77 protein-coding genes and 4 tRNA genes (1 of these 81 running past the window's edge) are annotated in these 53,072 nt (G+C 51.7%); 71 read left to right on the plus strand and 10 right to left on the minus strand.

Features of this window, described 5'->3' with window-relative positions; translation table 11 throughout:
* The first annotated feature begins 19 nt into the window (after positions 1 to 19).
* The 14 genes from IEV46_RS00005 to IEV46_RS00070 all read left to right on the plus strand — a co-directional run bounded on the left by IEV46_RS00005 (position 20) and on the right by IEV46_RS00070 (position 7,419).
* Positions 20 to 529, plus strand: a complete 510-nt coding sequence (locus IEV46_RS00005) for a GspE/PulE family protein (protein ID WP_188428536.1) — start codon at positions 20 to 22, stop codon at positions 527 to 529.
* Positions 522 to 1,568, plus strand: coding sequence for a type II secretion system F family protein (locus tag IEV46_RS00010; RefSeq protein WP_188428537.1), 1,047 nt, complete (start codon positions 522 to 524; stop codon positions 1,566 to 1,568). Before IEV46_RS00005 ends, IEV46_RS00010 begins: the two co-directional genes overlap by 8 nt.
* Positions 1,569 to 1,585: 17 nt before the next feature.
* A complete protein-coding gene (locus IEV46_RS00015) occupies positions 1,586 to 1,927 on the plus strand; it encodes a competence type IV pilus major pilin ComGC (protein WP_188428538.1) in 342 nt (113 codons plus the stop codon).
* Positions 1,928 to 1,958: 31 nt separating this feature from the next.
* Positions 1,959 to 2,369: a hypothetical protein gene (locus tag IEV46_RS00020; RefSeq protein ID WP_188428539.1), complete on the plus strand. Its 411-nt coding sequence runs from the start codon at positions 1,959 to 1,961 to the stop codon at positions 2,367 to 2,369.
* Positions 2,366 to 2,731: a prepilin-type N-terminal cleavage/methylation domain-containing protein gene (locus tag IEV46_RS00025; protein ID WP_188428540.1), complete on the plus strand. Its 366-nt coding sequence runs from the start codon at positions 2,366 to 2,368 to the stop codon at positions 2,729 to 2,731. Before IEV46_RS00020 ends, IEV46_RS00025 begins: the two co-directional genes overlap by 4 nt.
* 26 nt (positions 2,732 to 2,757) lie before the next feature.
* Complete coding sequence (locus IEV46_RS00030; protein ID WP_188428541.1) at positions 2,758 to 3,192, plus strand: hypothetical protein; 435 nt, start codon at positions 2,758 to 2,760, stop codon at positions 3,190 to 3,192.
* Positions 3,189 to 3,563, plus strand: coding sequence for a pilus assembly PilX N-terminal domain-containing protein (locus tag IEV46_RS00035; RefSeq protein WP_188428542.1), 375 nt, complete (start codon positions 3,189 to 3,191; stop codon positions 3,561 to 3,563). The genes IEV46_RS00030 and IEV46_RS00035 overlap by 4 nt, the downstream gene beginning before the upstream one ends.
* 95 nt (positions 3,564 to 3,658) lie before the next feature.
* Positions 3,659 to 4,183, plus strand: a complete 525-nt coding sequence (locus tag IEV46_RS00040) for a shikimate kinase (RefSeq protein WP_188428543.1) — start codon at positions 3,659 to 3,661, stop codon at positions 4,181 to 4,183.
* A 45-nt stretch (positions 4,184 to 4,228) separates the two neighbouring features.
* Positions 4,229 to 4,432: a YqzE family protein gene (locus IEV46_RS00045; RefSeq protein ID WP_229735768.1), complete on the plus strand. Its 204-nt coding sequence runs from the start codon at positions 4,229 to 4,231 to the stop codon at positions 4,430 to 4,432.
* Entirely contained in the window at positions 4,429 to 4,578 is a 150-nt protein-coding gene (locus IEV46_RS00050) for a hypothetical protein (RefSeq protein WP_188428547.1), read from the plus strand. Before IEV46_RS00045 ends, IEV46_RS00050 begins: the two co-directional genes overlap by 4 nt.
* 35 nt (positions 4,579 to 4,613) lie before the next feature.
* Positions 4,614 to 4,880: a YkuS family protein gene (locus tag IEV46_RS00055; protein WP_188428549.1), complete on the plus strand. Its 267-nt coding sequence runs from the start codon at positions 4,614 to 4,616 to the stop codon at positions 4,878 to 4,880.
* A gap of 241 nt (positions 4,881 to 5,121) precedes the next feature.
* A complete protein-coding gene (gene ispG, locus IEV46_RS00060; protein ID WP_188428551.1) occupies positions 5,122 to 6,216 on the plus strand; it encodes a flavodoxin-dependent (E)-4-hydroxy-3-methylbut-2-enyl-diphosphate synthase in 1,095 nt (364 codons plus the stop codon).
* A gap of 133 nt (positions 6,217 to 6,349) precedes the next feature.
* Positions 6,350 to 6,577 (plus strand): DUF378 domain-containing protein, encoded by a 228-nt coding sequence (locus IEV46_RS00065; protein WP_188428553.1) that lies wholly within the window; start codon positions 6,350 to 6,352, stop codon positions 6,575 to 6,577.
* A 122-nt stretch (positions 6,578 to 6,699) separates the two neighbouring features.
* Entirely contained in the window at positions 6,700 to 7,419 is a 720-nt protein-coding gene (locus IEV46_RS00070) for a gamma-glutamyl-gamma-aminobutyrate hydrolase family protein (RefSeq protein ID WP_188428555.1), read from the plus strand.
* A gap of 14 nt (positions 7,420 to 7,433) precedes the next feature.
* Here IEV46_RS00070 and IEV46_RS00075 read toward each other — a convergent pair whose 3' ends face one another.
* Entirely contained in the window at positions 7,434 to 8,450 is a 1,017-nt protein-coding gene (locus IEV46_RS00075) for a cytochrome d ubiquinol oxidase subunit II (RefSeq protein WP_188428557.1), read from the minus strand.
* A gap of 18 nt (positions 8,451 to 8,468) precedes the next feature.
* Complete coding sequence (locus IEV46_RS00080) at positions 8,469 to 9,788, minus strand: cytochrome ubiquinol oxidase subunit I (RefSeq protein WP_188428559.1); 1,320 nt, start codon at positions 9,786 to 9,788, stop codon at positions 8,469 to 8,471.
* Between the two features lie 440 nt (positions 9,789 to 10,228).
* Here IEV46_RS00080 and IEV46_RS00085 point away from each other — a divergent pair, with 440 nt between their 5' ends.
* The 4 genes from IEV46_RS00085 to IEV46_RS00100 all read left to right on the plus strand — a co-directional run bounded on the left by IEV46_RS00085 (position 10,229) and on the right by IEV46_RS00100 (position 14,516).
* Positions 10,229 to 10,495 carry a DUF1294 domain-containing protein gene (locus IEV46_RS00085; protein ID WP_229735842.1) on the plus strand — a complete coding sequence of 89 codons (267 nt, stop codon included), beginning with the start codon at positions 10,229 to 10,231 and terminating at the stop codon, positions 10,493 to 10,495.
* Positions 10,496 to 10,558: 63 nt separating this feature from the next.
* Positions 10,559 to 11,659, plus strand: a complete 1,101-nt coding sequence (locus tag IEV46_RS00090) for a VanW family protein (RefSeq protein WP_229735771.1) — start codon at positions 10,559 to 10,561, stop codon at positions 11,657 to 11,659.
* A gap of 180 nt (positions 11,660 to 11,839) precedes the next feature.
* A complete protein-coding gene (locus IEV46_RS00095; protein ID WP_188428563.1) occupies positions 11,840 to 12,847 on the plus strand; it encodes a resuscitation-promoting factor in 1,008 nt (335 codons plus the stop codon).
* Between the two features lie 166 nt (positions 12,848 to 13,013).
* The gene (locus IEV46_RS00100; protein WP_188428565.1) at positions 13,014 to 14,516 is read left to right on the plus strand and encodes a YecA family protein; all 1,503 of its coding nucleotides are present in this window, start codon (positions 13,014 to 13,016) and stop codon (positions 14,514 to 14,516) included.
* A gap of 175 nt (positions 14,517 to 14,691) precedes the next feature.
* Here the strand turns inward: IEV46_RS00100 and IEV46_RS00105 are convergent, their stop codons facing one another.
* Complete coding sequence (locus IEV46_RS00105; protein WP_188428567.1) at positions 14,692 to 16,059, minus strand: sodium-dependent transporter; 1,368 nt, start codon at positions 16,057 to 16,059, stop codon at positions 14,692 to 14,694.
* 260 nt (positions 16,060 to 16,319) lie between these two features.
* On the opposite strand from IEV46_RS00105, the gene IEV46_RS00110 reads away from it, so the two are divergent.
* Entirely contained in the window at positions 16,320 to 16,538 is a 219-nt protein-coding gene (locus IEV46_RS00110; RefSeq protein ID WP_188428569.1) for a hypothetical protein, read from the plus strand.
* Positions 16,539 to 16,936: 398 nt separating this feature from the next.
* On the opposite strand, the gene IEV46_RS00115 is transcribed toward IEV46_RS00110, so the two are convergent.
* Positions 16,937 to 17,284, minus strand: coding sequence for a hypothetical protein (locus tag IEV46_RS00115; RefSeq protein ID WP_188428571.1), 348 nt, complete (start codon positions 17,282 to 17,284; stop codon positions 16,937 to 16,939).
* A gap of 181 nt (positions 17,285 to 17,465) precedes the next feature.
* Between IEV46_RS00115 and IEV46_RS00120 the strand changes: the two genes are divergently transcribed.
* Positions 17,466 to 18,320, plus strand: coding sequence for a PHP domain-containing protein (locus IEV46_RS00120; protein WP_188429487.1), 855 nt, complete (start codon positions 17,466 to 17,468; stop codon positions 18,318 to 18,320).
* A gap of 23 nt (positions 18,321 to 18,343) precedes the next feature.
* Here the strand turns inward: IEV46_RS00120 and IEV46_RS00125 are convergent, their stop codons facing one another.
* Together IEV46_RS00125 and IEV46_RS00130 are read right to left on the minus strand one after the other, a co-directional pair.
* Entirely contained in the window at positions 18,344 to 18,781 is a 438-nt protein-coding gene (locus IEV46_RS00125) for a GNAT family N-acetyltransferase (RefSeq protein WP_188428573.1), read from the minus strand.
* 29 nt (positions 18,782 to 18,810) lie between these two features.
* Positions 18,811 to 19,320, minus strand: coding sequence for a YjcG family protein (locus IEV46_RS00130; RefSeq protein WP_188428575.1), 510 nt, complete (start codon positions 19,318 to 19,320; stop codon positions 18,811 to 18,813).
* Positions 19,321 to 19,511: 191 nt separating this feature from the next.
* Between IEV46_RS00130 and IEV46_RS00135 the strand changes: the two genes are divergently transcribed.
* The 6 genes from IEV46_RS00135 to IEV46_RS00160 all read left to right on the plus strand — a co-directional run bounded on the left by IEV46_RS00135 (position 19,512) and on the right by IEV46_RS00160 (position 21,065).
* Positions 19,512 to 20,069, plus strand: coding sequence for a phosphatidylglycerophosphatase A family protein (locus IEV46_RS00135; RefSeq protein ID WP_188428577.1), 558 nt, complete (start codon positions 19,512 to 19,514; stop codon positions 20,067 to 20,069).
* 424 nt (positions 20,070 to 20,493) lie between these two features.
* Positions 20,494 to 20,670, plus strand: a complete 177-nt coding sequence (locus tag IEV46_RS00140; protein ID WP_188428579.1) for a hypothetical protein — start codon at positions 20,494 to 20,496, stop codon at positions 20,668 to 20,670.
* A 63-nt stretch (positions 20,671 to 20,733) separates the two neighbouring features.
* Positions 20,734 to 20,809: transfer RNA gene (locus tag IEV46_RS00145), tRNA-Met, on the plus strand.
* Between the two features lie 4 nt (positions 20,810 to 20,813).
* A tRNA-Asp gene (locus IEV46_RS00150) sits at positions 20,814 to 20,890 on the plus strand.
* Between the two features lie 9 nt (positions 20,891 to 20,899).
* Positions 20,900 to 20,975 (plus strand) — tRNA-Ile (locus IEV46_RS00155).
* Between the two features lie 15 nt (positions 20,976 to 20,990).
* Positions 20,991 to 21,065, plus strand: a tRNA-Val gene (locus IEV46_RS00160).
* Between the two features lie 94 nt (positions 21,066 to 21,159).
* On the opposite strand, the gene IEV46_RS00165 is transcribed toward IEV46_RS00160, so the two are convergent.
* From IEV46_RS00165 to IEV46_RS00180, 4 genes are read right to left on the minus strand one after another with little or no spacing between them, the layout of a single operon-like run.
* The gene (locus IEV46_RS00165; protein WP_188428581.1) at positions 21,160 to 22,287 is read right to left on the minus strand and encodes a site-specific integrase; all 1,128 of its coding nucleotides are present in this window, start codon (positions 22,285 to 22,287) and stop codon (positions 21,160 to 21,162) included.
* A 31-nt stretch (positions 22,288 to 22,318) separates the two neighbouring features.
* Positions 22,319 to 22,705 (minus strand): DnaA N-terminal domain-containing protein, encoded by a 387-nt coding sequence (locus tag IEV46_RS00170; RefSeq protein WP_188428583.1) that lies wholly within the window; start codon positions 22,703 to 22,705, stop codon positions 22,319 to 22,321.
* A 26-nt stretch (positions 22,706 to 22,731) separates the two neighbouring features.
* The gene (locus IEV46_RS00175) at positions 22,732 to 23,013 is read right to left on the minus strand and encodes a hypothetical protein (protein WP_188428585.1); all 282 of its coding nucleotides are present in this window, start codon (positions 23,011 to 23,013) and stop codon (positions 22,732 to 22,734) included.
* Between the two features lie 11 nt (positions 23,014 to 23,024).
* Positions 23,025 to 24,065, minus strand: coding sequence for an ImmA/IrrE family metallo-endopeptidase (locus tag IEV46_RS00180; protein ID WP_188428587.1), 1,041 nt, complete (start codon positions 24,063 to 24,065; stop codon positions 23,025 to 23,027).
* 270 nt (positions 24,066 to 24,335) lie between these two features.
* Between IEV46_RS00180 and IEV46_RS00185 the strand changes: the two genes are divergently transcribed.
* The 45 genes from IEV46_RS00185 to IEV46_RS00405 form a co-directional block, all read left to right on the plus strand.
* Entirely contained in the window at positions 24,336 to 24,539 is a 204-nt protein-coding gene (locus IEV46_RS00185; protein WP_188428589.1) for a thioredoxin domain-containing protein, read from the plus strand.
* A gap of 60 nt (positions 24,540 to 24,599) precedes the next feature.
* On the plus strand, positions 24,600 to 25,124 hold the full coding sequence (locus IEV46_RS00190; RefSeq protein ID WP_188428591.1) for a helix-turn-helix domain-containing protein: 525 nt from the start codon (positions 24,600 to 24,602) through the stop codon (positions 25,122 to 25,124).
* A 44-nt stretch (positions 25,125 to 25,168) separates the two neighbouring features.
* The gene (locus tag IEV46_RS00195) at positions 25,169 to 25,402 is read left to right on the plus strand and encodes a hypothetical protein (RefSeq protein ID WP_188428593.1); all 234 of its coding nucleotides are present in this window, start codon (positions 25,169 to 25,171) and stop codon (positions 25,400 to 25,402) included.
* A 5-nt stretch (positions 25,403 to 25,407) separates the two neighbouring features.
* Complete coding sequence (locus IEV46_RS00200; RefSeq protein ID WP_188428595.1) at positions 25,408 to 25,590, plus strand: hypothetical protein; 183 nt, start codon at positions 25,408 to 25,410, stop codon at positions 25,588 to 25,590.
* A 65-nt stretch (positions 25,591 to 25,655) separates the two neighbouring features.
* Positions 25,656 to 25,907 (plus strand): DUF7667 family protein, encoded by a 252-nt coding sequence (locus IEV46_RS00205; protein ID WP_188428597.1) that lies wholly within the window; start codon positions 25,656 to 25,658, stop codon positions 25,905 to 25,907.
* A 22-nt stretch (positions 25,908 to 25,929) separates the two neighbouring features.
* Positions 25,930 to 26,127: a hypothetical protein gene (locus IEV46_RS00210; protein WP_188428599.1), complete on the plus strand. Its 198-nt coding sequence runs from the start codon at positions 25,930 to 25,932 to the stop codon at positions 26,125 to 26,127.
* A gap of 50 nt (positions 26,128 to 26,177) precedes the next feature.
* A complete protein-coding gene (locus tag IEV46_RS00215; RefSeq protein ID WP_188428600.1) occupies positions 26,178 to 26,450 on the plus strand; it encodes a hypothetical protein in 273 nt (90 codons plus the stop codon).
* Complete coding sequence (locus IEV46_RS00220) at positions 26,413 to 26,736, plus strand: host-nuclease inhibitor Gam family protein (protein WP_188428602.1); 324 nt, start codon at positions 26,413 to 26,415, stop codon at positions 26,734 to 26,736. Before IEV46_RS00215 ends, IEV46_RS00220 begins: the two co-directional genes overlap by 38 nt.
* A gap of 59 nt (positions 26,737 to 26,795) precedes the next feature.
* On the plus strand, positions 26,796 to 26,993 hold the full coding sequence (locus tag IEV46_RS00225; RefSeq protein ID WP_188428604.1) for a hypothetical protein: 198 nt from the start codon (positions 26,796 to 26,798) through the stop codon (positions 26,991 to 26,993).
* Positions 26,993 to 27,181 carry a hypothetical protein gene (locus IEV46_RS00230; RefSeq protein ID WP_188428606.1) on the plus strand — a complete coding sequence of 63 codons (189 nt, stop codon included), beginning with the start codon at positions 26,993 to 26,995 and terminating at the stop codon, positions 27,179 to 27,181. Before IEV46_RS00225 ends, IEV46_RS00230 begins: the two co-directional genes overlap by 1 nt.
* The gene (locus tag IEV46_RS00235) at positions 27,178 to 27,549 is read left to right on the plus strand and encodes a hypothetical protein (RefSeq protein ID WP_188428608.1); all 372 of its coding nucleotides are present in this window, start codon (positions 27,178 to 27,180) and stop codon (positions 27,547 to 27,549) included. The genes IEV46_RS00230 and IEV46_RS00235 overlap by 4 nt, the downstream gene beginning before the upstream one ends.
* Positions 27,550 to 27,648: 99 nt before the next feature.
* A complete protein-coding gene (locus tag IEV46_RS00240) occupies positions 27,649 to 28,299 on the plus strand; it encodes an ATP-binding protein (protein WP_188428610.1) in 651 nt (216 codons plus the stop codon).
* On the plus strand, positions 28,296 to 28,799 hold the full coding sequence (locus IEV46_RS00245; protein ID WP_188428612.1) for a DUF669 domain-containing protein: 504 nt from the start codon (positions 28,296 to 28,298) through the stop codon (positions 28,797 to 28,799). The genes IEV46_RS00240 and IEV46_RS00245 overlap by 4 nt, the downstream gene beginning before the upstream one ends.
* A 53-nt stretch (positions 28,800 to 28,852) precedes the next feature.
* Positions 28,853 to 30,463, plus strand: a complete 1,611-nt coding sequence (locus IEV46_RS00250) for a DEAD/DEAH box helicase (protein ID WP_188428614.1) — start codon at positions 28,853 to 28,855, stop codon at positions 30,461 to 30,463.
* A 44-nt stretch (positions 30,464 to 30,507) separates the two neighbouring features.
* Positions 30,508 to 31,653: a bifunctional DNA primase/polymerase gene (locus IEV46_RS00255; protein WP_188428616.1), complete on the plus strand. Its 1,146-nt coding sequence runs from the start codon at positions 30,508 to 30,510 to the stop codon at positions 31,651 to 31,653.
* A 295-nt stretch (positions 31,654 to 31,948) separates the two neighbouring features.
* Positions 31,949 to 32,134 (plus strand): hypothetical protein, encoded by a 186-nt coding sequence (locus IEV46_RS00260; RefSeq protein WP_188428618.1) that lies wholly within the window; start codon positions 31,949 to 31,951, stop codon positions 32,132 to 32,134.
* Positions 32,135 to 32,437: a hypothetical protein gene (locus IEV46_RS00265; protein ID WP_188428620.1), complete on the plus strand. Its 303-nt coding sequence runs from the start codon at positions 32,135 to 32,137 to the stop codon at positions 32,435 to 32,437. It begins immediately after the preceding gene.
* Complete coding sequence (locus IEV46_RS00270; protein WP_188428622.1) at positions 32,437 to 32,655, plus strand: hypothetical protein; 219 nt, start codon at positions 32,437 to 32,439, stop codon at positions 32,653 to 32,655. The genes IEV46_RS00265 and IEV46_RS00270 overlap by 1 nt, the downstream gene beginning before the upstream one ends.
* The gene (locus IEV46_RS00275; RefSeq protein ID WP_188428623.1) at positions 32,652 to 32,876 is read left to right on the plus strand and encodes a hypothetical protein; all 225 of its coding nucleotides are present in this window, start codon (positions 32,652 to 32,654) and stop codon (positions 32,874 to 32,876) included. Before IEV46_RS00270 ends, IEV46_RS00275 begins: the two co-directional genes overlap by 4 nt.
* Before the next feature lie 21 nt (positions 32,877 to 32,897).
* A complete protein-coding gene (locus IEV46_RS00280; RefSeq protein ID WP_188428625.1) occupies positions 32,898 to 33,185 on the plus strand; it encodes a hypothetical protein in 288 nt (95 codons plus the stop codon).
* A 37-nt stretch (positions 33,186 to 33,222) separates the two neighbouring features.
* Complete coding sequence (locus tag IEV46_RS00285) at positions 33,223 to 33,441, plus strand: hypothetical protein (protein WP_188428628.1); 219 nt, start codon at positions 33,223 to 33,225, stop codon at positions 33,439 to 33,441.
* Positions 33,442 to 33,486: 45 nt separating this feature from the next.
* Positions 33,487 to 33,870, plus strand: a complete 384-nt coding sequence (locus tag IEV46_RS00290; RefSeq protein WP_188428629.1) for a sigma-70 RNA polymerase sigma factor region 4 domain-containing protein — start codon at positions 33,487 to 33,489, stop codon at positions 33,868 to 33,870.
* 225 nt (positions 33,871 to 34,095) lie between these two features.
* Entirely contained in the window at positions 34,096 to 34,743 is a 648-nt protein-coding gene (locus IEV46_RS00295) for a Flp family type IVb pilin (RefSeq protein WP_188428632.1), read from the plus strand.
* Positions 34,658 to 35,050, plus strand: coding sequence for an HNH endonuclease (locus IEV46_RS00300; protein ID WP_188428634.1), 393 nt, complete (start codon positions 34,658 to 34,660; stop codon positions 35,048 to 35,050). Before IEV46_RS00295 ends, IEV46_RS00300 begins: the two co-directional genes overlap by 86 nt.
* Positions 35,051 to 35,066: 16 nt before the next feature.
* Positions 35,067 to 35,519: an SMI1/KNR4 family protein gene (locus IEV46_RS00305; protein ID WP_188428636.1), complete on the plus strand. Its 453-nt coding sequence runs from the start codon at positions 35,067 to 35,069 to the stop codon at positions 35,517 to 35,519.
* A 66-nt stretch (positions 35,520 to 35,585) separates the two neighbouring features.
* Positions 35,586 to 36,923 (plus strand): site-specific DNA-methyltransferase, encoded by a 1,338-nt coding sequence (locus IEV46_RS00310; RefSeq protein WP_505712039.1) that lies wholly within the window; start codon positions 35,586 to 35,588, stop codon positions 36,921 to 36,923.
* The gene (locus tag IEV46_RS00315) at positions 36,910 to 37,374 is read left to right on the plus strand and encodes an IS630 transposase-related protein (RefSeq protein WP_229735777.1); all 465 of its coding nucleotides are present in this window, start codon (positions 36,910 to 36,912) and stop codon (positions 37,372 to 37,374) included. The genes IEV46_RS00310 and IEV46_RS00315 overlap by 14 nt, the downstream gene beginning before the upstream one ends.
* A gap of 76 nt (positions 37,375 to 37,450) precedes the next feature.
* Positions 37,451 to 38,764, plus strand: a complete 1,314-nt coding sequence (gene terL / locus IEV46_RS00320) for a phage terminase large subunit (protein ID WP_188428638.1) — start codon at positions 37,451 to 37,453, stop codon at positions 38,762 to 38,764.
* 234 nt (positions 38,765 to 38,998) lie between these two features.
* Positions 38,999 to 40,657 (plus strand): phage portal protein, encoded by a 1,659-nt coding sequence (locus tag IEV46_RS00325; protein WP_188428640.1) that lies wholly within the window; start codon positions 38,999 to 39,001, stop codon positions 40,655 to 40,657.
* The gene (locus IEV46_RS00330; RefSeq protein ID WP_188428642.1) at positions 40,654 to 41,526 is read left to right on the plus strand and encodes a phage head morphogenesis protein; all 873 of its coding nucleotides are present in this window, start codon (positions 40,654 to 40,656) and stop codon (positions 41,524 to 41,526) included. Before IEV46_RS00325 ends, IEV46_RS00330 begins: the two co-directional genes overlap by 4 nt.
* A 13-nt stretch (positions 41,527 to 41,539) precedes the next feature.
* Positions 41,540 to 41,803, plus strand: coding sequence for a hypothetical protein (locus IEV46_RS00335; protein WP_188428643.1), 264 nt, complete (start codon positions 41,540 to 41,542; stop codon positions 41,801 to 41,803).
* A complete protein-coding gene (locus IEV46_RS00340) occupies positions 41,800 to 42,795 on the plus strand; it encodes an XkdF-like putative serine protease domain-containing protein (RefSeq protein ID WP_188428645.1) in 996 nt (331 codons plus the stop codon). Before IEV46_RS00335 ends, IEV46_RS00340 begins: the two co-directional genes overlap by 4 nt.
* A complete protein-coding gene (locus tag IEV46_RS00345; RefSeq protein WP_188428647.1) occupies positions 42,792 to 42,968 on the plus strand; it encodes a hypothetical protein in 177 nt (58 codons plus the stop codon). Before IEV46_RS00340 ends, IEV46_RS00345 begins: the two co-directional genes overlap by 4 nt.
* Before the next feature lie 29 nt (positions 42,969 to 42,997).
* Positions 42,998 to 43,954: a phage major capsid protein gene (locus tag IEV46_RS00350; RefSeq protein ID WP_188428649.1), complete on the plus strand. Its 957-nt coding sequence runs from the start codon at positions 42,998 to 43,000 to the stop codon at positions 43,952 to 43,954.
* Positions 43,955 to 43,982: 28 nt separating this feature from the next.
* Positions 43,983 to 44,210 (plus strand): hypothetical protein, encoded by a 228-nt coding sequence (locus IEV46_RS00355; protein ID WP_188428651.1) that lies wholly within the window; start codon positions 43,983 to 43,985, stop codon positions 44,208 to 44,210.
* 6 nt (positions 44,211 to 44,216) lie between these two features.
* Entirely contained in the window at positions 44,217 to 44,633 is a 417-nt protein-coding gene (locus IEV46_RS00360; protein ID WP_188428653.1) for a hypothetical protein, read from the plus strand.
* On the plus strand, positions 44,633 to 45,163 hold the full coding sequence (locus IEV46_RS00365; protein WP_188428655.1) for an HK97 gp10 family phage protein: 531 nt from the start codon (positions 44,633 to 44,635) through the stop codon (positions 45,161 to 45,163). Before IEV46_RS00360 ends, IEV46_RS00365 begins: the two co-directional genes overlap by 1 nt.
* Complete coding sequence (locus IEV46_RS00370; RefSeq protein ID WP_188428657.1) at positions 45,163 to 45,630, plus strand: hypothetical protein; 468 nt, start codon at positions 45,163 to 45,165, stop codon at positions 45,628 to 45,630. Before IEV46_RS00365 ends, IEV46_RS00370 begins: the two co-directional genes overlap by 1 nt.
* Before the next feature lies 1 nt (position 45,631).
* Complete coding sequence (locus tag IEV46_RS00375; protein WP_188428659.1) at positions 45,632 to 46,600, plus strand: phage tail tube protein; 969 nt, start codon at positions 45,632 to 45,634, stop codon at positions 46,598 to 46,600.
* Between the two features lie 26 nt (positions 46,601 to 46,626).
* Complete coding sequence (locus IEV46_RS00380) at positions 46,627 to 47,082, plus strand: hypothetical protein (protein WP_188428661.1); 456 nt, start codon at positions 46,627 to 46,629, stop codon at positions 47,080 to 47,082.
* A complete protein-coding gene (locus IEV46_RS00385; protein ID WP_188428663.1) occupies positions 47,057 to 47,242 on the plus strand; it encodes a hypothetical protein in 186 nt (61 codons plus the stop codon). Before IEV46_RS00380 ends, IEV46_RS00385 begins: the two co-directional genes overlap by 26 nt.
* 16 nt (positions 47,243 to 47,258) lie before the next feature.
* The gene (locus IEV46_RS00390; protein WP_188428665.1) at positions 47,259 to 50,534 is read left to right on the plus strand and encodes a phage tail protein; all 3,276 of its coding nucleotides are present in this window, start codon (positions 47,259 to 47,261) and stop codon (positions 50,532 to 50,534) included.
* Between the two features lie 95 nt (positions 50,535 to 50,629).
* Positions 50,630 to 51,553: a distal tail protein Dit gene (locus IEV46_RS00395; RefSeq protein ID WP_268235856.1), complete on the plus strand. Its 924-nt coding sequence runs from the start codon at positions 50,630 to 50,632 to the stop codon at positions 51,551 to 51,553.
* Between the two features lie 646 nt (positions 51,554 to 52,199).
* On the plus strand, positions 52,200 to 53,027 hold the full coding sequence (locus IEV46_RS00400; RefSeq protein ID WP_188428669.1) for a phage distal tail protein: 828 nt from the start codon (positions 52,200 to 52,202) through the stop codon (positions 53,025 to 53,027).
* On the plus strand, positions 53,027 to 53,072 hold the 5' portion of the coding sequence (locus IEV46_RS00405; RefSeq protein ID WP_188428671.1) for a hypothetical protein. It continues 173 nt past the right edge of the window; only the first 46 of its 219 coding nucleotides appear in the window; the start codon lies at positions 53,027 to 53,029; the stop codon falls past the right edge of the window. The genes IEV46_RS00400 and IEV46_RS00405 overlap by 1 nt, the downstream gene beginning before the upstream one ends.

Genomic DNA, 53,072 nt, shown 5'->3' on the forward strand with positions numbered 1-53,072 from the left:
ATATTTTGGATGATCGACGATGAGATTGATTTTAGAGCCACTGCCGGTAATCAGTGGCTTTTTTTATGCACGAAAGTTAGTCATTTTACTTCTTGATGTTGAGACCGCCGACATCGCCATCCGGGCGGCCCTGACGGGTCATTTGGTGCTGTCATCCCTGCATACGGTGGATGCTTGCAGTTCAGTGACGCGTCTTTTGGACATGGGAGTCGCCCCTTACCGGATCGCATCCGCTTTGACCGGAGTGGTGGCCCAGCGGCTGGTTCGTCTGATCTGCCGGGAGTGCAAGGGGAAGGGATGTGAAGATTGTCGCCAGATAGGGTATCGGAACCGAACCGGGGTGTTTGAAGTGTTGGAGGTGAAAGAGGACTTCCATCCTCTGATCGTGGAGCGGGCACCGCTGTCCAGACTGAGACAAACCCTCAGAAAAGCGGGGATGCGATCCCTGTCTGAGGCAACTCTGGAAAAAGTGATGACAGGGGAGACAACCATTTCCGAATACCACCGGGTGGTGGATGTTCATGAGTAAGGAGCGGAGACGAAAGTGGAACGCGGATCGACTGGCCCTCTTTAGCCAGCATCTGGCCAATCTGTTGGAGGCGGGATTCCCCCTTGTGCCCAGTATTCGTCTGTTGTCGGAGCAGGGGGTGATCGGGACAAGGGAGGCGGAACGGATTCTCGGATCGCTGGATCAGGGGAAAAGCCTGTCGGCAGCCCTGGCGGGGGAGGGAATGCCGGCGCTGTTCACCTCCCTGATCCGGGCGGCGGAGGAGCATGGGGATTACGGGTTCGGCCTGAAACAGTGTGAAGTGTATTATCGGGAACGGGGGCGTTTGATCCGGGAATTGACCCGGGCACTCACTTATCCGATAGTGGTTCTGATTCTGGTGGGGTTGGCCTTTCTGTTTTTGATGACCACGGTGGTGCCCCGGTTTTCGGAAATGTATGAGACCATGGGTTTGACTTTGCCTCTTTACACCCGGATCTTTCTGATGATCCACCAATCCCTGCAGGCAGGGTTATTCGGGTTGACCGCCGCTTTGGTGTTGTTTGGCCTCATATATTTATACATCCGGCGGCTTCCCCCCGAACAGAAAAGACGGTGGACTTCCCCGCTGTACTCCCTGCCGGTGGTCCGTTCCTTCTTTGCATTGCGGTTCACCCACTATCTGGGCATCCAATTGGGCTCGCTATTGAAGTCCGGACTTCCTTTGCTGAAAGCGGTGGAAGTGATGGACACCCTTGCTCCTTGGGATCCCTTTCGCAGAGGGATCTCTCGGGTACGGGAACAACTGTTGGCCGGGGAGTCTCTACATCGGGCCCTGGAACGGGAGGAAAAGCTGTTTCTACCTTCCCTGCCTGGGCTGGTGGCCCTGGGGGAGGAGACGGGAGCCCTGGACCGCTCGCTGCTCAGTCTGGCCCGGGGGACAGAGCTGATGATCAAGGACCGGCTGGACCGGTTGACCCACAGCTTGGAGCCGATTCTGATTTTCCTGATCGGGATGTTGATGGCGGCCACAGTTCTGGCGCTGTTTTTACCGATGTTGCATCTGGTGGAAGCGATTTGATCAAAGGAGTGGGAATATTGTTTTTTTGGAAATTACGGCAAGACGAACGGGGGTTTACCCTGATCGAGATGTTGGTGGTGTTATTCGTAATCGCTGTCATCATCGCCATTGCCCTCCCCAACCTGAAGGCAGCAGGGGAATCGGCACAACAGAGGGCGTGTGAGGCGAATCGCAAGCTGATCGGTTCCCAGGCGGACAACTATTATCTGGAGCTGGGGAGTTATCCGAGCAACGTGAGACAGATGAAAAACAGGGGGTATCTCCGAACAGTTCCAACCTGTCCGGCCAAGGGAAAATACTCGATCCACAAGAATGCGAGCGTGGAAAAGCGGGTGAAATGCAGTATCCATGGGGATTAAAACCGGATGGAGAGATGAGGGGGGGTGGAGTTTGGTGGAGTTGTCCCTGACCCTCGCTCTGGCGGGATTGCTCACATCATTGGCTCTGCCGGCTTTTGTTCAATGGGGGGATCGATTGGATCAGGAGCAGTTTATGGAGCTTTTTTCCGAGGACATCCGCATGACTCAAAGAGAGGCATCGGTTCGGGAAGAGGTGACATTTTTGCAGTTGGATTCCAAAGGGCGGATGTATTCGATCCACCGGGGAGAGAAACAGTTGCGGAAAGCAAAGGTTCCGGCCCGTTATCGACTGGACAGTAACTATCCGTCCCATCGCCTGGTGTTTCAATCTTCGGGACAGGCTCGGGGTGGCACCTTCCGTCTGATGAAAAACGGGAAGACGGTGGGACGGATCGTGGTGCAGGTGGCTTCAGGCAGACCGAGGGTGGAGGTGGTGCCATGATCCGGGGGGAAGATGGGTTCACCCTTGCGGAAACGGTAACCGCCCTGATGGTGTTCGGGGTGCTGGTGTCTGTGGCCCTGCCCATTCTCGGAGAGCTTCAGATCCGCCATCAATCCCATGCGCAGCGGATGGAAGCCCTCATTCTCCTCCAATCGGAGATGGAACGGGTGCAATCTTCCGCTGTTCCGGTTCCGGCGAAAGGTGAGAAAAACAGAAAAGGGAAAGGGGTGAACTATCGGATCCGGTGGGAAAAAAAGTTTGCCGAGCCACATCTGGCGGGCACTTACGTGGAGGTGACCTGGAAGGATGCGAACCAAAAGGAGCAAAAGGAGTTTCTCAAAGGTTTAAGCTTCCGGCGCTGATCCGGGAAGAGAGGGGTTTCACCTATGTGGAGCTGGCTGTGGTGCTGTCTCTCTTGGCCCTGTTGATTCCGGTGGTTTTGGGTGTCAACTTGGAACTGGAAAGAAGCTTTAAAAAAACGATGGCCGAACAACAACTCCACTCCGCGGCAGAAACGTTTATAGCTGATGTCCGGGATGAACTGCGAAGAGGGGAAAATTTCCGACTCTCCCCAACAGGATGGTTGATATTCGATTTGCCGGAGGGTGAAACCATCCGTTACAAACATCAGCGGCGTCGGGTGATTCGCAGTGTGAGGGGACCGGGGACCTCACGGTTTCAAGGGGCGACAATCCTCTTGGAAGATGTCTACTTTATCGGTTTTGATCCCGGGCCAGATGGAGTACGAATCGATCTGGGCCTGCAAAATTGGCATGGGGATTTGGATACCACATTTTTTGTCCGGGGGAGGCTGACACAGTGATTCAGGATGAGCGGGGGATCGCCCTTCCCTTTGTATTGGCGGTGACACTCCTTGCCTTTTTACTGATGACGGCAACCTTGACCAGCTATACTCACTCATTAAAGGGAGCACAGATGGAGCTCAATCGGCTTCGGGCCCAATACGCGGCGGAGAGCGGTATCGCCCGCATGCAACAGAAAGTGTGCACCGATCCTGCTTGGCACCACCCTCTGTCCACCCCGATGAACGGAATGAAAACCGCAACCCGAGTCGAGGGAACAGGTGGTGGCATAGTGCGAATCCGTTCAGTCGCCAAGGGAGAAGGGGTTCGGCAGACAATCACCGTGGAGATGGATCGTAAATCCTGTCAGGTGGTCCGATGGGAGCCTTAAGGCTATTGATGATCCCAGTCCTGGAGTGCACAATCATCCCTTCCCACAAGACGTGATATAATGGCGAAAACCCATGAGCGGAGGGATGGGGGAGAATGGGAAAACACATCATCTTGATCGGTTTCATGGGCACGGGAAAAAGCACTGTCGGACAAATGTTGGCGGAACAATTGGAGTGCCCTTGGCTGGATACGGACACGGAAGTGGAACGGCTTGCCGGAAAAAGCATTCCTCAGCTTTTTGAAGAAGAGGGAGAAGCTCACTTTCGCCGGTGGGAAAAAAGAGTGCTTCAACAAGTGTTGGAGCAGACGCCGAGTGTGATCACCACCGGTGGCGGAATTGTCCTCGATCCCGAAAACGTGTTCCGGATCCGTTCCCGGGGATGGGTGGTCGCCCTCGACGCCTCAGAGGAAGAATTGCTTCGGCGGCTTACAGCGGACCGATCCCGTCCTCTCTTAAGGGGAGATGTCCGCAAGCGGGTGACGGATCTGAAGAAATCGCGCCGGAATGCTTACAATTTTGCAGACTTCTCCCTTGATACGACAGGTAAATCCCCCCAGGAGACAGCGGAGAAAATTCTCCAGCAATGGAAGGAGATCTCTCAGAAGTTCCGGGTTTAAACCTTTCTTCCCTGGTTAAACTGGAACCAGAGGGAGGTGCAGACCGTGTCGACAAACGATTATTTGAAATTCCTGGTCCAAGAAATGGTGAAATATATGGATACGCCCAGGGAACGGCGCCGGGAAGCCCGCATGCTTCGCCGGGAACAACGGATGCACTGGACATACCGCCTGTTCGGTATGATCCCTTTTGGCATGAAAATGTTTGCCAGTCAACAGAGGAATCGTTTGAAGGGCGGATCGCGATGAAACAGAATCATAAAACTTACCGACTGGTCAACCTGGAAGACCGATCCGATGTGATTGAACGGATCTCCAAGGCCGAGGAGGATCTGAACCGGCTCATCAATGGTCGGGTGGCACTGATCGCTTATGTAAAGGATGAAACAGAATAATTCTTCATTACAATTAATACGACGATAGAAAGAAGGTGATCGCTTTGACCAACTACCGGGTCGCAGTGGAAGAGGGTCTGAAGAATGTCCGTGAGTACCTTCAAAATCAAGGATGTGATGTTGTCAGCTTGGAGCGTGATCAAACCCAGGATTGCAACTGCTTTGTGATTTCCGGCATGGATAAGGATCTGATGGGGATGCAGGACACCGTCGATCAAATTCAAGTGATCAATGCCCAAGGGATGACACCTGATGAAGTCTACCAAGCGGTCCGACGGGGGATGGATCAACAGCAGGGTTGACGCACGGAAATGGGCGAAAAGGGAATGGTGTGTGATCGCAGCGAAGCGAACGAGCGACTTGTGCCCTGTGTGGGTACAACCATCACGGGGTCTACACGATCTCCCAAACAAATTTGACGGCTTTTCCCTGTGAAAAGTGACAATTCGGAGTCAAAGGTGCATTTGGCTCCTTTTTTGCGTTTCCGAAATGATATATAATATACGGAGTGTGAGTTTCTATGTATCCAAAGGGGCGATATAGATGTTTCATCGCACGCAAACCCGACCGGTGAAAGTCGGGGGTATCCAGATCGGCGGTAACGATCGGGTGGTCATTCAGAGTATGACCACTACAAAAACGCATGATGTCAAAGCCACGGTGGATGAAATCAACCGTTTGGAAGAAGCCGGATGCCAGATCGTTCGGGTTGCCTGTCCGGACATGCGTGCAGCGGAAGCCATTCCGGAGATTAAAAAACAGATAAATGTCCCCCTGGTGGCCGATATTCACTTCGACTATCGTCTCGCCTTGAAGGCGATTGAGGGCGGGATCGACAAGATCCGGATCAATCCCGGGAACATCGGTCGACGGGAGAAGGTGGAGGCGGTAGTGAAGGCGGCCAAGGAACGGGGGATTCCGATCCGGATCGGGGTCAACGCCGGTTCCCTGGAGAAACGGATTTTAGAGAAGTATGGCTATCCCACCGCTGACGGCATGGTGGAGAGTGCCCTTTACCATATAGGGATCTTGGAAGAGCTCAATTTTCATGATATCGTCGTCTCCCTGAAGGCCTCTGATGTTTCACTGGCCATCGAAGCCTATACCAAAGCGGCGGAAAAAATCAAATACCCCCTTCATTTGGGTATTACCGAGTCCGGAACTCTGTTCTCCGGAACCATCAAAAGCGCAGCCGGGATGGGGGCCATCCTGTCCAAGGGGATCGGAAACACCATGCGTATCAGCCTGAGTGCTGACCCTGTGGAGGAAGTCAAAGTGGCCCGTGAGTTGCTGAAAGACTTTGGTTTGGCGGATAATGCCGCCACCCTGATCTCCTGTCCCACCTGCGGACGGATCGAGATTGACCTGATCAAGATCGCCAATGAAGTGGAGGAATATATTTCCAAGATCCATGTGCCGATCAAAGTGTCGGTTCTGGGGTGCGCCGTCAACGGACCCGGAGAAGCCAAAGAAGCTGATATCGGAATAGCCGGTGGGCGGGGAGAAGGGCTTCTGTTCCGTCACGGGAAAACGATCCGGAAAGTACCGGAAGATCAGATGGTGGAAGAACTGAAAAAGGAAATTGACAAGCTGGCGGAGGAGTATCGGCGAAAACAGGAGATGGAAAAACAGGCCTGATGGTTTATTCTCCAACCGGTTCCCGAGAGGGACCGGTTTCTTTCATTCATAATTCGGAGCCATTTGCGGCAAAATGAGGATACCCGGTTAAAACATGATGGATCAGTGAGAGATCGGGAAGGAGGGATGCAGAATGAGCGCTTTTTCGCGACTCGCTTTGATCTTGGTTATTGTCGGGGCTTTGAACTGGTTGTTGATCGGCCTGTTTCAGTGGGATTTGGTATCGGCCCTCTTCGGCGGGGATACCACACGCGAATCCTCCGGATTTAGCCGGATCATCTACTCTTTGGTCGGATTGGCCGGGATTTACTCCATTCGGTTTCTGTTTAATGATCGGGTACCCGCTCAGGATACCCGCTAAGAACAACCGCGAATCAAGAAGCGTCGGAAAGCTGTCCTGAACGCGTTCCGGCGCTTTTCCTTGTCCTGTGATACAATAAAACGGAGATCATTTTTCAGAATTGGTGGAACTGGGGGAGACTGATGAAACCAGCCATTGGAATCACATTGTCCATGAGACGGAAGGAAAACAGTTTGACCTTATCCAGGGATAATGCTGACGCGGTGCTGGCTGCGGGAGGAATCCCATTATTGTTGCCCTATGCCACGGACGAGGATATTTTGGACGAAATGACCAAACAGATCGACGGGTTGCTTTTGACCGGGGGAGGGGATATCGATCCGTCCCTGTTTGGCGAGGAACCGCTGCCCGCCTTGGGGGAAGTGGAGCCGGAACGGGATCGGATGGAGATGGGCCTTGCCCGCAGGATGGTGAAAGCGGGGAAACCGGTATTGGCCATCTGCAGGGGTTGCCAGATCCTATGTATCGCTTTTGGGGGGGATATGTATCAAGATCTGTACAGTCAGCGGAAGGACTTGATTCAACATGTCCAGCGGGGATCTCGGGAGTACCTGTCCCATGGCATTCAGATCCGGGAGGGCACCATACTGTCACAAATCGCTGGGGTGGAGCGGATCCGGGTTAATAGCTATCATCACCAGGCAGTCCGGCGTCTTCCCGAAGGGTTTATCATATCGGCGACAGCTCCCGATGGAGTGACGGAGGCTTTCGAAGAAGACGGTTCCGCCTTTGTCGTGGGAGTTCAATGGCATCCCGAAAACTTGTTTCGCACCGACGCCGTTTCCCGACGTTTGTTCGGCGCCTTTGTGGATCACGCCCGTAAAAAAACGGCCACAAGGTAATCCGTGCAGCCGTTTTACTCTTCTCCGCGGGTGTAACGGGCATTAAAGAGAAACAGGCGCAACAGCAAAATGAGCGAAGGAACCAGGAGAAACAGACCGGCGATAAAGGAGATCACAAGGGTCCAGCCCATCTCCGGTTGGGTCAAGCCGGATTGCAGAGTAATGTAAGGGTACAACAGATAGGGTAAATGGGAAGTACCGTAACCGAAAAAAGCAAAAGCAAATTGCAACATGACCAGAATAAACGACCAACCCGGGGCTTTCCGCCACCAAGTGAGATAGACCGCCCCCAGAAAGCAGGCGAGGGAGAGTAAAAACATCCAAGCCAGGTCGACCATATTTTGAAAATGGACCGCGTTGTGACGGGATAGTGCCAGAAACACCAAGATACCGGCCAAAATCGTCGGCCCGCTCCAAAAGAGGGAATATTTTCTAAAGAGTTCGTGAGCTTTTTCGTCTTCCGCTTTCCGGGCGTAAAAGACGAGAAAGCTGGCACTGATATATAAAACGCTGACCAGGGCGAGGAAAACCACCGTCCAGGAGTAGGGACTGGTGAATAACTCACGGGGAAGGAACTCCACATGACCTTCGCCGGTTTCCCGGATAAATCCGCCTTCGGAGATGGTCAATACCGTGGACAAGGCAGCCGGGATAAACAGCCCCGTCATGCCGTACAGAAACAGATAGAAGCGACTCTTTCGTGCACCATAATTAGCAAAAGCGTAAAAGGAGCCCCGGATGGTCAACAGAAGGAGTGCGACTCCCCCCGGAAGCAAAAGGGCGGTCCCGAAGTAGTAGGCAGTATCCGGGAAAAAACCGACAATCCCCACGAAGAAAAAGACCAGGAACACATTGGTTACTTCCCAGACAGGGGAGAGATAACGATCGATCACCCGGTTGATGAGGTGTTCACGACCGGTCAACAGACTGTAATAGGAGAAAAAACCGGCGCCAAAATCGATGGAGGCGACGATCAGATATCCATACAGAAAGGTCCAGAGAACGGTAATTCCGATCCATTCCAAACTCATGTAGAGAACCCACCTTTCTCACAAGAAGGTTTGGCGCTGTTCCAGCTCTTTTTCCGGATGCTGATGTTTGAACATGCGAATCAAGACCGTACAGGCGATGACAGCGAGTGCCGCAAACACCACTGAAAACACTCCCAGGAGCAGCCCGACATGATCTGCAGTGGTGGCGGCCTCATTCACCTTCATCATCCCCCGGATAATCCAGGGTTGACGTCCCACCTCGGCGTAGATCCAACCCAATTCAATCGCAAGAAAAGAGAGGGGAGCACCCGCCACAATCCCCCGGAGAATCCATTTGTTCCAGGGATTTTTCTTTCGCCACCAGGCGAGAAGGAACAGGGCGGAGATCAGGATCAGATAGGTTCCGATCAGAACCATCCCGTCAAACAGATAGTGAAGGTAAAGAGGTGGCCGTTCATCCGGAGGAAATTCGTGAAGCCCGATAATTTCCCCGTCGGGGGAACCTTTCCCGAGGATACTGAGTGCAAAGGGAATTTTAACGGCTCCTTTGATTTTATTTTCATCAGTGAGATAGCCTCCCAGGATGAGGGGAGCCTTCCGCTGGGTCTCAAAGTGCCATTCCGCTGCGGCCAGTTTTTCCGGTACGTACTCGGCGAGAAATTTTCCCGAGAAGTCCCCGGCAACCGCAGTGCCCAAGGCAAGAATCAGGCCGGCGATCATGGTCATTTTCAACGCTTTTTTATGATAAACGTGGTTTCTCCCTTTCAACAAACACCAGGCTGCAATCCCACCGAGCAGGAAGGCGCAGGTCACATAAGCCGAGGAGAGAACATGAGCCACTTTGCTTGGTGTGGCTGGATTGAACATGGCTTCCAGGGGACGGAAATCAACCAGCTTTCCCTGATCGATCGAAAATCCCGCCGGCGTGGTCATGAATGCGTTCACGGTGGTGATAAAGACTGCCGACAGAGATGAACCGATGATGATCGGGATGGAGGTCAGCCAATGGAGGATCGGCTTGAGTCGATCCCAAGTATAGAGATAAATACCAAGGAAAATGGCCTCAAAGAAAAAGGCGAAGGTCTCAAGAAACAAGGGCAGACTGATCAGATTGCCTGCCAGTTGCATAAAACGGGGCCACAAAAGGCTGAGCATCAATCCGATACAAGTTCCGGTCACGACACCGACGGCCACAGTGATCACAAACCCCCGTGTCCAACGCCGAGCCATCAAAATATAATGGGAATCCTTCTTCAAAATTCCCCAGCCTTCCGCCAGGGAGATAAAGACAGGGACACCCACCCCAATGGTGGCCCAAATAATGTGGAAAGCAAGTGTTTCTGCAGTCAGGATTCGGCTCCATACAGTGGGTTCCATTCGGTTTTCGCCTCCATTTAGAAGCGTTGTGAATAAACTTGTCACAGGGAGAGGTGGGGTCACAGGGAGCGTCTTTAGCTCGTCAGACCTGTTACGCGGTATGTGAAACTCCGCCCCGATCCGGAAGGCACGAAATACAAAGCTTTTAGAGGAGAAGAATGGGAAGTGTGTTTGACCCCTATCATCATCATACCCCGGTTAATATGTGAAAAACTGCACAAAACTGCCCTTTCATCAATCCCTCACGAATTGGTTGAAAATCCGCCGTACAGATGTCATACAATCGTCGATAGCCGGCACAATAGATTCAGCCCTCCCTCGAAATAAAAAACAGAGATTGATTGGGTTCAAAGAAAAACAATTTTAAAAAAACAATAGGTGAAAAATCGGAAAGAAGATGTATGGAGATTTTTCAATGGATCGTATACCCTGTGTTTATGATGTGGATCCTCGTCTATTTGTTGTTAATCAATGGGGTGACCTTTGTATTGATGGGGTCGGATAAAGCCCGGGCCAGGAAAGGTAGGTGGCGAATTCCGGAACGGCATTTGTTTTTGAGCGGATTTTTGGGCGGTGGGCCAGGCCTGTGGTTGGGAATGAAATATTTCCGACACAAGACCATGCACCCTTCTTTTCGCTACGGTGCTCCTCTGATTACCCTCTGGAATGTGTCATCATTTGTTGCTTTCACCTACTTCTACGGATAATTGTTTAAAGTTCCCAGTGTTGTCTCTCCCCCCTGACAAAGACTAGAAAGAGGGGGTGAGAGCTTGAAGATCATCGGTTTTTGGCTTTCCGTGATTCTGTTTGTCTGCGGGTGCACGCCGGGAGATGCGTCTTTGAAGCCGGTTCCGAAACAAAAAAAAGCAAAAGATCATTCCGGTGCAGAAGTGAAAGACCAAAATCAGATCAAATCGCTTTTCATCATGAAATATGAGGGAAAAGAGTGGAGACTGGATCTCAGTCAGACGGGGTTCGACGGGATTGATCCCACCACTTTGGACCGGGATGCCTTCTATCGCTGGTTCTCTCAAGTGGAAAAGGAGATTGACCGTCAGCCAAAATCCGCTTACTTCGAAGGTCGCCAATTGGTGCCTCACCAAAATGGCCGCAAAGTGGATCGGGCGGAAGTGAACCACTGGTTGGACGGGATCCATCATTATCTCAACCGTCCCTTGACGGTTCCAGTACAGATCTGGAGCCCGCCCATTACAACGGAGACATTAAAAAGGATCAAGGAGAAGCACTTGGCTTCTTATTCAACTGTTTACAATCCACACAATGTGAACCGGGCTCACAATATCTTATTATCTGCGCGGGCGATCGACCATCAGGTGGTCAACGTCGGAGAGGTGTTTTCCTTTAACCGCACAGTGGGGATCCGCTCCAGTGCCAGGGGGTACCGTCCGGCCCCGGTGATCGTCCGGGGAGAGTATACGGAAGGGGTGGGCGGAGGAATCTGTCAAACTTCGTCCACGTTATTCAACAGTGTGGAGAGAGCGGGTTTGCGTGTCGTACAACGAGTAAGCCACAGCAAGCGGGTCACCTATGTTCCGGCGGGACGGGATGCGACGGTTTCATGGGGCGGACCTGATTTTCAGTTCCAAAACCAATTGAACAGACCGATCCTGATCCAGGCAACAGCCGGAAACGGACATCTTTCCGTAGACATTTACGGATCCTCTGACATCCGTCACCGTCCGAAGCAGACACGGGAAGCTCCCAAGACTGTACCCGAGACAGAAAAAGTCCCCGCCCCTAATGAAAAACGTCCCTTGGATGAAAATATCAAGAAGTTTCATAGAGATCCGTTGCCGCCCGATCAGATTTCCGGGAACCCGGAGACCAATGGTGGTGGGAGAGGGGATTAAATCCGCTCTCCTCTTCATATCCACCGGCAATCCGAGAAGTGAATTCATTTGTATAGAATGGATGCTTTTTCAGCTATTTTAACCAATTCGGCGCTTATTGGAATTTACTTATTTGTAGACATTTCCCGGTGCTCTGTTATAATATAACCGTCTTTTTACCAGTGGGTAAGGAGGTATTGGATGAAGAAATCCCTGATCATTTCTCTCGGGGTTGCCACTGTGCTGTTGTTGTCCGGCACCTTCGTCGGTTATGCAATGATGAACAAGGAGATCACTGTCACTTTCAGTGACCAGGATAAAAAAATCAAAACCGACGTCTTCAATGGGACATTGGCTGAGGCTTTGGCCGATGAAGGTTACAATCCCGCCAAACTCAAAAAGCAGTATAAGCCGAATCACCCCTGGGATAAGCCGATCCAAAAGGATTCCAGTATTCACCTAACCTGCAATTGCACGGTTTCCCTCAAAGTAGGTGGGAAGGATCCCATCAAGACCAAAACCTTGCAAACCACTGTGGGGGATTTTCTCAAGGAGCAGAAGGTGAAAACGGAAAAAAGCGATCAAATGAACGCCACCTTGGATCAGAAGATTACCAATGATATGATGATTGTTATCGACAAAATCGAAAAACGGGTCAAGAAAAAGGTGGAATTCACCGATTTTCCGGTCAAAAAGCAAGAGGATCCGGATCTGCCCAAGGGTGAAAAAAAGGTGACCCAAAAAGGGAAAAAGGGAAAAGTCATCTATGAAGTGACTGCCTTGTACAAAAACGGAAAAGCCATGGTTACGGATCAAAAGAAGATTGAGGAGATCAAACCGGTGGCTGAGATTGTAAAGGTGGGTTCAGGGGAAGTGGAGGATGAAAAGGAAGACACTCAGCTGGCTTCCACTTCCGGATCCCGGATTGCCGGTCTGAAGTACAAGAAGAGTCTTTCCATGCAGGCGACTGGATATACCCATACGGGAAACCCAACCGCGACGGGTGCGATGCCTCGTCGAGGGACAGTTGCCGTCGATCCCAGGGTCATCCCTCTCGGCACTCAGCTTTACATACCGGGATACGGGCGGGCTGTGGCACAAGATACGGGTGGAGCTGTGAAAGGAAATATTATCGATCTTTTCTTTGAAACCCGACAGGAGGCCGTCCAGTGGGGTCGTAGAAATGTGACAGTTTATATCCTTGAATAAAAGTGGAAACATTTTGCCCGTGGTACTTTACACCACGGGTTTTTTCTATTTATGATAAGACTAGGGTGTGAAGTGGGAATTGACTCAGTCTTTTCCAAATATTTTTGTTTTTTGATGGGGAATTCAGATATACTAAAGAAAAGGACTACTTACGGGATGTGTCGATATGCCTGTAATTGCCGGTAGAAATGATCCTTGTCCCTGTGGCAGCGGGAAAAAATACAAGAAGTGTTGTGAACGGGTGGTGGCTTTTCAAACAGCGGAGCTTCTTCGGGAGGATCGGGAGCGGAAAGCGAAGACCCGGCTGGTCACTTGCCTCAACAAATGGTTTCAAGAGGAATGCAGAGGGGAAATCGACGAGAAATGGTCCATCATCTTTAAAGAATGTCTCCATCTGCCTGTGGAACATCCGATCCCGTCTAAATTTGCCTACACCTATCGTTTTTGGATGTTGTTTGATGCCCCTTGTTTCCGGGGAGAAAGACCAGTGGAATACTGGAGGAGGTCCTTGGCCGGCACCTCTTTGCAATCGGAGCGAATCGCCGAAGAATTGGCGGGGGTTCATCTGTGCTGTTACGAAGTGGTTCGTGTGGACGGTGAGGAGGTGATCCTCCGTTCGTTGACGGAAGACCGGGAGTTTCCAGTCCGTCTGACGGAGCCGGTTCGTGAAGGCATGTTGATGTTTGCTCGTCTCTCCCGCTTGGTCAATCGGTATGAGCTGTTTGGCCCTTACACATCTTTCGGGGTTGAGATGAAGGGGGAGATTATTATGTATTTAAAAAATCAAGTACAATCAACCGGTGCTTTAAATCGGGAATATTGGCATCAAAACGGATTACAAGTTCTCGGGTGGCTGATGCAACGGGCCCGGGAGATGGAACAGACGGAAAAGGTGGCGGAAGCCCTTTCTGATCCTGTCAGTGATGAGAGATGGGACGATACATCACAACAGAAGGAAATTTCCGAATTGGATGCCCAGCCGGTTCAGGAGGAGTTGTTCCGCCCGTCGGTTTTGCCGGAGAAGGAGACTGGTCTTCCTGATATCGTGGAACAGCAGTTAGGCTTGTTTATCTCCAACTATGTGGAGAAGTTTCAGGTGAAGACTCAAAGCTTCTATCTGCATTCGATCGAGCTCCTTAAAACATATATCGCCACGCATTTTGGCAAGCGATTCACCTGGCCCATGCTGACCGGGGATATCTTGTCCCATTTCTTCGGGGTTTGGTATGTGGATACCGGAAAGGGGGGACCGATTAAATCAAGAATTTTCCTCAATACTATAAAAGGGTTGTTTCGATGGATTCAGGATGAGGCGATCAGTGATGTATATCCCGTTTTTGTTCCGGTATATCGGGAGTCGATTCGAAATCTCCCGCTTTCCTATGAGGCCTGCCGTTGGTTGCGGGAAAACGGGGTGATGGAAGTTCCTGATTCCAGACAGTTGACAGGCACGGTCCAATTGGCTGTTTCCGGATCGGAAGCCAGCTTGAAAATTACGGATCGTTGGCTTTCTCTTCAGATGAATGGCCGGGGGATGCCTCCGACCTGGTTGGATCAACGTTTCTGGGTACGCGGAACCGTTGCTGTTCACGAGGAAGAATGCAGTTTACATTCCGTGGAAGCTGTCTACCCACACTTTCAAGAGATTCATGAGCCGAAACCGATTTGAAGGACTCGCCTTTTCCATGGCGAGTTTTTTCGGAATTGGAAGCGTACCTATGTTCGTTTATTGTTTTCTGCATGGAATCTGCTATTCCTGCCTGATGTTTATTTTTTTGGTCAGACACTTACCTCCGTAACCAATAAACAAGGGCCCTTAATCGGGCCCTTGTTTATTGGTTAGATTATGACAGACCGGAAAGGATCTGGAAGGCGAAGACAGCCAGAATCAGGATCGGGGTGATCCAACGAATGATAAAAGCCCAAAAGGTTTCACCCGGGATCCCCTTTTCGTTTTCGCCGCGGGATTCCTGAAGCATTTGGCGGATTCCCCACTTCCAGCCGCAAAATAAAATAACGGTCAATCCACCGAGAGGCAGGAGTACATTGGAGGCGATGAAGTCCATTGACTCAAAGATGGGTCTTCCGGCAATACCTTTCACATCTGCCAAGGAGCTGAAGGAGAGTGTGGCCGGGATTCCCAGCAGGAAAATCAAGCTACCCGTCAACAAGGTACTTTTTTGCCGGCTGAAACCATGTTCATCCTCCAAATAACGGCGAGGCACCTCCAACAAAGAGATGGAGGAAGTTAAAGCAGCCACGCACAATAAAAAGAAGAATAACAGAGAAAACAGTGCACCGGCGGGCATTTGGGCGAAAACTGCCGGTAAGGTGATAAATACGAGAGGCGGACCGGTGTCGGGTTCATGTCCCAGTGAGAAAAGGGCGGGAAAGATGGCCAGGCCGGCCGCCAAGGAAACCAGAGTGGAGAAGATCACCACATTTCCCACAGCACCGGGTATGCTCTCTTTTTTGGAGAGATAACTACCATAAGTCACCATAGTTCCGGCTCCCACGGACAAGGAGAAAAAAGCCATCCCGAGAGCTTCAAGAAGTGTCGTGAAGGTGACTGATGACCAATCGGGATACAGGATAAAGCGGATTCCCTCCATGGATCCCGGGAGGGTGACAGAGCGGAAAACGAGGATCAGGAGCATGAATCCCAACAGAGGCATCAAAAATTTGTTAGTTCGCTCGATTCCTTTTTGTAATTCAAAGATGCAAATCCCCATTGTGAGAGCCATGAACAGTGCTTGCCACAGCAGGGGGATGACCGGATCGGAAATAAAAGATCCAAATCGGGTTTCCGCCTCTGTGATGGAGATGTCACTGAAGGTTCCCAGCAGGGATTCCCAAGTGTAAGAAAGGGTCCAACCGCCGACAGTGCTGTAGAAGGACAAGATGAGAATCGACGCAGTAATCCCGATGAATCCGCTGAGAAACCACGGGGTGCCAGGCGCTTTTAGCCGAAGAGCGCCCACGGGGTTTCGTTGCGTGGAGCGTCCCAGAACGATTTCAGAGAGCAGAACGGGTAATCCAAGGAGCAGAACACAGATCAAATAGATGAGAACAAAAACTCCGCCTCCATTTTCGCCTGTGACGAAGGGAAAGCGCCAAATGCTTCCCAGGCCGACGGCGGAACCGATGGAGGCGAGTATGAAGCCCAATTTGCCGGACCATTGTTCTCGTGAGGATTGGGTTTCAGGTTTCAATAATGATTCAACCTCCCGTTAAGATCATCATTTTTTTCATTTCAGTGTATCACAGATCCAGGGGGAAATGGTTCCTTACTTGTAGGAATGAGCAAAAAATCAAAGCAGACGGGTCCGGGAAGGGGGCTTTGACAGGGATGTATATCCTTGAACAGAAAGATCTGTCCCATGTTCAAGTCACCATAAACAGGAATCATAACGCCTCTCTGCGGGTGTGATACTAAAATGGCACTCAACCACTTATAAAGGGGGCGTTTAATATGTTTCGCTTCTTTAACCTCGATAAAGAGGAATCCAAAGGAAAAGAGCATGCCGGGGATGTTCGGAAGGATGCCTCTGCCGAAGAGAAAAAACTTCGGCAAACGATGGACGAGGTGGCGTCTGAGTTGGGGATTTCCGGAAAAGGAAATGATCAACCTGCTCAAAACGCTGAAAAATTGGGGGAGCGAATAAAAAAAGAACTGAAAAAACGCACCTGAAACGACCGTTGAGTGTGGCGGACACCCTGTATGGGTGTCCGCATCCTTTTTCAGGAAAGGTCGTGTGGAACCACCTTATTCACCACGCTTCTAGTACTACCTTGAGCCTTACATAAAGAGTGTCAATCGATGTCGAACATAGTCTGTATTGTGGGTGTGGAGCGAGCTCCAAATGCAGAATCACCGTCTGTTTTCAATTGACTTGAGACAACATTCGACATTTTCTTGAGTAAAATTCATCAACACTCAAAGCAGTACTAGGGCGTGTCCGTTCATTCAATTTGATGAGAGGCCGGTGTGACCGGCGGAGAGCCTTTGCACTCAGGAGTGGACAAGTCTCGCTTGGGGGCGCCGGTCACATCGTCCCGACCGTCAGCAAAGGTTGGATCAGACACAGACTAATCAAGACTGTTGGAATTGAGATAGGAGAAGATTTCCGCTATTTGATGGTTAGCTGCTTCCACCACATGATCAGGGACAGGGGAGTGGCCCGTTTTAACCGGGGGATATCCCCTGCATCGATCGATGATAGGTTTACCCAGACGAAGTCGTGAAGTGTCCGGATTGGGAGATGGATAGGTGGGAATCCGGAGACGAAACTCCTGTCCCGAAAGCGGATCCCGTAGATGAAGATCGTAGACTGGGGGATGTCCGCTTCGCCGGATAAATCCCCGGGAGCGAAGTGTGCGATCAATTTGATCGCGGGTGTACACCAATCCCATGATTCGTTTCATCTTTTGACCCAAAGTGAAACCTCCTCATAAGACGGTCTGTTTTTCCCAACAGTTATCATTCCTGTTCAAAGTCGAACTACAAAGGGGTTATCGAAAAAAGGGGGTACTTCCATGCTATGAAGGAAGGGTGGCGCAGTATGAATTACAGGGGGAAATCCACGGTAGTTCCGGGAAGGGTGTGGTATGCTTTGTGATGAAGGGAAAGGAGTGGCATCAATTGAACCGTTTGGACCTACATGTGCATACCACCGCATCCGATGGAATGTTTACACCGGTGGAAGTGGTGAAAAGGGCGAAAGCGAAAGGGCTTCAAGGAATTGCCATCACAGATCACGATACGGTGGCCGGTGTCGAAGAGGCCCGAAAGTGTGGGGAAGGATTAGGACTGTGGGTGATTCCAGGTGTGGAGATCAGTACAGTCGCCAACGGGCAGGACATTCATGTGCTCGGATATTTTGTAAACCCCACCGATGAGTTATTTCAAGAGAGACTGCGTGAGCAAAGGGAAGCGAGGAAGAGACGGAACCACATGCTTCTGGATAGACTGACGAAACTGGGAATCCCGATCACCATGGAGGAAGTGGAGGCCAGGAAACAGGACAAGGTCAATATCGGCCGTCCACATATTGCCGAGGTTTTAGTGGCAAAGGGCGTCGTTCAGAACATGGATGAGGCCTTTGCAAAGTATTTGGGTAAGGACGGGGTTGCGTATGTTACCACCCCCCGAATCTCTCCGGAGGAGGCGCTGGCTTTGATCCGGCAGGCTGGAGGAGTGCCTGTTCTGGCACATCCCGGTTTATACGACGATGATGACTTGGTGCTGAAACTTGCCGGGAACGGCCTTGCGGGGATCGAAGTGAATCATCCGGATCATAATGAAGAGATGAAAATGAGATATACAGAAATCGTTCGTCAGTTTGGTCTTTTCGCCACTGCTGGGTCCGATTTTCACGGGGAGCGTCAAGGTTCCATGTACCACGCTGACCTGGGGACCTGCACCACGGATCGGAAGACGGTTGATGCTTTGAATCGGGCTGCCGGGTCCTGAGGAACTGAAGAGAGAAGCCGATCCTACGAAAGGATCGGCTTCTTCATTTCCCGATGTTGGATACCTGCATCGATAAAGGGCTCCCCCTCCGCTTGATAGCCTAATTTACGATAAAAAGGAAGAGCCTGGATTTGGGCGTGAAGTTTGATCATGGTTACTCCGTGATTTGAGGCGAATTCCTCCACGGCATTCATCAGGGCACGGCCCATACCGGTCCCTCGGTGAGAGGAAAGAACCGCCACCCTCTCCACTTTCCCAATCCCATCGGAAAGAAAGCGAAATCGGGCAGCGCCCGCAGGCTTTCCGGCAGCTCGAGCCAGGAAATGAGTTGCTGTCTCTTCCCATTCGTCAATCTCTAAGGAAAGGGGAACCTTTTGTTCTTCCACAAATACTTGGAATCGAACGGACATGACTTGGTCCAGTTCACTTTGGCTTGTAACCGGTTTGATTTCAAAGTTCATGATGGATCCTCCGGATGCCGGTTCGGGGGTCATCCCCGGAGCAGGAAGGACTGATAGATCGTCCAGGAGCCGTTTTCCAGCTGGTACAACAAGTGAAACCGATCCACCCAACTGTTCATGTCCACATGTAACATTCGCAGGCTGCCATAAACATCGAGCAGTTCGTCTTGGGGTAGTTTCTGCCCGATGGTGATATGGGGGATGAATTTATACCCCCTTTCATGATAGAGGTGGCCGCGATTGATTTTTTCATGAAGCTGTTTCATCTCATCTGGATTTTCCACGGCAATATACACGACATTGTTAGTGGGATGGAAACTGCTGATTTTATGAAAATGAATATTGAAGGGAGCTGTTTCCTGTGCTACTTGCTCAAGGTGCTCCACGGCTTGTGGAAGCATCTTTTCCTCCAGTTCAAAGGGTTCCTTGAGGGTGATATGGGGTGGAATCAATGCGTAATTGGGATCGTACCGTTTACGGTAGGAGTTAGCGAAGTCCTGTATTTTTTTTCCCGGAAAAGTGGCTATCCCGAATTTCATCGCATTACCTCCTTTAATGGGGATGAAGAGTCGGAACCGATTCACCAAGTGCAAAATCTTGGGGAAATGGAAAGGCCTATCTTACATTATACCCCCTAATGAACAACCGATAAAGTCGAAAGATGAGAACCTGCAAAGGAGAATTGTGATAAGATGGAAAGTGTCTTTCAGGTGGAGGGAGGAAACCGATGATGAACAGACGTGTTCACAGCAAAGTGGTGAAAGCTTCTGCGCTGGAACGTTTGAGGGACCGCGGGGTAACGTTGGAGGGCATTGCTGAGATCGTTTATCAGATGCAATCTCCTTACTCTACGAACCTCACTATGGAAAGCTGTTTGGACAGTGTGGCCGCCGTTTTGGATAAAAGGGAGATCCAGCACGCGATTTTAGTTGGAGTTGAACTGGATCAATTGGCAGAGAAAAATCAATTGTCCGAACCTCTCCTGTCCATCGTGCGAGAGGATGAGGGATTGTTCGGCTGTGATGAGACATTGGCCCTCGGATCGGTGTTTGGATACGGGAGTATTGCTGTCACCACTTTTGGATTTTTGGATAAACACAAGATCGGAGTTATAAAAAAGTTGGATACCAGAAAAGACGGTCCCGTTCATACGTTTTTGGACGATTTGGTGGCTAGCATTGCCGCATCGGCTTCCAGTCGTCTGGCTCACCGCATCCGTGATGAAGAGGAGGCGGCGGAGGCGGGGAAAGAGGACATTTCCGATGCGTCGAACCAACATGCCGGTTAAATATGGGGTTCTTCGCCTCAGCCGTTGTGGCGAATCCGGGGCAAAGTGAACCCGGCGGAGAGAGGTGTATCCCGCTAAGTGCAAAGGCTCTCCGTCGTTGACACTGGACACTCCTCCGCAATGGTTTTTATCAGAAACTGTCCTCGCCTGATTTCGGAGGCGGGGTCTGTTTTTGGACAAAAAAAGGGCTGTGGGAACAGCCCCGAGTCAGAGGAGGGAACATCTGTCCAAAGGCAGGTCAGATGGTTGAACCGACAATCGGATTGATTGTCAATGTATTTTATGACATATGGGATGGGGACGTATCGGCTGGAGGGAAAAATGTACGGCCGCCCTTCGGGCATGAATCCCCCGCTTTTCAGACAAACTATCCCCTGGACAGCAAATTCCCGGTGCCGGAAGTTGAAAAAGGGGGATTCGCTACATGACATGCTGGATTTATTGGGCCAAATTGTACGATACGCGCTTTCAGGCTCGTTGTCTTGCCACACGGATGCAGGAGGACTGGTGGGTGTACGGATATGACAGCCCAGCTGAAGTGGAAGTCTTCCAATCCAAAAAAGGGCGCTACGGGGTTCGATATGTCTGGAGACGATCCTGAAAAAAATTTGGATAACCCCTTGCCATGTGTCCTATAATGTTGTATAGTATTAATTGTCGCCACCGCGGGGTGGAGCAGTTGGTAGCTCGTCGGGCTCATAACCCGAAGGTCGCAGGTTCAAGTCCTGCCCCCGCAACCATCATGGAGCTGTGGTGAAGTTGGAGTTCACGCCGGCCTGTCACGCCGGAGGTCGCGGGTTCGAGTCCCGTCAGCTCCGCCATCTTTTTCAGGGCCTATAGCTCAGCTGGTAGAGCAGTCGGCTCATAACCGATCGGTCACAGGTTCGAGTCCTGTTGGGCCCACCAGAGGATACCCTCTTCGGGCAGTTAGCTCAGGGGGAGAGCGCTACCTTGACACGGTAGAGGTCACTGGTTCGATCCCAGTACTGCCCACCACTGAAACTCTTGAACATTCAAGGGTTTCTATTTTTTTGTCTTTGTGGACATTGACCACAGAATCCTCTTTGACCACATTTTGACCACATTGATTTTATGGACGTGATTTTCCACTCATCGCATCCCCGAATTTTTTAGCTGCATCGACTTGCAGATTTGGGGTAACATGACTATAGATGTCCAAGGTGATACTGGTTCGACTGTGTCCTAACCGTTCGCTGACGATCTTCGGATGCTCTCCCAGCTGCAGCATGATGCTGGCGTGGGTGTGGCGTAAATCGTGAAATCGGATTTTGGGTACTCCTGCTTTCTCCATCATCCGGTGAAAATTCCGGATGAGGTTCCTGGGGTGGATCGGATTCCCTTCCAACGTGCAATTGACCAAATCTTGATCTTGATACCCGTTGCCAAGCAACAGCTTTTGCTGGTTCTGCTTGGCTTTGTGTTTTTTTAGAGCGGAGAGCACCTGGCTGGTTAAAGTAATGACCCGCTTGGATCCTTTGGTTTTTGGCACCTGGAACATCAACCCCTTTCTTGTTCTCCCCAGGGTTTGTTGGATGCGGATCAGCCCCTGATCCAAATCGCAATCTTTCCACCGGAGCCCCAAAATCTCCCCTTGTCTCATACCTGTATGAATCGCCAAAAGATAAGGCAGGTAATAATGCTGGTCTTCGACACACGTAAGGAATCGATTGGCTTCCTCGATGGTCCAGGTGGGCTTTTCTTTTCCGCTGGGTTTTGGGGGGTTCACAAGTTCTACCGGGTTTTTGGAGAGGATTTGCCATCGTACCGCTTGGGTTAGGGATTTATGGAGGATGGAGTGCATATATCGCACGTAATCTCCCGAAAAACCCTCCTCCAATTTCTTGGAATAAAATTTCTGGATCCGAACCGGAGTCACTTCACTTAATTTTATTTGGCCCAGTTCCGGATTTATGTGCTTATCGATCACGATCTGATGGGTATCCAAGGTGGTATCCCTCATGGTTTGTTTGGCGGAGGAGTCGATCCATTCTTGCAGGTATTCACCCAGTGTGGATTTACTAGGTTCCACATACTCACCTTTGTTCAGCTGGGCAATCAACTCCGCACAGGCTTCCTCGGCTGCCTTTTTGGTCTTAAATCCTCCCTTTGTCTTCTGCTTGCGCTTCCCTTGGGCGTCCTTCCCGATATCCAGCGTAAAGGACCAGGTCTTCCCCCGCTTCCGAAAGTAGCCTTTCATTATTCATCACCCATGTCGATACATTTTTTCATCACTCAACATCAAAGAGAACTTTCAGTAACCGTATAGCTTTTTTCTGTTCCTTTTGACTGCGATACTTTAACATCAGGTATGCTTCCTCTGCGTAGTCTGTTCCTTTATCGGTGGTGGGATTGCTTGGTGATGGGGCACTGTCTTCATCGACCACCACGATCAGTTCAGCATTGACCATCGTAGTTAGGTTGTTCTCGATCTGCTCTTTGTACCTTGTAATAACCCAGTCACGTGAAAAATCATTCGGCGCAGCTACGATTAACTTGTTTTCTTCAAAGCATATGGGTTTCAATCCTTTGATCCAAGTGTCAAAGGAAGCGCTTGACAGTTCGCCTTTTAAACTCTCTATGGTACGTTCCCACAGGGCCTCTGCTGCCTCTCCCATTCTATGTCGCCTCCTTAGTGGATTCCTTACTTGGCACGTTTCAGAGCGTCAATTTTTGTCTCTTGTTCAATTGACCTAAGTGCCAGCTTTTCCATGATCTGCTCCGAGCGCTCTTGTCCAACCTTTAGGTCTTTGATATCCCCCTCCATCCGAGCCAGACGTTCATTGATCCCTTTTATCTCGGCTCCCTGTTCTTCCAGCCGACCACGGACTGCCTTCAGGATCGTTCCATGCTCGTCCATCTGATTTTCCATCGAATCCAATCGTCCCAGGATTGCCTGCAGCATGTCCTTGATTTCATCACTCATTCCGGGTCCTCCTAAAAAGGTAAATCATCATAGTCGATATCGATGGGCTTTCCATCCCTTTCTCGTTGAAGTTCTTCCCAAGATTTAAAAAGTCCCAGATGGGCAATGAATGTCTCTGATCCACAGTGTTCACAGTATCTAGCATCCGCAGGATTTTGTGCACCACATCCACCATACGGAACTTCTACAACAATGTTGGCTTTCTCAGGGTTGAATAAGTCAGAGTTTGTGCAAACATTGTATAAATACAGGCCGCATAATTTGCAGAACTCTGCTCCGTCGGAAAATTCACCATTCCCGCATCTAGGACACACTAAAAACTTCCCAGTGTCTTCATCCATGATGATACTGTTAATTTTATTGCTCATAAAGGACCGCCTCGGATTTCTTTTGTAGTTAGAAATTAGTCCAAAAACTTCCTCGGGATCAATGCAGTAAGTAACAGGGGTTAAATATTGCTCAAATTGTTCACATAGTAGCTCGTCTGCTTCACAATATGGAATTTGAAAACCTCGCCATTTAATATCTCGCTCTCTATTTCCTGAAGCCGTATATGTTATCTGACATAGATATTCTATATCTTGTTGCTGCGTAGCTCCAAGTTTTTTAAGTATTGCCATAGGCGCCAGTACTTCCGCAGCAAATGTATCTACCTCTCTTTCGAGAACGTAATATTCAGGCTCAGTAAGCCCGCCACGATACAGTTTGCTTTCGTTAAATTCCATTAGATGGCCGAGGAATATATGGCCTATTTCGTGCATGATTGTCCATTTGATTTTCTCTGCTGGATATTGATTTTCGTCATAAATGATTTTGAATTTACCGGTTTTTGGGTTGCGGCAGGCTACTCCTTCTGAGCCTTTTAAGGCTTCAATGATCTCTTCCCTGGAGCATCCTTTGTATTTGGCGATTGCCCCAACAGTAACCAGTTCCCAGCCGTTATTCTTTGCGATGGAAAATGGATCGACTGGTAGCCATTGAATGTCATTTAGAAGAATAAACTCACGTGCTTTTCTCAATGCAAATTCAATGCGAGGAGAGGTTGGTATCATTTATTCTTAAAATCCTCCGAGAATATATCGTTTACGATTTCACGAAGTAATTCTTGTTTACCCTTCTCATCCAGCTTTTTCACTTTACGTGCGATGGCTCGAAAATCATCCGTGTCATCATTATCTGTATTGGTGCCAGGATCAGAAGTACGGCCCGGTACTGGAGGAAACGGCCCAACTGACAGCTGTAAAAGAGGCCTATGGACTTGACTTTTCTGTATCCGGGGCCATCTACAAAAAACATTGCAACTGAGAGGAGCGTGATCCACATTGACCCGTGAAGATTACCCGCTGATCCTCAAAGCCGAGCATATTGCCGAAATATTACAAATTTCCAAGCGACGTGCTTACGAGGTGATGGACTACACGGACTTTCCTCTGGTACGTGTGGGCCGGTCTAAGCGAGTCGGCCGGGATGCTTTCTTCCGGTGGATTGACAGACATGAAAAGGAGGTGGGTCAATCGCCCAATTAAACCGTACCAAGGTTTCCTGAAACACAGAACTGATCAAATGTTTCAAAGAGGAGGGTAGTTATGACGGAATTTGGGACTGTGCAGAAAGAGGCGCGGAAACAGGCGGATTACACACAGGAGCAATTTGCACTGGAGCTTAACCTCAGTCGACCGGCCTTGGCCAATATTGAATCCGGTCGGCGGAGGATGCCGAGGGATCGGATGAAGGTTGCGAATGAGGTAATGGATGATGGATTTTATGCGATGGCTACGGTTCAGGAAGTTTTGGGAGAAACCTGGATTCCGGTGCTGGATGGGGTGGATCTACACCGGTCCGCTGTCAGGGAAAAAGCCATCGAAGAGATCCGGGAGGCGATGGATCAGATCACGGCGACTAGCATGGTCAACCAGCCGGATCCGAAGCGAAGGGACGAGGTCCAAAATCTCCTGATGGAATGCATTGATGTCATTGTCTGCTTGACCCACTTGGTGGCGGTCATTTGCCGGGAGTTTGGGATCAGCTGGGTGGGGATGTGGCGGGAGTACCACCGGAAGGCGGAAGAACAGGGGTATCTCAAAAAGAAAAAGCGCCACAGAGGGCGCTGAGAAATAGCTAAATCCATAATACCACAGGTAAGGAGCGAGAACAAATGTCCGTAATCCCTTTCAGGATCCCCGGGATTCAGAGAGTCACCGGGGTGGTAGTCACTCAAAACATCGCTGGTCATCTGGAGCGGGAAGTGATGGTCCGGGTCAGGTTTGAAAGCGGGCATGAGATCACCACTCCTCTGTTGCCGACGATGCGGGCACTTCTCGACCTGGAACACCCTCGGGATACGATCGGACGGATGATTGTCCGGGAGTGTCTGGACGCAGGGAGGTGAAAAGCATGTTGCAGGGTGTGAAGCGGGTGACGGGTTATGTGGAAGATCAAGCGATGGCCCGGGTGGTCCTGGAGGATGGCACGATCATCCACGGTCCGATGATGCCAACGATGGCAGCACTCTTGCGGGTCGGCATCCATGACCCGGTAGTAAAGAAAAAACCCACCCTCAGAGTGGTGGGCAGATAAAAAAACAAAGCTTACTCCCAAGTATAGCACAGCCGGAAGAGATACCCAAGGGAGGAGAGAAGCGCGTGGAGCTTTTTCATAAACGGTTGGGAGATCTGTACTTCAAATACGAGAAGATCGGGCTTCACCACATGAAGCCCATGGAAGCACTTGAATTTCAGGAATGCCTGAAAGCCAACGCATTCTGGGCTAAACGCTTGAGCCGGTATGAAGCCCTTGCCCAGGCAGCGGAGGCTGGCGGAGATGAAGCGTGGAGAAGGCAGATCGATCAGATCATCGATCACCATCTGCTCAATACCACAGGAGGGAACTCCTGAGATCACCCGGGAGGTGAACTGAGTGACTAAGGCCTACATTTGGCTGCCATCCGTGGGCGGAGATACGGAAAACCGGCTCATGGTTGAGGGGGTTGACGTGGAAAATCTGCACACCCAAGTCCTTGAACAGGGTTTCACAGGAGCTTTTTGGTTCAACGGTCATGCACAAGTCATCAATCTGAGCCTGGTAACGGACATTGCGTTTGTGGATGAGGACTGAAAGTCTGCCGGGGCACTCCCCGGCAATCCAAACTCAAGGAGGAAAGCTGAATGGCTGTAGATCGTAGCATCATGCAAATGCCGGTCGGAGGAAACCGACAAATCAAAGACCTGTTTTTGGAGAAGCCGGTGGAACGGATCACAACTTCGATGGACCTTGACTGCGCCTTGGCTCAGTACAAAGAGCACAAGCAGATCATCGAGGAGTACACCCAGCAGAGAGACGAAAGGATCGCACAGATAAATATGTGGTTGGCCAGTGTCACCAAGGGAACACCTGCAGGAGATGGAGCGGATCGAGGGTCTTCTGCGGGAGCATCATGAGCGCCGGCTTCAGGAGAACCCCAAGGCAAAGACCATCAAACGGCCTTTTGGCCAGTTGAAGGCCCGCAAGTCCCCCGACAAATGGAACTACCGGGAAGACGACCTCCTCCGGTGGGCGAAGGAGAACCGTCCGGATCTGGTCCGGGTGAAGGAAGAGCCAAACAAGCAGCAGCTGAAGCAAAAAACCCAGGTGAAAGACGGTTGGGTCTACACCGAGGACGGGGAACGGGTGGAAGGTGTGATGGTCACCCCCGGCGAGATCCAATACAAGGTTGAGGTCAAGTGAAAAAAAGTAGGGGGAACTTTTTCCTCCCCCCCTTTATTCTCTGTGAAGGAGGAGTACCGATGATGAACCGGATTATGGCAGCCGTCGGCCGGCAATTGAACGGTGAGGAACCTCGGAGTGGTGATTTGTTCGGTTTCAGATTCCGGGATGCAGTGGCCATGGTGGAGTTCGAGGGGGGAGATGTGAAAGTGAACGTCACACCGATCCATGAGAACTTCGATGAAAATATCTATATTTCCCTGGAGGACGATGAGTGATGTTCACGTACCGGAAAAAATGCAGTCTTTGCCACGAGGTGAAAACAGGGGTGCCGATCACTGGAGACTTTGGTCATACATGCTTGGAATGCATTGTCTTCAGTTACCGGGAGACATTGGCCGAGGAAGATCAGGACAACGAGCAGCTGAACGAGGAGCTGGGAATCACTTTTGGGAGGGGCGAATGAGCATGAAAACAGCGATCAACTCCAACGTGGTAGGGATCACCGTCGATTATCAGGGGTATCAAGGTTACTTCGCGGTCGGTGTCTCCAACTGGGTCAAAGGATTTGAGGCGATGGACAGGGCTTTCCATCATCTGAAGCGCGGCGATATGGAGAACATTCTGTTGGGACCGGTGAAAGAATCCGCGGATGATCTCTTGGCCCCCGTATTGGAACTGACAAACGCCGAAGGGGATACAATCCGGGCAAACCCACACGTCATTGGGGATTACATCGTCGGAGTAAAAATCCTCACAGGGGATGAGATCCAGGTGATCGAACAAGCCCAACCCAACAGTTTGTTTCAAAAACTCAAACAGGCCTTTTCATAAATCTCCCGGGGCTTTTGCCCCGGTCACATTGGAGGCAATTCCATGCTCTTGCCGACGGAAAAAACACAGCCAAAACAAGACCTCGAGGATTAAAGCATTTTGCTCTATGGTCACCCCAAAATCGGGAAGTCCACCTTCTGCAGTCAGATGGATCAGCCCCTTTTCCTGGCCACGGAGCCTGGGCTGAAAGCTCTCTCGGTGTATGAAGTACAAATTCCGGATTGGCCCACTTTTCTCAACGCCTGTGCCGAAATCGCCAAGGGGGAACATTCCTTCAAAACCATCGCCATTGATACCATCGACAACCTGTGGACAGCTTGTGCGGAGTACGTCCGCGACAAGATGGGGATCCAGCACGAATCTGACTTGGGATACGGGAAAGGATGGACCCTGGTCCGGAACGAGTTTTCCCGGGCGATCCGGAAACTGTCTTTTCTCCCATACGGTCTGGTGATGACCAGCCACGCTGAACTGTCCCAGGTCAAAACCCGGACAGCAGAAATCACGAAAGCCGTCCCGACGATCCCAAAGACCGGGCGAGGATTCATCATCGGGCTGGTGGACATCATCCTGTATGCCGAGTCGATGGAAACGAATGAAGGGGAGGTCCGGGTGATCCGGACCAAACCCAGTGAAAAGTGGGAGGCGGGGGATCGTACGAAGCGTCTTCCGGCAGTTCTCCCCCTAGACTATCCAACATTCAGCGACGCATTCCACAACCAACAAGATGAAGGAGAGGATCAGCAATGAGCTGGGCCAACATTCTGAAGCAATATGAACAAGAGTTTAAGGAAGCGGAAGTCAACTCCTATACTGAGCTGCCCGATGGGAAATATACCGTCAAGGTGGAAACGGCACGGCTAAAGGAGAGCAAGAATCAAGGGATCCCGATGCTCGCATGGGAGTTCGTGGTGGTGGATGGGGAATATGAAGGTCGCCACGAGTGGAAATACAGCTTGATCATGCCGGAGCGGATGCAATGGCTGAAACAGGATCTCTTCAGTGCCGGATTGGAACTGGAGGAGCTCCACAGGTTGGAGGAAGAGCTGCCGAGCCTTCTGGACCGGCTGTTGGAAATCAAAATCGAAACCAAGATGAGCAAAAACGGCAAGGAATACCGGAACGTCTATATCCAGAAGGTTGTGGACCGCACACCTTCCCAGAAGCCGGAGAATCCCTTCAGTCCGAACAACCCCTTTGCGGATGACGGTAAACCCATCAACATCTCGGACGACGACCTGCCGTTCTGATCACCGGGGGGGCTTTTGCCCCCAACTTCTTTCATCTTCAGGGAGGTGCACAGATGTCCATGACTCTGACAAAGCCGTCCATTCAAATGAGGCCGTATCAGCTGGAAGTGCACAGCGCTTTGGATGATTTCCATGCAGAAGGCGGACGCCGGGGAGTAGTGAATCTGCCGACCGGGACGGGGAAGACCATCACCGGTCTGGACTATGCCCGGAAGAAGGGCGGACGGCTGATTTGGTTGGCGCATCGCGATGAACTGATCACCCAACCGATCCGGGCGATGCAGGCCGTGTGGCCGGAAGCCAGCACCGGGATTGTGAAGGCCAAACAGAATGAGATGAATGCCCAGTGTGTGTTTGCCACCGTCCAATCTCTTTACCGACGACTGGATCAGCTGCCGACTTTGGGCCCGGATGACCTGGTGGTGGTGGATGAATGCCACCATGCAGCGGCGGATACCTACCGGCTAACCTTGGAGGCAGCGGGAGCCTTCCGTCCCGATGGACCGCCCGTAGTGGGGCTGACAGCGACGGTGGAGCGAGGAGACCGCCGGGGGCTGGACGATGTATTTGAAAAGATCGTGTATCAGTATCAACTACTGCAGGCGATCCGTGACGGATATTTGGTAGACCTGAAGACCGAGCGGATCCATCTGAACCTTGATTTGGATGAGATCCACACCGTGGCCGGCGACTTCAACCAGGGCGAGCTGGATGATGCTTTGCTCCAAGCCGGGGTTGCCCAGGCGGTAGCAGATGCCTACATCGAGCACGCATCAGATCGGAAGGCCATTGTATTCACGGTCAGCGTGGATCAGGCGCGACGAACGGCGGAAGCGCTCCAGTCCCAGGGGGTGGCCGCCGAGTGGGTGGCGGGGATCCTCTCGACGGAAGAGCGTCGGGCGATCCTGCAGCGGTTGAAGACCGGGGAGACCCAGGTGGTGGTCAACTGTATGGTTCTCACCGAAGGATTCGATGAGCCGACGGTGGAGTGCGTGATAGTGGCCCGTCCGACCAAGTCCCGCCCCCTCTACATCCAGATGATCGGCCGCGGCACACGGAAGGCCCCCGGGAAGAGGGATTGCCTGGTGCTGGATGTGACCGGGGTCTCCCGCCGGCATGATCTGATGACGGCTCCGACGCTCTTCGGATTGAAAGAAACGGAACCTGGGGAGACGATCACAGAAGCTCTAGATCGGGAGGAAGACGAAGATAAAGCCCAACGGAACACGGAAGCGAATCGGCTCCGGTCGATCTTCGATGAGGAGGACAACGAGTTTCAGGAGTTTCGCCAAATGATCCGGTGGTTGAATGTGGGGGCGGATATCTATGCCCTTTCTGCCGGGGAGGCGGGGACGGTGGTGCTTCATCCAGCGGGAGATGGGTATCAAGCGAGAGTATTGAAACCGAACCAGCCGGATGAATACCTGACCAAAGCGCCTGTGTGGTTGGAGCTGGCCCAAGGTGTCGCGGAAGATTATCTCCGCCGGGCGAGCACTCTGGGTTTGATCCGGACGGATGCCCGGTGGAAGTCCGATCCTGCCACAGCGAACCAACTACGGCTGTTGGAAAAGTTCCGGATCTATCCCGGGCGGCCCTTGACCAAAGGGGAGGCGGGAGACGAGATCACCAAAGCCATTGTCCGGTGGAAATTGAGAATTGCATGATTGAGACCGGGCGTAGCCGAATCTGATGAACAGCAGGTGATGAAATGGCCGTAAATCAACCAAATCAAATAGAACCACTCCGGGAAGCGCTGCGCCTGGCCAGTCATGGGGTGAAAGTGATTCAGATTCATGCGCCGACCCGCCGGGGGTGCAGCTGCGGCCGGAAAAAATGCGGGAAGAGTATCGGAAAACATCCGCTTTTGGAAGCCTGGGCGGAACATGCCACGGCGGACTCAGACACTATCCGGCGAATGTGGGAGAAAAAACCTTGGGCCAACGTCGGGGTCCCGATGGGGAATGTCAACGGCTTGTTTGCCATCGATGTGGACGGACCGGAAGGACAAGAAACACTCCAGAAATGGATCCAAGAACACGGAGAGCTCCCCGCCACCTGGCAGGTAATGACCGGAGGCGGCGGGATGCAGATGTGGTATCGGGTTCCAAAAGGAATAGAAATTCCCAACAGTGTGAAGAAAATTGGGATCAATGTGGACATCCGGGGGACTGGCGGGCAGTCGGTTGCCCCCGGGAGTCTACATCAAAGCGGGAGCCGTTACCGGTGGGCGCCGACTCGGCGCCCGGAAGATTTGAAACCTGCGGATCCTCCAGAATGGTTAGTGGATAAGATCCGGGAAGTGATCGCCGATCAGCAGCAGGCAAAACTGGCCAAAATCCAGACAGAAGAGATCCATCTCTCCCTATCGCCCAAACAGTGGTGGGCGGAATGGTTTTCAGTTCATCGTCGGGAGATGATGGATCCGGATTTTCCCCGGAAGCTCCGCGGACCCTGGGCGAAGATGCCCAACCAGCTGGCCCGGATGGCGTTGATCTTACACATGACCCGGGTGGTCTGCGGCGAAGTGGAAGGAAACGAATTGGACGAGATCAGTCTGCACCGGGGAGTCCAGCTGGTGAGGTATTTCAAGAGCCATATTCGGAAGGCATACAACCAGTTGGGAAAGTCGCTGGCAGACAAACGGATTGAAGAGGCGGTCGAGTGGATCCGGAAGCGGGGCGGAACCGTCAAACGGCGTGATATTGTTTCTTATCGAGTTGCTGACTGTAGAAAAAATTCCGATGCGGATACTTTGTTTGAAGAGTTGACGGATTGCGGATACGGAGTAGTCAAAAACCAAAAACCGCCAAGGGGCGGGAGAACAACCGTTATGTTTTGCTTAAACGATTGCTGACGATTGCTGAACGATTGCAGATGGATTTTCAGCAATCGAAAGGGGCAGAAAACGTTGATATTAACGCACTCTTCTCGATTGCTGACGATTGCAGACATCTATATAGAAATAAGCGTTTTTATATAAATTTACATTTAATGTAAATTGTAAATGTCTATCATTCTCTTTTCTCTTATAGTCGCGTCTGCAATCGCTGCAATCGTGGACAAACCGCACGGCACCGATAGTTAACGTTGCTGAAACCGTTTCGGCAATCGTCTGCAATCGATCAGCAATCGAAATGGAGGGACTGAATATGTCGAATATCCAACCGATCCAGAACGAACAGGAATATGAGGAAGTCCTCTCCCGTCTCCGGAGAGGTGCCGAATACATGGAAACACCGGAGTTTCGGAAGAAGCCGAAAGAGTACAAGCAGGCAGCACTTGAGCGGTATAACCAGCTGTCAGCACGGATTATGAGATTCAAGGGGTGGATCTGAATGGGGAGGAGCCAAAAGGAGAAGGGCAATCGTAGAGAGCGCGAGTTCGCCTCTATCATTGGTGGCCAAAGAATCCCGCTTTCCGGTGCAGCCAAACATGTGGGTAGGGCACACACCGGCGATGTAACCGGACTGGGACTTCGATTTGAGTGCAAGGCCCGGAAAGATGGGTTCCGAACTCTTTACAACTGGTTGGATGAGGATGGGATCGATGCCCTGGCATTGAAAGCAGACCGGAAAGATTGGTTGGTAGTTTTGCCGGTTGGTAGGTTCCTGCAGCTGATGGGGAAGGATCCGGACTGATGTGGATCTGGGTCAAATACCGGGATACAACGGGGAGAACGGTTGGATACCTATTCTGGGCCCGGGATCCGGCCATGATGGTGGAATACCTGAGCCGGACCGGCGTTGTACCTGGGTTGGTTGAAAGACTGTGGTTTGATGAGGGAAACGGTTTTGAACCTTGGCGACCGGCGGTTTTAAAACGAATCTGGACAGATATCCAAGGGAGAGGAGCATGACCGTGGAACAACAGACACATTGGAAGATTGGCGACGAGGTCACAGTTCCTGAGTACCATTCCGGCGGTGGCACAGGTGAACGGTGGAAATTGACGGGTGAACGAAAAGGGCGGGTAGTCTATGTCGGTCCAAGGTACATTGTGGTCAACTGGGGGCACTATGAAGAATCGATATGGTTGGATGACCTGGCATACCGGGGAAGCCGGAGCGGAATGTATTGAGAGACTTGAAGGAGGCCGAAGATGGGGACTTTCAAGTTAGGCCAGACGCCACCGTGGGAGATTGAGCGGATCGCCCGTCGGTATGTGAAGAGGAACCCGGGGACAGATTGTGAGACAGCCATCCGCCTGGTGCTGGACCGGATCGGTGAAGAGAGGGATGAGGAAGATATCCAGATCATGGCCCGAAGTGCTGCAAAAGTCCTTAAGGGTATGAACATCGTCAAACAAATCATTTTGGCCTTGGAACAAGATGAGGCGAAAAAGCAGACGAAAGAGCCGGAGTATGAGCAATTGACCCTGTTTGGTTGAAAAACAAAAGTCGGGGATGCCCAGGGGTGAAAGAGGGATGAAAATCTTCATTGTCATCGCCACAGAGATGTATGAACGGGGGTACGACATTGTAGGGGCCCGGTGCACCCGGGAAGCGGCCGAGGCGTTGGCAGAGGACGCCGAGAAGGGGCGATTCCCTCCCACGGCCTGGGTATCAGAATGGGCACGAAAATATTGCACGGTCAGGGATGCCGGGAGGATGGACTACGAGATCGAAGAGGTCTCGGTGGAATAGTGGGGAAGATTCCCGGTCGATAACAATAAGGGGGTGGCGGCAGCCATGGAACCATACCACGATTTATGCACAGAGATAGACATCTTGGAGATTCGGATCAGTGACTTGGAGAATGAGTATAAATTTTGGTACAAGGCTTGTCATCGGGGTGGTCTGCCGCTGGACACCTGCTTGATTCGTATGAAAGAAATTTGCGATCAAGTGGAGATGTATTCCACCATGCTTGAGAAAAAGGAGAAGGCGAGGAAAGAGATTGAAAGTCGTCTGAACCAGTTTGAGGGGTTAGAACAGAAAGTGGCTTATATGCGGGACATTAAAGGAATGACACTTCCAGAGATCGCAGCTCACCTCGGATACAGCTATGATTGGATCAAAAAGTTGAGCGCACGGACAAGGCGAAAAGGCACCAAGAAGGCACTCTCGGGTTGAGATATCGTGGTATGCTGGTAGTAGCAATATGTAGGCCCAAAATCACTTTTTGCGACTACCGTGATGTATCTCCTCACCTAAGACTGCTCCGAGATCGGAGCGGTCTTTTATATGCTATCGGCTTATCTTCGATCAGAAAAATAAAACTTTCTTACTATTACCGATTCCTTTTTAGTTGGGTAGTATTGGGATACCGATTATTGCTAAAAAGGAATGGGTGATTTTTTGAAGAATTTAGCCCGTTTAAAGCGATTGTTGTATGATCGGCGCGGGTCACAAACTATCGAGTATGTAACCATTTTAGCTGCTGGCGTAGCATTGGCCATGATTTTAAATTCTGTTTTTGGCAGCATCGAGATTAAAAATGTTATTCGTGACAAAATTGTGAGTGCTTTCGATGGCAAGGATCAAGCAGCAGAAAAAACAAAAAATCAAAGCTCTTCTAACTTGCTCGCTGTGGATCCTAAGATCAATTCGGACCAGGTAAAAAAACAGCCTCAAGATACCGGCATTCAACAAACATCATCAACTACTAATGAAACCAAAGCTGTGATGGGACCTGTTATTCGTGGATTGCTAGAAGTGCTTAAAAAGGTCGGTGGGAAAAAGGCTGCAAAAGAAGGAGCAAAACTAGCGGCCAAGAAAAAAGCAAAAAGTCAAATTTCAAAGGAAACAGCAGAGTTAGCAAAGAAACATGGAATAAAGTTAAACGGATTTAAGTTAAAGGTCCGAACGAAAAAGGGTAAAGATGGTAAGATAGAAAAATGGGCAAAGACAAATAGAGGAGATGAAAAAAAAACTCAGAAATGGTCATTTAGCCGGAAAGAAGCATCCCAAAACAGGTGTTCCGTTTACCAAAAATGGGTTTCCTAAATTCGATAAGTGGAGTAAAGGTGAAGTTAGGATCCCGAAAGATTATTATTTAAAGTCAGATCCGCGGCAGTTTAAGTATGCTTCACGCCGTCTATGGAACAAGATAAAAAACGATCCAAAGGAGCTTAAGAAATTTACAAAAGAACAGAAAGAAGCATTAAAAGAAGGAAGAAAAAATGTACCCGGTCTAACTTGGCATCATCATCAGCAACAAGGGAGAATGCAGTTAGTTGAAGAAAAAGTCCATAGTGGAACTAATCATACTGGAGGAAGAGACATCTGGGGCGGTGGTCGAGATTTCCGTTAAAGGAGAGTGTTGATCAGTGAAAAAGATCATTTGGGAATATAAACGAACACCGGTAACCGAAGAAGTTCTGAGCGAAAAAGAGAAGTTTCTAGGGATTCGGCTACCAGATGATTTTAGAGGGTTGTTTATGGTAAACCACGGGGCTGAACCGATTCCAGATCTCTATTATGCTCCTAATGGAAACAGTAGAAGCTTTGGGGCTTTGCTTCCATTAGAAGAAGATGAGCAAAGAATGGAATTTACAGAAGCCAATAGTCCATATATGAAAAAAGAGCATGACATGCCGAATAAGATGGTTATATTCTCTATTGACCCCGCTGGTAATTTTTTGTGTTTTGATTATAATCAACTGAACAATGGATACCCCGCGATCATTTTTTGGGATCATGAGGACGGGGTTCCAGAAAAGATTTGTAACACATTTGCTGAGTTACTTAATATGCTTCACGAAGATGACGATGAAGATTAAGGCACCCACCCGGGTGCTTTTTTCATGGCGAAAATGAGGTGGTGATTTGCAATCGAGATCGAGCGCATTTCCATAGAAAAAATTAATCCTGCTGCTTATAACCCGAGAAAAGATCTTAAGCCCAGTGATCCCGAGTATCAAAAGCTACGGCTCTCGATAGATCAATTCGGCTATATTGAACCCTTGGTTTGGAATCGTCGGACGGGAAACTTGGTCGGTGGGCATCAACGCTTGAAGATACTGCAGGAGTTGGGACGAACGGAAGTGGAATGCTCTGTTGTTGATCTGGATGAAGACGAGGAAAAGGCGCTTAATATTGCTCTCAACAAGATCAGGGGGGAATGGGATTTTGAGAAGCTGGCGGAGCTACTGGAGGAGATCCAGCTGACCGGTTTGAATGTTGAGCTTACCGGGTTTGATACGACCGAGATCGACGAGCTGACAGAGCAGTTTCTGAACCCGGATGAATTGAAAGAGGATAATTTTGATGTCGGTGAAGCGGTGGAAGAGATCGAGGATCCGATCACACAGCCCGGGGATGTTTGGCAGCTGGGCCGCCACCGGTTGCTGTGCGGGGATGCGACCAAACTGGAGGACGTCCAGTGCTTGATGGGTGATCAGCTGGCGGACATGGTGTTTACCGATCCTCCGTACAATGTGGATTATACGGGAAGCACCAAACGGAAACTGAAGATCCAAAACGACAACATGGACAGCGAACGTTTTTACGCCTTCCTTCATGATACCTTCGCTAATATGAATGCCGTCACCCGGCCTGGGGGCGGTATTTATGTTTGTCATGCGGATTCGGAAGGGATCAACTTCAGATCGGCTCTTCTTAATACCGATTGGGAGTTGAAGCAGTGCCTGATCTGGGTGAAAAACGCTTTCGTTCTGGGTCGGCAGGATTATCAGTGGAAACATGAGCCGATCTTGTATGGTTGGAAAGCTGGAGGCGCTCATCGATGGTTTGGAGATCGAAAGCAGACTACAGTGATAGATGATCTTGTCCCCTTGGTGGTGTACCAAGAGAAAGAAGGTACGGTCCTATCCTTTACCGACGGCGAGAAGACCGTGATGGTGAAGGTCCCAGCCTACGAGGTGATCTATTCCGGGACAGAGGAAAACACAACCGCGTGGCGATATGAGAAGCCAGTTCGGAACGCCGATCATCCCACCATGAAACCGATAGGGATCCCGGCCAAGGCTATCCAAAACTCCAGCCCTCGGGACGGGATTGTGCTAGACCTTTTTTTGGGCTCTGGATCGACGCTGATCGCATCTGAACAAACCAGACGGTCCTGCTACGGGATGGAGCTGGATCCAGTGTATTGTGATGTGATTATCCGGCGATGGGAGGAATGGACCGGAAAAAAGGCGGTGAAAGAAGGTGGCAAGACCTGAAAAGCTGACACCAGAACTGCAGCAGAAAGTTGTGGATGCCATTCGGATGGGCAACTATATTGAGACGGCCGCGGCCTTTTCGGGAATTAGCAAGGATACTCTGTATCGCTGGTTAAAGCAGGGACGGCGGGCGAAACGGGGGAAATACCGGGAGTTTTCGGACGCAGTAGAAAAGGCGCTTGCTGAATCCGAGATGAGGGATGTAGCCGTGATTGCGACGGCAGCTAAAGAAAATTGGCAGGCAGCCGCATGGAGGCTAGAGCGGAAGTTCCCGGATCGATGGGGGCGGCGTCAAAAGGTGGATGCTCAATTGGAGCATAGTGGGCAGGTGAGTGGTAATGATACAGTCGTTGTCCAACAAATCATCGACGATCCCAACTCCCGGGAGCTTGCCCGACAACTTTTCCGTCGCACAACTCAAGGCGATCTGGGAGGAGGACGCGAGAAATAGTCTCTCCTTTTTCCTGGAGTACACCTCACACGGTCACTGGAAGCCTACACGGGCCGGTCTCAAGGTATGCGAGGTCATGGAGAAAGTGGCCCGTCGGGAGATTGACCGGGTCATCATCAACATGCCTCCCCGGGCGGGAAAGTCCGATGTGGCCACAAAGGGGTTTCCCGCCTGGTATGTGGGCAATTACCCTGATGATGAGGTGATCATCTCCTCCTACGGGGCGAGCCTGGCCGAGGATTTCAACATGGTGGCCCGGGATCGATTCCGGGAGTTTGCGGGGGAGTTGTGGGAACTGGAACTCCACCCCTCATCCAACGGCGTGAAGCAATGGGGGATCAAGGGCCGCAGAGGCGGGGTGAAGGCGGTAGGAGCCGGGGGGCCAGTGACGGGACGGGGGGCCCGTGTGGCGATCATCGACGACCCGTTTAAAGGGGCGGAGGATTCCGGGAGTCAGACCATGCGGGATAAAGTATGGGACTGGTACCGATCGGTTCTTTCCACCCGGCTCACCCCAGACGGGGCAATCGTGATCATTCAAACCCGCTGGCATGAGGATGACCTAGCTGGTAGAGTACTGGCCGAGGCGGAGGAAAACGGAATCCTAGATCGGTGGATGGTTCTTTCTCTGCCTGCCTTATGTGAGGATCCCGACACGGACCCGCTCGGCAGGAAGGAAGGGGAGCCTCTGGTTCCCGAGCGAGGATTCGACCGGAAATTCTATGAGGATAAAAGGCGGGAGACAGGCGAATACTATTTCGCTGCCTTGTACCAGCAACGGCCCGCCCCTGCCGATGGGATGCTGTTTAAGCGGGGGCACTTCCGATACTACGAGGATCAGGGAGATCACTGGCTTCTCTATACCGGAAATGAGCAGACCAAGCGAGTAACCAAGAAGGGGGCCGAGATCTTCCAAACCTGTGATCCGGCCGCAACGGAAAACGAATCCTCCGACTGGTTTGTGCTATCCACCTGGGCCGTGACGCCGGAGCGGGATCTCATCCTTTTGGATGTTCATCGGCAGCGGGCGGAGACCGTCAAGCATATGGACATCATGCGAAACGGATACCTCCGATGGGTACCCGCCTTCCAGGGAGTGGAGCGCACGACCTACGGCCTGAATATCATCCAGGCGGCAAAGAGGGCGGGGCTCCCGATCCGGCCACTCAAGGCCGACCGCGATAAGGTCTCCCGGGCCCGTCCAGTGGTGGCAAGGTACGAGCTGGGCACCGTTTATCATCCTGCCCGGGCACCCTGGCTTGCGGAGTTCGAGGGGGAGTTGCTGAAGTTCCCGAACGGTTCCCATGATGACCAGGTGGACACTGTTTCGTATGCGGGACTATATGTGATCCGGAAATCGGTACAGAAAGGGAGAGTGAAGGTAGGATGAATGATAACTGGAAAGATCTCTCCACATATCAATGTGTGACCTGCCGGTTTTACGTCAGTAAAGAGGATAACATCGGTAGATGCCGAAGACATGCGCCCAAACTGGAAGGGTTCCCCGCTGTTTACCCGTCTGATTGGTGTGGGGACCACAAACTAGCTACGGACTTCAGAACGCGCATAAAGAAAGCCGAGTAAGGAGCCCTCGAGGCTCTTTTTTTCGTGAGGAGGTGAAGCCATGGCCACAATCAAAGACAAGCCAACCACCCGCGCATTTGTTCTGAAAAATGGCGACGTGGTTCCAGCCAGCACGCTGGACCGTTTCGCCGTTAAATCGTTAGCTGAACAGGCGGCAGGATCCCGGCAAATCGAGGATGATCTGTTCGCCAACCAGTACAACGAGATGCAGGTGATCCAGCCACAATACGACCCGGGAACGCTCATCGATGTGATGGACCAAAACACTTACCATTACCGATGTGTCCAGGCCAAAGCGCGGGATGTCACTGGACTGGGGTGGAAGCTGGTTCCCGCATTCAAAAAAGACGAAGAAGATCGGGAGCCTGACGAAACTCAAAAGGCCACCGTGTTGGAGTTTCTCCGTCAACCTCACCCGGAGGAGACCCTCGAAGAAATCCTCTTCAAGTTTTGGACGGACTATGAGGCCGTCGGATGGGCGGCCCTGGAAATCATTCGAAACAACCAGGCGAACCCGCAACAGATCACGGGGCTCCGATGGATTCCGGCGCACACCATTCGCATCCATCGTGATCGGGATCGATACGTACAGATCCGGGGAGCGCGTAGGGTCTGGTTCAAAGCCCTGGGCGCTCCTTTCGACGTGGACTGGAGGACGGGGCTAAAGTTTTTTCCGCCGAATGTCCTCCGACCGACTGGGGTGGAGGGAGTGGAGGACGAAGAGGACCCGTCGATCACTGAAGAACCCATTGCGCCAGAACACCAGGGAACGGAGGTTCTTTATCTTACGAACCATGTGCCATCATCGGACTACTATGGAACCCCCGACGTGATGCCGGCACTGGCCGCGATCCTGGGAGACATCGCCCGGGCTGAATACAATATCGAGTTCTTCGAGAATTTCGGGGTTCCGGCCTATGCGGTGACGGTGATTGGGACCGAACTTGATGATGATACAGTCGCCGCGATCAAGAAATATTTCCAAAAAGATCTTAAGGAAAAGCGCCACGGGACCTTGGTCCTTACTGCCCAGAAGGACCCGGCTCTCGGTGAAGAGGCACAAGATATCAAGATCGAGTTTCAAGCCCTGGCCGTCGATGTGAAGGAGGCCAGTTTCCGCCTCTATAGGAAAGACAACCGGGATGAGGTCCTTTCCGCTCATGGAGTTCCTCCGTATCGCGCAGGGATCGCGGAGGAGGGAAGTCTCGGGGGATCAACGGCAGCTGAATCCACAGAGATATACAAGCAGTCGATCATTCTCCCCCGTCAACAGATCCTCGAGGTTCGGATCACGCGCCACATCCTCCGGGAAGCATACGGTGTCACCGACTGGAAATTTGAGTTTGAACGGATCGACACCCGGGATGAGGAGCGGGACATCGAGATTCTAGAATCCAAGTTCAATCTCGGGGCCCTCACGATCAATGATATCCGCCGGGAGCTTGGACAAGAGGCAATCGATCACCCGCTGATGGATATGCCGTTTATCAACGGAACGCCGCTTGATGAGATTGCGAAAACTCTGGGCCTCCCGCCTCTCTTCGCGGCTTCCATGGGCGTGCCGGCCACGCCTGGGGGAGTCGTCGATCCCATTGGCCTCCTCACTGGGGAACCAACCGGGCAGGATCCGGCCCAGGTGGATCCGGTGGCCCTCCTTAAATCACTCCGGGTCGCCTTCAATGAGGGGGTGAGGAAATGAGAGCCCTCGAAGCCAGCGCCCGGATCACTGATGTTCTGGTTGCTCACGGGGGTCTTCCCGCATACAAAGCGTCGGGGGATGGGTGGGATCAGATCCGGGAGGCCACAGCGATAGCCCTGACAGGGAGTTTGACTCTTCTTCTTGATGGCGTCCTTCACCGGCTCCTTGCCGCGCTCCGGGATCTCGGGTTCATCCCGAACGACCCGGAGAGGCGCAAGGACTTCCTCGACGGATTCCTCGGCCACTTGTACGAGGATCTTCCCGAGGAGGTATCGAAAGCGGCTCTCGAGGCGGCACAAAATGGCCGGATGATTTCCTTCCTCGAACTCCGGAAGCAAACGAAGATTGAGTTTTCCTGGACCGTCTGGGACGAATGGACGGAGAAGGAACTTCGGGACCGGTATTATCGATTCAGCCAGGAGACCGCAGAACGGTTGATAGGGGACGTGGGGAAGGTTCTGGATCGGGCCTATGTGGACGGTCTCGGGATTGACGATGCGGCCGAGGAGCTTCGCAGGGTCTTCCACGACATGGAGGATTGGAATCTCCAACGGATTGCCCGAACGGAGATCAACGCCGCTCAAAACGAGGGGCGTTATCGGTCGTTCCAAGAGTCGGGGGTTGTTGACTATATCCAGTGGGTCACGGCCAAGGATGACCGGGTCCGCTTCATCCCCCGCGATAAAGCCGACCACCGGGTACTCCACGGCGAAGTAATCCGGTTGGGCGAAACCTTCTCCAATGGACTGCGGTATCCGCATGACCGGGAGGGGACACCGCTCAACGAGTTTATCAACTGCCGCTGTACGTTCAGGGCTTATTTCCCGAAGCCCGGGATGTTGATATACAAAACACCCTTTATTCCGTGAAGGAGGTGAGGATGTGGAAGATTGGAAAGACGCCGTCAACGGCGGAAGTTTCGGGGTTAACCCCACTATAACGTCTGGCACCCTCAACGCCGACATGATCGAGATTGAAGCAGATGAACGGATCGACGACGAGCAACGGGCGGGTCTGCTGATCGACTACCTGAAGGAGTTGCGGGAGCTGAACCGTCTGGATATTTGCATTCCCGTTGACATCATGATAGATCGGATTTCCCGCACCTGTGACGCTATCGAAAACATATTGGAGGTGAGGAAATGAGTGCAGAACTGACCGCACCTATTATGGAGAAGTCAAAGGAGAAGCGGATTGTTACCGGACCCGTACTGATCCCCGGCGAGCCCGACTCTGACGGAGACGTTCTCTCTGAAGAACGGATCGAAGAGCTTGCGGACCAGTTCATGGAGGGGTACGGAAACATCGATGTGCAGCACTCCCTGAAGAACGTGGGGAAGCCAATTCGTTCTTGGATTACCGAAGAAGACAAGGTTTATAAGGGTGTCGGCAGGGTTCCCAAGGGTTCCTGGATGATGTCCGTACGGATCCAAGATGATGACACTTGGTCCAGTATCAAGTCGGGAAAAATCAACGGTTTTTCCATCATGGGGATGCGGGAACCGGCCTTCAAGTCGGCAAATGCTGTCGCCGAATACCCGGAAGCCTATGCCGCTGTCGTGAAGTCGGCACAGAAGCGGACAACTCTTGCCGATCTGGGCCCTGACTGGTTTGTCAATGCCGTATCAGTAGTAGATGACCCGGCTGTCCCTAAAGCGAAATTCATTGCGATCAAGTCAAAGGGAGACGAAGGGAGCACCGGGGGAGGGTGGCTGTCGAAGTTTTTTGGCTCAATCAAGGCTGTCCCTCCACAACCGCCACAGCAGGACCAACCACCCCAACAGCAACCACCAGATCAACCGGGGGCGACTCCTTCCGCCGAAGAGGTGAAAGGGGCTATTGAGGTGTTAAATCGGTTTGTGGAGGCACTGAGCGCAGCCCAAGGAGGCCAGCAACCGCAACAACCCGGACAACCTCCGGTGCAAAAATCGAAAGGAGGAAGCGATGTGGATGAAGCTAAATTGCAAGAGATGATCAATGTCGCTGTCAAAGCCGCTATGAAGGAAGCCAATAACGCTCAGGAGGGTGACATCAAGGACAAGGGGAATACAACGGAAAGTGCAGCTCAGGGAGAAACAGGGGGCACGGAGACGGTTACGATCCCGAGGCGGATTATGAGAACCTTGTCTCGCAGGTGAATGAACTTTCTGGGGTTGCCCAGAAGGCGAAAAACACCGGCATGTTCTTCGGCTCTCGTTCCATGTTCGGCCAGGATGGCGAGCAACTCAACGGGGCCGAGAAGTCAAAGCCGGATCCGCTGGAACAGGAAAGTCGTGATTCATTCGGACGCTGGATTTTGCCGCAGAAGTAAAAACCATTTTGAGAAAGGGGTAATAACCCATGAAAACGACGGATGTTGTGGCTAAACTGAATGCCGCAGTAAAAGCGATCACCCGTGCTGATGTTGCCTCAGGTCTATTGACCGTTGAAAAGTCGAACCGATTTATTCGAGTGGTGGAAGAGTCCACTCCTATTCTGAAGGCTGCCCGCCGACTTCCGATGAACTCCCACACCCGAGACATTGACCGGATTGCGTTTTCTCAGCGTGTGTTGCGAGGGCAGAAGGAGAATGAGGAGATCACTAACGAAGCCAAACCAAACACCTACCTCAACAAACTGGAGTCAAAAGAAGTCGGCGGATACGTATCGATTACGGACCACACTCTGGAAGACAACATTGAAAAGAAAAACTTTGAAAATACCGTCCTCGATCTGATGGGTGGACAGGTGGGCCGGGATCTCTCCTATCTCCTGATCCAAGGTGACACGGATCTTACGGGAGACCCGCTGCTCAAAGAGGTGGATGGATGGATCAAGAAAGCAGGGAACGTTTTGACTGCTAGCGGTACTGAAACGGATGATTTTAACCCTACCAAACCGGCTGAGATGTTTTCCGCCATGCTGGACGCCTTGCCCAAAAAGTACTTACAGAACCGGAGCCAATGGCGCTATTACGTCGGTTGGGATATTGATGAGGATTATCGCCAGTACATCGAAGATACCCGCCCGACATCCCTTGGGGATACGGTCCTGACTGGTTCAAACAACCTTGCCTACCGTGGAATCCCGGTTGAAGTTTCCCCTGAATTGCCTGCTGGACAGGCTATGCTGGTTCTCCCGTCCAACATGGTTTACGGTTTGTACCGGGATATCCGAGTAGAGCCTGAACGCTTGCCGAAACTCCGCCGGACGGACTTTGTTGTCACCCTGAGGACCGACTGTAACTATGAAGACGAAAACGCTGTTGTCGTAGCGGAAGGTTACTCGGGATACGTAAGAGGTAGTGGGGCTGCTTGAGCAAAAACCTTGAAAGGATGATTTCACAATGGCATACAAAATTCGTGTAAAAAACACAAGTGACCGGGTGGTTGAGCGTCTCGGGCATGAGTTCCTTCCGGGGAAAGAGGTTGAGGTGGTGGTTCACTCCCGCCGGGATCTCTTGACGATTAAAGCACCAGTCGCACTGGAAGTCGAAGTGGAAGAAGTCAAAGAGAAGGCCACCTCTCGTAAATCTGAAGATGTGGAAAAAGCACCTGCACGCAAGAAGGGGTGATCCCCAATGTATGGTTCAGTTGAAAGCCTGAAGGCCATGACCGGCGTTTCCAAGAAAACATTCAATCTGGACACGGAGGAGGCTGTTGACAGCCTTCTTTCCAATTGGCTGGGACAAATCACTGCAGAGATTGACGCCCGTCTCGGGAAGTCGGTTCCAGCCGGGGACCCTCGCCTGGCGGGGGTGACAGCTGTGGCTGAACGTCGAACCGCGATGCTAGTCGGATACATCCTCCAAAACCGCTCCAATCGTGTGGTAGAGCCTGGGGAGTATTCCACCCGGATCCTCTCCGCCACACAGGTCGTCGAAGGGCTGACAGAGGAACTGATCCCGTATATGGACGACAGCGGAGATGGGAAGCGCATCAAATACGGGGTGTTTCTCGGGACAGACGAATACGTCGAGCCAGGAGGGTCCCCCTGATGCCGATGTCCTGGGACCCCGGCGCATTTGCTGAGCTCAAACGGCGGGCCGGGAAAGCAGCAGCCGATGCGGCCTATATGACGACGATGGAGTTTCACGGCAACATCACCGAGGAGTCTCCGGTGGACCAGGGCCGTCTGCAAGGATCATGGACGATTAAAAAATTGACGGACACCCACTACATTGTAGGGACGTCGGTCCAATATGCGCTGTATCAGAACGAGGGAACCGGTCTATACGGTCCGAAGGGTCGCCGAATCGAGTCCAACAAACCCGGTCGGCGGATCTACGCGGCCCCCGGCAAGGTTTTTCACGCCAACGGTTACTTCTTCCGGTCGTATCAGCAGAAAAACGCTGCCGGGGAGTCCCGGGCGCCGATGGCTTGGAAAGGAAAAGGCGGTGGGATGATCTTTGCGATGTCCACCCGGGGAACCGGGAAGCATAAAGGCTTCGTGGAACGGGCCGTGGCGCAGACCGAGCAGAAGAAACCGGATCTCGTCCGCCTGGCTAAAGAAAGGAATGGACTCTGATGGGATACGCAATTGAAAACCGGACGATTGCCGACATCCGGCGGGACATCCGGGACGCGATCAAGGCACTCCTCAAGGGGGAGCAGGTGGAAGGCGGACGGCTTTTTGAGGTATTCCTCCACTATGGAACCGCCATTGACGCCGGGGACGCTGATAACCTTCCTCTCGTATGGATGATCCCACAATCCTACACACCGGAGGTCATCGGTGGCCACAAGGCGCAGCATAATATCCCCTTCGAATTTGTATGTGTTACGTACAACTCTGACGACCCTGAAGCCGGGAAAGATGCGGCGGAGGATCTCGCTTCAGCGGTTTATGACATTTTGATGAGGGATCGATCTCTCGGAGGTCGCGTCGCAGACGTGATCCCCGGGACGATTGATCCCGCTTTTGAATTTGGGGGAAATCCGGCAACCTTTGCGGCCGCCGTGAATTTCTCCTACCCTATTTTGAGGAGGGAATGAGATGGCAATCACTCGCTATTTTGGCTTTGCACCGGAAACTGAATTTGGCGTTGCCGCTGCTGCCCCAGTCCACACGATGGACCCCGAGTCGGCAGAGATGGACCCCTCTGGGGACAACGCCCTGATCTACGAGGGGATGTCCGGGATTGACCGAATCCAAAAACCAGCTCCTTATATGTCGGAGGGTTCGATCTCTTGTCTGGTGGACGACAAAATTTTCCCTTGGTTCTTCAAGCTTCTTCTGGGTGGATATAAGAAAACCGGTACGGAGACAGGGCCTTTTACGCATCAATTTTTCCCCCACACCAAGAGCCTGATGGACTCCTTCACAGCTTTTGTAGGGAAGGACGTATTTGAGCATGTTTTCCCTGGGATGGTGGTTTCCTCGATTGAGCTGGAAATGGACCGGGGGTTCTTGACGGCTTCGGTGGAGTTTTTGGGTGGAAAAGACGAGAAGGGAGCCCTTCGTGCTCCGGTGTTCAACGAGGGAAATGTGTTCGCCAACCACGAAGTCACGGCCACCCTGGCCGGGGCGGATGGTTCTGCCGTCGTGGATGGGTTCACCTTGACGATTGAGAACAACGCCGATAACGAAGCTGGAATCACGATTGGTTCCCGGTTCCCTCGTCGGGCCTACCGGGGGGCCCTGTCGGTGGAGTTGGGTCTCAACCTATCCTTCTTTGACACCTCCAATCTAGAACGGTTCTGGGGGACAGCCACTGGGCCGACAACAGGGCCAGCTTTGTCTGAGCATCCCTTTGTCCTCAACATTGGCGACAACATGTCGATCACGATTCCACGATCGGTCTACAACGAATTGACCCAACCCGTCGGGGGGCGGGATCGGATTGAGCAGGAGGCCACCATCCGGGGCTTGGCTGAGGTGGATCCATCAACCGGAGAAATCACGGGGCCGGTTGAGATCTCTGTCACGAACGATAAAGATGGTTACGGTGAAGAGGCTTCATGAAACACATAAAAACGGAGGTTAAAAACATGGCTAAAAAGTTTACACCGGAGATGCTGGCGGGTCTTTCCTATAAAGAGGCGGTCATTGTCAAGAATGAGCGAACCGGAGAAGAGTTTTCGTTTGAAGTTCGCCCGCTCACCCACTTGGAGGCGGAGGAAGTGAAGGGAATTGCGTCAGGAGGGATTCGGTCGGAAATTTCCCAAATCGGGAAAAAGGGAAAGATGCGGAAAGAGGAAATGAAAATGGATGTGGCTGCCGTCACCCGTGCTACGGCTCAAGCGGTACGCAAGGCGGCGATTCTCGGTCTCTCGGAGGAATGGAACCCGGATCAGGTGATCGCCCTTCCCTCTGCCTGGATCGACGAGATCGGCGGCAGGGTAATGGAGATTTCCGGTCTGGGTAACCCGAATAAGGATAACGAAGAAGAGGAGGACGAAGAGGACGCCGATTCCTTTCGTGAGGAATCATCAAGAGGCGTATAACTTCTATGTGTTGGTCCGCCATCTCCGACTCCAACCCTCCGAATACGCTAAACTGACCGTCCTGCAAAGGGCGGCTCTTTTGGTTCACTGGAACGAGGAACAGAAAAAGCAGGAAAAGGCCATCAAGCGGGCCCGGAGCGGACGCGGCCGCCGACGATAGAAAGGGGGGGGAGGATATGGCGAAGAAAAAAGATGTCATCCAAATCATCATCGATGCCGTGGATAACGCCTCCGGCATGTTCGACGACATTGAAAAAACGGCGAGGCGGTCGATGAAGCAGGCGGAAAAGCACGTAGGAGGCTTTGAGAGTCGTTTCCCGAAGATGGATCGAGAAATTGACCGTTCCATGAAAAATGCAAAAAAGTCCGTGGATGACTTCGGTCAAAGCTTCCCTGATCTCGATCAGGAGATGGAGCAGGTCTTCCGGAAATCCAGCAAATACACACGCCGAGCCTATCGTGAATACTACGACCTTCAACGTCCGATTAAAAACCTTCCGGATCATTTGAAGCCTTTTGAACGTGAAAACCGAAACATGGAAAAATCCATTCGGCGCATGGGGAAAACGACTACGCTCTCTTTTGCTGAGCTCCAAAATGCAGCCCTTAAATCCCGGGTGGAAATGAGCAAAATCACGAAGGTCTCGAAATCCGGGAAACAAGCAACAAAGACGATTCAAGGTTTAACCGAAGCCACCCGAAAAGCACAGGCCGCCGCTATCGGGCTGAATCGAAACGGAACCGTCAAGATCAGTGCCAAGGAAGCCACCAAGCACATGCAGGATTTTGAAATTGCTATGAAAAACAGTCACCGGGAACTTGAACGGCTCAAAAAGGCCGGTGACTTCGGCTCTTATCAGGCGGGGATGAAGGTGGCAGCCGTTCGAGCTCGGGAGATGCGGATGGCCTTGCGGGCGGCGTCCGGAGATGCACGCTATATGCAACGGGTGATGGCGGATCTCGGTTGGGCCACTTCCGATATGGCAAACCGTTCCGCAGTCGCCATGGAGGCCTATAAAGATCGGTTCCTCCGATCGGTGGACCGAATGAATGCCCGGACGACGCTTTTCCAGAAGCAGATGGATTTATTGGGAAAAGAAGTGAAGTTTATCCCCTTTCTCGACAAGGGGTTCATGCGGATCGGGAACCGGTTGGAGGAGATGGCGAAGAAAGGAACGGCGGCGAACCTGGCGATTTCCCAGCTGGGCCGGAATGCTTCGATGGCTGATTTGCGGAAACGGATCCAGATGATCAACCAAGGATTATCCAACTTGACTGCCACTCAAATCGGGTCCCTAGTGATCTGGGGCTTGCTCACCTTCGGACTGGCTTATCTGGCTACTGTACTTGATAAACGGGTTGTTCCAGCCTTTGAGAACTTTAAAAATACATGGCTTACAGCCTTAACTCCACTTGCTGAAGCATTCACCACCTATGTCATTCTCCCGTTTCTGAAGGCACTCACCGCTATTGGAAACTTCATCAACTATTTGAATGACATCAATCCGGCACTCAGCCAACTCGGTGGTATGTTTCTCTGGGTGGCTTCTGCCTTGATGTTTTTCCTATCACCCTTGGCGGTAGGGATCGGGCTGACCGGAGGGATGCGGGCGGCTTTCACCGCCTTGTGGACGACCATAAAGCCCTTTGTCCTTGGGTTCCTCAGGGTGGCAGGGGCGGCTATGTTCTGGGCAACAGTGATTGTTGGAGTGGTGGCAGCAATTACCCACTTGTGGAAAACCAATGAAAACTTTCGGAACGCCGTCATGAATGTCTGGAACGCCATCAGGAACGCAGTGATGGCAGTAGTGGATGTGGTTAAGCCTTATGTGGTTTCCGCTTGGGAGTCGATGACCGGGGGAGCCAATTCAGCCCTTCAGACTATGGGTGATAAGGTGGCCACAGTTTTCAACTGGATTGCGGACGTAATCCGATCCGTTACTCCTTATATTGTTCAAGCCGTCAAAACCGCCATCAACATCATCAAGAATGTTTGGAATGACATTAAGCCGGGAGTCCAGGCCGTTGTACAGTGGCTTTTGGAACGCTGGAACACGGTCAAATCGTGGTTTCAGTCCAATGGCCCTGGGATCCTGGACGGTCTCAAGCAGGCATGGGAGACGATTAAACCTGCGGTGACGGCAGTGGTCTCTTTCATCCAACAAATCTGGGGTCAGCTGGTCGGCTTCTTCAACGAACACGGAGCCATGATCCTCCAAGCCCTGACGAATGTATGGAACGTGATTGGAACCGTGATTCAAACCGCCATGACTGTCATCTTGGCGATCATGCAGTTTGTATGGCCGTTTGTGGAGATGCTCATCGTTTCCGTTTGGAACAATGTCAAAGGGGTGATTCAGGGAGCGATCGGAGTGATCACCTCGATCATTCAGATTTTCTCAGCTCTGTTCACCGGGAACTGGTCGGCTCTCTGGGATGGGATCCTCAATCTTCTGAAGTCAGCATGGCAACTGATCTGGAATGGATTCCAGCTCTTGCTGTATGGACGATTGGTCAAGGGCGTCATGCTCCTCGGGAAAAGCCTCAAGGGGATTTTCACCGGGAGCTGGAGCGCGATCAAGGGTTTTCTCACTTCCATTTGGTCTTCGATCGTCTCCGCTGGACGAAGTCTTTGGAACGGGTTGAAATCCACGGTGTCCACACTCATGAAATCTCTCGGATCGGTCCTGAAAGGAATCTGGAACAGCATCAAAGGGGTGGCGGTCTCCGTCTGGAATGGGATCAAAGCGGTCGCCTCCTCTGTGTGGAATGGGATGAAATCAACCATCACCGGTATTGCCAAGGCGATCTGGAACGCGGTGAAATCGACCTTCAACTCGATGAAAAATACCGTATCCTCCATCTGGAAGAGTATCCGATCCGCCGCGTCTTCGGCATGGAACGGCATCAAATCAGTAATCTCCAATGGGGTTCGGTCGGCTTGGAATACGATCAAAGGATATGCCGGGTCGTTTCTGTCCGCCGGTAAAGGACTGTTGGATGCCCTTGCTCGGGGAATCCGACGGGGGCTGTCTTCCGCGATCTCGGCGGTGAAAGGCGGAATGCAAAAGATTCGCTCGTTCCTCCCCTTTTCACCGGCCAAGGAGGGGCCGCTTTCTGATCTGGATAAATCGGGGGAATCGTTCTTTCCAACCTGGGCGGATGGGGTAACCAAGCAGGTTCGGCCGATGGTACGCACAGTGGAATCCGGGATGGAAGCAGCAGCCATTGCAGTTTCCCCTGCCTCTCAAGGTACTGTCGGGTCCGCTCCAGTCTCCCGAGAGCGGCCTCTTAATGTTACGGTCCATTTCCACGGGGATATCCGAGTGGAGGAGACAGGATTGTCCCGGAATGGCCGGAGTCGATTTGCTGAAACGCTTGCTGACCGGATTGATGAAGCGATGGGCCGGATTCAAGCTCGTCGGCAAGTGACTGCTTGGGGGAGGAAGTGATGGATCATGATTGGTTTCACCTTTGCAAACAAACACAATACCGAAATGGGTCTTGAAGTTTTGAACATCAAACGGCCCATCCTTGCCCCCTTCAGGTGAAGAAGACCAAAATCCCTGGGTTGCCTGGGGATGCGGATCAAGGGGTGGAGATGGATGGGCTGGAGATTCCCGTGGAAGTTATTTTGGCCGGGGATTCTCATCAGGACTATCGGGCTCAGGTCCGGAAAATTGCGGCTTGGCTCTACAACGGGGGCTTCACGGCCCCCCTAATCTTTGATGATGAGCCGGATAAAAAATATCTGGCCCGACTTTCCGGGTCGACAGATTTGGAACAGATCATTGCCATGGGACGGGGAGATCTGGTGCTTTACTGCCCGAACCCAATTGCAATCGGAAAGACGACCCGACAGCAGATCTCCGGGATTGGGATTGGGGAAATGCATTCCACAGTGGCTGACTTCTCCAATGGAACCTTGCGAGATATGAAGCCCATAAAAATGAACGGAACTGGGGAGCTTCATTTATCAAAGTATGCGGATGCACCATGGAAGCATACGGTTGACTGGAGTGAAGGGACCTATTCCGGCATGATGAAGACTTCCGACGGAAAGCTCACCCTGGAAAGAGGAGAGGGGGCACACCGGAGGATCACCACGACCACAGACTGGAATGGATACAGCGAAAATAGCAATACCAAGGGGGATTCCAACAAGCTGATATTGGACAACCTTCCCCTCTATTACATGCAAGATGACATGAGCGCATACAGGAGCCAGGGGTGGAATGACACCCTCTTTTCTGATACCCGGTTAGGGACGATTGAACAAAAGACCGGATATATGAGTCTAAATAAAACCGGGACCGGGGATGATTCGACGGTCATGGTATTCAAAAATAGGGGGATTCAGGCGCTTGACCGAACGGTCCTTCTTCACGTCCGGACAACGACAAGCAGTTGCCGGTTTCAGTTCGTAGATAACGGGCTTCTTTGGAACGTATTTGCCGAATACCGGAGATAGTTGGAGATGGTTCCGGATTGATTATGCAGATACGACAACTGCAAAGTTATATCAGCTTGGGAACCCAACTCCGATTCAAACCATCACCGAGGGAACACAAACACCAGCACAAGACCGTTTCGCTCTCATACTTGGTGACGCTGTAACGGGAAGGGCGGATGTCTCAGCAGTTTATTACGGAAAAACCTCCACCTTCCCGGCATTGGACGTTTCCATCTTATCTGGGTATGCAAGATATCAGATTCCGCTGGATGAAGTTCAATTTCCGGGTCAAAACACTCTCTCGTTTAACTGGACAAAACAAACCGGGATTGAAAGCGAACCTCAAACTGTGCGGGTTATGACCCGACTTCTAAGAGCGGATGGCTCCACCACCGAATGGATCATAACTCCAAGCGGTGGTAGTATACCGGGTATATTCACGGAGGGTCCGTTTGGCCCAGGCGACATCCTTGAGGTGGAAGTGGTCCTATCTACCACTGACTTGGGATATTCCCCAGAGGTTACTGAGCTTACTGTGGATATAAATGCTTCCTATAGAAGCCAAGGAACGTGGAAGGCAACATACACTGGATTCCGGTCTTTAACTCGAGTGATCAGGAGCCTGATGCAATGGGCGGCCTTTATTCCTTCGGAGAGTTGCACATTGGAGATCTGGGTGAAATGGATGGATGGGGAAAACACCTACGGTCCTTATCAGGCTGTACGAGGTCAACCTATTCCATGGGTCACAAAGGAGGCAAATGTCACCAACGCCACCTTGGAAGTGGAGGTACGAGCAACCACAAGGGTTTCTTCTCTTTCACCGGAGTTGTCCTCCCTAAACATGGAGATGGAGTCGGGATATAAGCCGGAGGGGGAATGGATCTCTCCCGGCAAAGACATCAGTGCTATCGGGGAAGTCGGGAACTCTCGGATTTATTGGGAAGAGGATCATGTGGACCCGAGTAAATCGGCTCTAGAGGTATTTGTGGGGTATTCCGAAGCAGGCCCTTGGATTCCGGTTTCAAATAAATCCGTAATCCCCGGAGCGGAGGCAGGAGTCGATGTCACCGGGAAAACACTATATACCCGAGTGCGGGGGATATCCATGGATCCCGGATATACGCCAGAGCTGGAAATGCTGGCGTGGGAGGTCTCCCAGCTAACGGACATTGATCTGGACAACCATGGGACGGCCAACGCCGATGCGATTTTTACCGGCAGAGTTGTCAATGCGACAAACTACCTTCAGATTGTCCACATTCAGACCGGGCGACAGATCTTGTTGAATTACAGCTTTAAGCCCGGGGATGAGTTTTTGGTCAACTGCGAGACGACGGAGATTCGGATCAACGGGAGTGCTCGAGACGGACAACGGGCGTTTGATTTGCCTTCACGGTGGATTGAACTCCTGCCCGGTTATAACTCCTTCGAGGTGCAACCTGCCGGGGTAGCGGAGATTTTCTGCGATTGGACAGAGAGGTGGCTGTGATGACCAGAACACATGAAATTCAAGCAATTCCTAAGCATTCAAACG

The organism is Kroppenstedtia guangzhouensis (assembly GCF_014637345.1).
GTDB classification, from domain to species: domain Bacteria; phylum Bacillota; class Bacilli; order Thermoactinomycetales; family DSM-45169; genus Kroppenstedtia; species Kroppenstedtia guangzhouensis.

What these genes read in the sequence shown, in the direction of transcription:
- IEV46_RS00005 (WP_188428536.1), top strand. Translation starts at nt 20, where the DNA reads ATGAGATTGATTTTAGAGCCACTGCCGGTAATCAGTGGCTTTTTTTAT.
- IEV46_RS00010 (WP_188428537.1), top strand. Translation starts at nt 522, where the DNA reads ATGAGTAAGGAGCGGAGACGAAAGTGGAACGCGGATCGACTGGCCCTC.
- IEV46_RS00025 (WP_188428540.1), top strand. Translation starts at nt 2,366, where the DNA reads ATGATCCGGGGGGAAGATGGGTTCACCCTTGCGGAAACGGTAACCGCC.
- IEV46_RS00040 (WP_188428543.1), top strand. Translation starts at nt 3,659, where the DNA reads ATGGGAAAACACATCATCTTGATCGGTTTCATGGGCACGGGAAAAAGC.
- IEV46_RS00050 (WP_188428547.1), top strand. Translation starts at nt 4,429, where the DNA reads ATGAAACAGAATCATAAAACTTACCGACTGGTCAACCTGGAAGACCGA.
- ispG (WP_188428551.1), top strand. Translation starts at nt 5,122, where the DNA reads ATGTTTCATCGCACGCAAACCCGACCGGTGAAAGTCGGGGGTATCCAG.
- IEV46_RS00065 (WP_188428553.1), top strand. Translation starts at nt 6,350, where the DNA reads ATGAGCGCTTTTTCGCGACTCGCTTTGATCTTGGTTATTGTCGGGGCT.
- IEV46_RS00070 (WP_188428555.1), top strand. Translation starts at nt 6,700, where the DNA reads ATGAAACCAGCCATTGGAATCACATTGTCCATGAGACGGAAGGAAAAC.
- IEV46_RS00075 (WP_188428557.1), bottom strand. Translation starts at nt 8,450, where the DNA reads ATGAGTTTGGAATGGATCGGAATTACCGTTCTCTGGACCTTTCTGTAT.
- IEV46_RS00080 (WP_188428559.1), bottom strand. Translation starts at nt 9,788, where the DNA reads ATGGAACCCACTGTATGGAGCCGAATCCTGACTGCAGAAACACTTGCT.
- IEV46_RS00085 (WP_229735842.1), top strand. Translation starts at nt 10,229, where the DNA reads ATGTGGATCCTCGTCTATTTGTTGTTAATCAATGGGGTGACCTTTGTA.
- IEV46_RS00095 (WP_188428563.1), top strand. Translation starts at nt 11,840, where the DNA reads ATGAAGAAATCCCTGATCATTTCTCTCGGGGTTGCCACTGTGCTGTTG.
- IEV46_RS00100 (WP_188428565.1), top strand. Translation starts at nt 13,014, where the DNA reads ATGCCTGTAATTGCCGGTAGAAATGATCCTTGTCCCTGTGGCAGCGGG.
- IEV46_RS00110 (WP_188428569.1), top strand. Translation starts at nt 16,320, where the DNA reads ATGTTTCGCTTCTTTAACCTCGATAAAGAGGAATCCAAAGGAAAAGAG.
- IEV46_RS00120 (WP_188429487.1), top strand. Translation starts at nt 17,466, where the DNA reads ATGAAGGGAAAGGAGTGGCATCAATTGAACCGTTTGGACCTACATGTG.
- IEV46_RS00125 (WP_188428573.1), bottom strand. Translation starts at nt 18,781, where the DNA reads ATGAACTTTGAAATCAAACCGGTTACAAGCCAAAGTGAACTGGACCAA.
- IEV46_RS00130 (WP_188428575.1), bottom strand. Translation starts at nt 19,320, where the DNA reads ATGAAATTCGGGATAGCCACTTTTCCGGGAAAAAAAATACAGGACTTC.
- IEV46_RS00135 (WP_188428577.1), top strand. Translation starts at nt 19,512, where the DNA reads ATGAACAGACGTGTTCACAGCAAAGTGGTGAAAGCTTCTGCGCTGGAA.
- IEV46_RS00140 (WP_188428579.1), top strand. Translation starts at nt 20,494, where the DNA reads ATGACATGCTGGATTTATTGGGCCAAATTGTACGATACGCGCTTTCAG.
- IEV46_RS00165 (WP_188428581.1), bottom strand. Translation starts at nt 22,287, where the DNA reads ATGAAAGGCTACTTTCGGAAGCGGGGGAAGACCTGGTCCTTTACGCTG.
- IEV46_RS00170 (WP_188428583.1), bottom strand. Translation starts at nt 22,705, where the DNA reads ATGGGAGAGGCAGCAGAGGCCCTGTGGGAACGTACCATAGAGAGTTTA.
- IEV46_RS00175 (WP_188428585.1), bottom strand. Translation starts at nt 23,013, where the DNA reads ATGAGTGATGAAATCAAGGACATGCTGCAGGCAATCCTGGGACGATTG.
- IEV46_RS00180 (WP_188428587.1), bottom strand. Translation starts at nt 24,065, where the DNA reads ATGATACCAACCTCTCCTCGCATTGAATTTGCATTGAGAAAAGCACGT.
- IEV46_RS00190 (WP_188428591.1), top strand. Translation starts at nt 24,600, where the DNA reads ATGACGGAATTTGGGACTGTGCAGAAAGAGGCGCGGAAACAGGCGGAT.
- IEV46_RS00195 (WP_188428593.1), top strand. Translation starts at nt 25,169, where the DNA reads ATGTCCGTAATCCCTTTCAGGATCCCCGGGATTCAGAGAGTCACCGGG.
- IEV46_RS00200 (WP_188428595.1), top strand. Translation starts at nt 25,408, where the DNA reads ATGTTGCAGGGTGTGAAGCGGGTGACGGGTTATGTGGAAGATCAAGCG.
- IEV46_RS00215 (WP_188428600.1), top strand. Translation starts at nt 26,178, where the DNA reads ATGGCTGTAGATCGTAGCATCATGCAAATGCCGGTCGGAGGAAACCGA.
- IEV46_RS00220 (WP_188428602.1), top strand. Translation starts at nt 26,413, where the DNA reads ATGGAGCGGATCGAGGGTCTTCTGCGGGAGCATCATGAGCGCCGGCTT.
- IEV46_RS00225 (WP_188428604.1), top strand. Translation starts at nt 26,796, where the DNA reads ATGATGAACCGGATTATGGCAGCCGTCGGCCGGCAATTGAACGGTGAG.
- IEV46_RS00230 (WP_188428606.1), top strand. Translation starts at nt 26,993, where the DNA reads ATGTTCACGTACCGGAAAAAATGCAGTCTTTGCCACGAGGTGAAAACA.
- IEV46_RS00235 (WP_188428608.1), top strand. Translation starts at nt 27,178, where the DNA reads ATGAGCATGAAAACAGCGATCAACTCCAACGTGGTAGGGATCACCGTC.
- IEV46_RS00245 (WP_188428612.1), top strand. Translation starts at nt 28,296, where the DNA reads ATGAGCTGGGCCAACATTCTGAAGCAATATGAACAAGAGTTTAAGGAA.
- IEV46_RS00250 (WP_188428614.1), top strand. Translation starts at nt 28,853, where the DNA reads ATGTCCATGACTCTGACAAAGCCGTCCATTCAAATGAGGCCGTATCAG.
- IEV46_RS00255 (WP_188428616.1), top strand. Translation starts at nt 30,508, where the DNA reads ATGGCCGTAAATCAACCAAATCAAATAGAACCACTCCGGGAAGCGCTG.
- IEV46_RS00260 (WP_188428618.1), top strand. Translation starts at nt 31,949, where the DNA reads ATGTCGAATATCCAACCGATCCAGAACGAACAGGAATATGAGGAAGTC.
- IEV46_RS00265 (WP_188428620.1), top strand. Translation starts at nt 32,135, where the DNA reads ATGGGGAGGAGCCAAAAGGAGAAGGGCAATCGTAGAGAGCGCGAGTTC.
- IEV46_RS00270 (WP_188428622.1), top strand. Translation starts at nt 32,437, where the DNA reads ATGTGGATCTGGGTCAAATACCGGGATACAACGGGGAGAACGGTTGGA.
- IEV46_RS00275 (WP_188428623.1), top strand. Translation starts at nt 32,652, where the DNA reads ATGACCGTGGAACAACAGACACATTGGAAGATTGGCGACGAGGTCACA.
- IEV46_RS00280 (WP_188428625.1), top strand. Translation starts at nt 32,898, where the DNA reads ATGGGGACTTTCAAGTTAGGCCAGACGCCACCGTGGGAGATTGAGCGG.
- IEV46_RS00285 (WP_188428628.1), top strand. Translation starts at nt 33,223, where the DNA reads ATGAAAATCTTCATTGTCATCGCCACAGAGATGTATGAACGGGGGTAC.
- IEV46_RS00290 (WP_188428629.1), top strand. Translation starts at nt 33,487, where the DNA reads ATGGAACCATACCACGATTTATGCACAGAGATAGACATCTTGGAGATT.
- IEV46_RS00300 (WP_188428634.1), top strand. Translation starts at nt 34,658, where the DNA reads ATGAAAAAAAAACTCAGAAATGGTCATTTAGCCGGAAAGAAGCATCCC.
- terL (WP_188428638.1), top strand. Translation starts at nt 37,451, where the DNA reads ATGGAGAAAGTGGCCCGTCGGGAGATTGACCGGGTCATCATCAACATG.
- IEV46_RS00325 (WP_188428640.1), top strand. Translation starts at nt 38,999, where the DNA reads ATGGCCACAATCAAAGACAAGCCAACCACCCGCGCATTTGTTCTGAAA.
- IEV46_RS00330 (WP_188428642.1), top strand. Translation starts at nt 40,654, where the DNA reads ATGAGAGCCCTCGAAGCCAGCGCCCGGATCACTGATGTTCTGGTTGCT.
- IEV46_RS00340 (WP_188428645.1), top strand. Translation starts at nt 41,800, where the DNA reads ATGAGTGCAGAACTGACCGCACCTATTATGGAGAAGTCAAAGGAGAAG.
- IEV46_RS00350 (WP_188428649.1), top strand. Translation starts at nt 42,998, where the DNA reads ATGAAAACGACGGATGTTGTGGCTAAACTGAATGCCGCAGTAAAAGCG.
- IEV46_RS00355 (WP_188428651.1), top strand. Translation starts at nt 43,983, where the DNA reads ATGGCATACAAAATTCGTGTAAAAAACACAAGTGACCGGGTGGTTGAG.
- IEV46_RS00360 (WP_188428653.1), top strand. Translation starts at nt 44,217, where the DNA reads ATGTATGGTTCAGTTGAAAGCCTGAAGGCCATGACCGGCGTTTCCAAG.
- IEV46_RS00365 (WP_188428655.1), top strand. Translation starts at nt 44,633, where the DNA reads ATGCCGATGTCCTGGGACCCCGGCGCATTTGCTGAGCTCAAACGGCGG.
- IEV46_RS00370 (WP_188428657.1), top strand. Translation starts at nt 45,163, where the DNA reads ATGGGATACGCAATTGAAAACCGGACGATTGCCGACATCCGGCGGGAC.
- IEV46_RS00375 (WP_188428659.1), top strand. Translation starts at nt 45,632, where the DNA reads ATGGCAATCACTCGCTATTTTGGCTTTGCACCGGAAACTGAATTTGGC.
- IEV46_RS00380 (WP_188428661.1), top strand. Translation starts at nt 46,627, where the DNA reads ATGGCTAAAAAGTTTACACCGGAGATGCTGGCGGGTCTTTCCTATAAA.
- IEV46_RS00390 (WP_188428665.1), top strand. Translation starts at nt 47,259, where the DNA reads ATGGCGAAGAAAAAAGATGTCATCCAAATCATCATCGATGCCGTGGAT.